This is a genomic window from Hymenobacter nivis, from assembly GCF_006439025.1.
GTDB lineage: Bacteria > Bacteroidota > Bacteroidia > Cytophagales > Hymenobacteraceae > Hymenobacter > Hymenobacter nivis_A.
In genome coordinates this window covers 455,875-503,865 of record NZ_RCYZ01000004.1, presented here as the reverse complement: position 1 = coordinate 503,865, position 47,991 = coordinate 455,875, and the positions used below count along the sequence as shown (strand labels likewise).

The following is a 47,991-nucleotide window of genomic DNA, read 5'->3' as shown; positions in this document are numbered from 1 at the left end:
CGTGGACGGCTTCATCAACGGCAACGGGCGGACCACGATTTTGCTCACGCGCACGGCCAGCCTGGCCGCGGCGGGGGCCCCGGCGGTGGAGCGGGGGGCCAAGCTGTTCATCGCCGACGAGGCGGGCACCCGCTACGCGCTGGTGGAGCGGGCGGCGGGCAGGTACGTGTCCGACAGCCTGGTGCTGCCCGCCGCGCGCCAGTACCAGCTGCGCATTGCCCCGGCCACGGGGGGCGCCACCTACGAGTCGGCCCTGGTGCCGCTGAAAGCAACGCCCCCCATCGACCAGCTGGGCTGGTTGTTCGACGGCACCCAGGTGCAGGCAACCGTGAGCACCCACGACCCGGCCCAAGCGTCGCGCTACTACCGCTGGGGCCTGGTGGAAACCTGGGAGTTTCACTCCGCCTTCAACTCAACCCTGGAATACGACCCGGCCCAGAATAAGGTGGTTTTTCGCACGGTGCCGATTTACACGTGCTGGCGCACGGAGCGGTCCTCCGCCATCCGCCAAGGCAGCACGGCCCAGCTCAGCCAGGACGCGCTCACCAATTTCCCGCTGCTGGCCGTTGCGGGCCAGGCCGAGCGGCTGGCGATTCGCTACAGCTTGCTGGTGAGCCAGGTGGCGGAAACGGCCGAGGAATTTGCCTACTATGAGCTGCTGCGCAAAAACACGGAAGCCGTGGGCACGGTCAACGACCCGCTGCCTACCCAGCTCACGGGCAACGTGCACCGGGTGGGCAACGCCCAGGAGCCCGTGCTGGGCTACGTGGGGGCCCACANCGCACGGAGCGGTCCTCCGCCATCCGCCAAGGCAGCACGGCCCAGCTCAGCCAGGACGCGCTCACCAATTTCCCGCTGCTGGCCGTTGCGGGCCAGGCCGAGCGGCTGGCGATTCGCTACAGCTTGCTGGTGAGCCAGGTGGCGGAAACGGCCGAGGAATTTGCCTACTATGAGCTGCTGCGCAAAAACACGGAAGCCGTGGGCACGGTCAACGACCCGCTGCCTACCCAGCTCACGGGCAACGTGCACCGGGTGGGCAACGCCCAGGAGCCCGTGCTGGGCTACGTGGGGGCCCACACCGTGCAAGCCAAGCGCATTTTCATTGCCCGCGCCGAGCTGCCGCTGCCCGCCAACTGGGCTTTCGACAACCCGTACCAAAGCTGCACGATTGGCGATTCGTTGGCCCTGAGCTCCTTTGTGGGAATGGGCTCGGTGCCCATTGCCTACGTGCCCATGTCGCCGCTCTTCACCGGGGCCACGCGCGAGTGCGTGGACTGCCGCCTGCGGGGCTCCAACGTGAAACCCAGCTTCTGGTAGCGCCGCCGCCGTGCGCTTCTGCTCTCATTGCCCATCCCTTTGCTACTGCCCGTGTCTGTGCGTCCTTCCTTCCTTTCCCTCGTGGGCCTGGCCGCTGGCCTGGGGCTGCTGCCCGGCGGCCCGGCCCGCGCCCAGGGCCCCCAGGGCCCCGATTCGCTGGCCCAGCAGCTGCGGCGCTACGGCCGCCAGGCCCTGGCCGAAGAGCTTTTTGTGCACACCGATCGGCCGGCCTACGCCGCCGGCGAAACCGCGTGGCTGAAGGTATATGCCGTGGACGGCACCTTCCACCGCCCGCTGGCCCTGAGCACCGTGGCCTACGTGGAGCTGCTGGGCCCCGACCGCCGCCCCGTGCTGCAAGCCAAGCTGGCCCTGCGCGAGGCCCAGGCCCAGGGCCAGGGCGCGCTGGCCCTGCCCGCCGGGCTGCCCACCGGCCGCTACGTGCTGCGCGCCTACACCAACTGGATGAAAAATGCCGGCCCGGACTTCTACTTCCAGGCCCCCATTTCGGTGGTGAACACCTGGCAGCCGCTGGCCGCCGGGGCCCCCACCGCCGCGCCCGCGCCCGCGCCCGCCGGAGCCTCCACCGCCGACGTGCAGTTTTTTGCCGAAGGCGGGCAGCTGGTGCAGGGGCTGCCGGGCGGCGTCGGCTTCAAGGCCACCGATGGGCAGGGGCGGGGCGTGGCCGTGGCCGGCACCGTGGCCGACGGCCGCGGGGCCCCCGTGGCCACCTTCCAGAGCCTGCGGGCCGGCATGGGCAGCTTCCGCTTCACGCCCGCCCCGGGGGCCACCTACACGGCCACCGTGCGCCTGCCCGGTGGCCAAACCATCACCCGGGCCTTGCCCGCGGCCGCTCCCGCCGGCTACGCTCTGCTGCTGAATGACGACGCCGCCGACGCCGGCTTCCTGCGCCTGGCCGTGCGCGCCCGCCCCGCCCCCGGGGCCCCCGCCGACGCTGGGGCCCTGCACCTGGTGGCGCACACCGGCCAGCAGGTCACGGCCGTGGCCACGGCGGCGCTGGCGGGCGGCGAGGCCGTGTTCCGGGTCGAGAAGCGGCAGCTGCGCGAGGGCATCACCCACTTCACCGTGTTCAGCGGGCGGCGGCCGGTGGCCGAGCGGCTGTACTTCCGGCGGCCGGCGCACCCGTTGGCGGTGCAAGGGCGCACCGCGGCGGCCAGCTACGGGCCCCGGGCCGCGGCGGCGGTGCAGCTGCAAGCCGGGCGCGCCGCCGCCGCCTCGGTGGCCGTGTACCGGCTCGATTCGCTGGCCGCCGCCGCCCCGGCCCAGGACATTACCGCCTACCTGCTGCTGGCCGCCGACCTGCCCGGCTACGTGGAGGACGCCGGCTACTACTGCCGCGACTCCAGCGCCACCGCCCAGCAGGCCGCCGACAACCTGATGCTGACCCAGGGCTGGCGCCGCTTCCGCTGGGACGACGTGCTGGCCGGCGCCGGCCCGCCGCCCGCCGCCTTCCCGCCCGAGGCCACCGGCTACCTGCTGCAAGGGCGCATCAGCCGGCCCGATGGGGGCCCCGCGCCCGGCGTGGCCGCCTACTTGTCGCTGCCCGGCCGGCCGTTTTGGTTCGATAACGCCCTGAGCCAGGCCGGGGGCCGGATTCAGTTTGAGGTGCCGAACTTTTATGGCGTGCGCAAGCTGGTGCTCCAAACCAACCCGCTGCGCGACAGCCTCTACCGCGTCGAGCTGCTGAGCCCGTTCACGGCCGGCGGCGGGGCCCCCGTGCCGGGGCTGCCGCCGCTGCCCGCCCGCTGGGCCCCGGGCCTGGCCGAGCGCCACCTGCAAGGCCAGGTGCAGCAGGCGTTTGCCGCCGCCGCGCCGCGCTTCCGGCCCGTGCCGGGCGATACGGTGGCCTTTTACGGCCGGCCCAACGAGCACTACCGGCTCGACGACTACACCCGCTTCCCCACGGTGGAGGAGGTGATGCGCGAGTACGTGCCCGGCGTGCTGGTGCGCAAGCGCAAGGACGGCTTTCACTTTTTGGTGGTGGACCGGCCCAACCACGCGGTGCTGCGCGAAAATCCCCTCACGCTCCTCGACGGCCTGCCCGTCTTCGACATCAATCAAATCATGGCCTTCGACCCCCTGAAAATCAAGGGCCTCGACGTGATGGCCAGCCGCTATTTCCTGGGGCCCGCCGTTTACGACGGGGTGGTGAGCTACACCACCTACCAGGGCGATTTGGGCGGCTTCCCGCTCAACCCGCGCGCCCTCATCGAAGAATACGAGGGCCTGCAAGTGCCCCGCGAGTTCTACGCCCCGCGCTACGACACCGAGGCCCAGCAGCGCAGCCGCTTGCCCGACCTGCGCAACCTGCTCTACTGGAACCCCGACGTGCGCCTGGCCGCCCAGCAGCCGCAGGAGCTGGCGTTTTTCACCTCCGACCAGGCCGGCCGCTACCTGGTGGTGGTGCAGGCCCTGGCCCCCGGCGGCCAGTCTGGCAGCACCAGCTTCACCTTCGAGGTGAAGCCCGCCCTGTAGCCCGGGGCCCCGGGCGTTGGCTGTACGGAAACGTCCCCTGTACTTTCACAAACGACTGTTTTTAAGACATATATGGATAACCCGTCGGCGGTGGAAGCATTGCCTATGGCCGTGTAAAAGCCCCCGCGGGGCGACCCCAACGGGCGGTAGGCCAGGGGGGCGTCCCGTGGGGGCTTTGGAGTTGGTTAAAAGTCTGGTCCAAAAGTTAATTGGTGGACTTGTCAACCTCCACTTTTACATGGCCATAGGCATTAATAACACATTCCCGCCGCGAAAAACTTGCTTCTAGCGCATTTAAGTGGGCATTTGCGACGTTGGGGTACGGTTTTCTTATCGCGTAGGTAGGATGAATTATACTTTGACTATTGAACAAGTTATCTGTACTGAATCGACCCTTTTTTCGCCCGATCTGCTAGGTGCTGATTAGCTAGCCGGATGTTCATTTAAACGGTCGTGGCTGTTGCAGACCGCGTGGCTGGACAGGCTGCTGATTTCGTAGCATAGGGATGCAAGGCAAAAAGCAATAACTCGACAATGAGTTGGCCCGCTTTCGGCTCTCCGAGCGGGTTCCGCCTCACAATCTCTACCGGCGACTGGCCAAGCTGGTCGACTGGTCCTTTTCCTACAACGAGACCCGGGCCTAGTGCACGCCGCGCTCAAAACCAGCAACGCGCGGGTGGCCTTTACAAGCGCCCCGGTGCAGCTGGCCACCACTTACATCCACGCCGCCCTGCATCACAACTGCCTGGAGCCCAGCGCCACCACCGCCCATTGGGAAGCGCCCAACCGCCTGACCGTCTACGAATTGACGCAGGGCGGCCCTGGTGGAGCAAACCGTACGCGACCCGAACCTGGCCCGCTACACCAACGCCTCGCTGACCAACTACCACGTGCCCGTCAACGCCGAAATCCCGGATATGACGGTGGAATTTATTGACGAGCACGACCCTTGTATTAACGCGGTGAGCGTGAAAGGCATCGGCGAAATCTCCATTGTGGGCGTGACGGCGGCCGTGAGCAATGCCATTTTTCACGTAACTGGCCGCCGCCTGCGCGACTTGCCCATGACGCCTAACTAAGGTACTGACCCTCCTGCGGCAGCCGGCCTAGCTGGGGCCCTAAACAGCAGCTTTTTTTCAATTTAAACACTTTGTAAAGACGAGTCGTGTTCATCTGACGTTCATGCAGTGAAATACGACTCGCCTTTACGTTTTCTCAACTCACCACCCTTATGCACTACCGCCTGCTTTGCCTTCTCGCTGGTTCGTTGTCCATGCTGTCGTGCTCGCGCAAGGACGACCCGGCGACGCCTGATACGCCACTGGTCACTGGGTCGCCGGTGGAGACCAACGCGCCGAATGCCACTTATAAGCCCGCCTTTACCGGCCAGACCCGGATAGGGAGCGTGGCCACGGCGGCCAGCAGCTACCGGGCCACCGTGCTCACGTCCTCGCTGGCCAGTCCGTGGGGCGTCACCAGCCTGCCCGACGGCCGTTTGCTCGTCACCGAGAAAGCGGGCCAGCTGCGTCTGGTCACGGCGGCCGGGGTGGTCAGTGCCCCCATTACGGGCCTGCCGGCGGTCAATTCGGCCGGGCAGGGCGGGCTGTTGGGCGTGTGCCTCGACCCCGATTTTGCCACCAACCGGATGGTGTACTGGTCGTTTTCGGAAGCCCGCCCAGGGGGCAACCTGACGGCCATTGGCCGGGGCCGCCTGGCCACCGATGAACGCACGGTAGAAGCGGCCACCGTCATCTACCGGGCCGAGCCCGCCTACGCCGGTACGCTCCACTACGGCGGCCGCGTGGTGTTTGACCGCACGGGTAACCTCGTAGTGAGCACCGGCGAGCGGTCGGACCTGGCCACCCGGCCCCAGGCGCAAGTGGCCACGTCGGCCCTGGGCAAGGTCATCCGCATCACCAAAAACGGGCAGCCCGCCCCCGGCAACCCGACGTTTGCGCAAGCGGGCGCCCGCCCCGAGCTGTACTCCATCGGCCACCGCAACCCGCAGGGCCTGGCCATTCACCCCACCACCGGGGAGGTGTGGCAAAGCGAGCACGGCCCCCGCGGCGGCGACGAGCTCAACCGCCTCCAGGCGGGCGCCAACTACGGCTGGCCCACCATCGGCTACGGCCTGGAATACAGCGGCCAGCCCGTCGGGAGCGGTAGCACGCAAAGCCAGGGCTTGGAGCAGCCGGTGTACTACTGGGACCCGGTGGTGTCGCCCAGCGGCATGGCCTTCTACACCGGCAACCGCATCGCCGAGTGGCAAAACAACCTGTTCATCGGCGCGCTCAGCGGCCAGCACTTGCTGCGCCTGGTCATTGACAACAACCGGGTAGTGGGCGAAGAACGGCTGCTGGCCAGCGAAGGGCAGCGCTTCCGCGACGTGACCCAGGGCACGGATGGGGCCCTGTACACCGTCACGGACCAAGGCCGCTTGTACCGGATAGACCGGCCGTAGGGCCCCTTGTACACGTTGTCCGGAAGTCGGGTAAATGATTAGTAGCGCTGCGCCAACCAACCTAGCGCAGCCGCTACCAGCCAACTTAAACACCCGCTTATCGCCGGCAATAATTTTGCTTTTTTCTCGCTCACCATCCCCGGCGAAGCGCCGCTGCGCGCCCCCGGCGGCTTTTCGTCGGGGATGGCCTTGGCTAGGAAGCCCGTTGGCTGAGCAGGGGGTAGCCACGGTGGTTCCTGCCGCTGTTTACGCCTAAGCGGGTGCAGCTACCGCGGCCAGCCAGCGCAATACCAGGGCCGTGTCCTCCGGCCAAGTGGGCTGGCCGAGCAGGGCGTGGTTGCGGCCCGGCAACTCGCAGTAGCTACGCACCGAACCGGAATGGCGGTAGCGCCAAGAGTTGGCGCGGTTGAAGGCGGCGGGCATCAGCCGCTATACGAGGCCGATGGGCACATTTCGGGCGTGGTGGTGGCAACTGCTACGACAACGCCCACGCCGAAACGTGTTGAAGCCGATTCAAGGCCGAACTGCTCGCGGCGGCAGTTTTCCCAGACTAGACGAAGCCAAGCTCGAAATCAGCCACCGCATCGCCTGCTGTAACGCCGAGCGACGGCATTGCACCCTCTGCTACCAAGCCCCCAATCACTTCGAAATCCAACTTTGAACAACGCCCGACTCTATCCGGCTTATTTATACCACTTCACCATCAGCTAAATAGCTGGCAAGTTGACCTCCTGAACGAGTCGGCTGGCACCAGGCTACCAATGAATAGGCTCGGGTATGAACCGGAACCCTGCTCCTTGTTTTGCGATGTGACCCAACCCCGGCCAGGGAAAATGATACCCCAGCACGCGTGTTTGCTCGGCGGCCAGTGTTGAAAGAACCCGGGTTCGCGTTTTGGCGGCCGTGGCCGGCTCCAAGTCGGCCGCAAAAGTCAGGAGCGGGTTTTCCAGCGACAGCACGGCATGATGGGCTAAATCTCCCAGCAAGAACAAAGCGTCCGTGCCCGCGCGAAGCTCGAAGCAGATGTGCTCGGCCGTGTGCCCCGGCGTGAAGTGCGCCATTACGCCAGGCAGAAATTCCTCCCCATCCCGAATGAAAATCAGGCGTTCCCGCAGGGGCAAGAGATTGGCGCGCGCGACGCGAATAGCGGCAGCGGCCCAGCTGTCGAGCAGTGCCTCGTCGGTCCAATAGTGAAAGTCGTGTTCCGCGAGGTAGATAGAAGCATTGGGGAAGGTAGGTCGGCCGTCTGCCTGACAGAGGCCGCCCACGTGGTCGGGATGCGGGTGCGAGCAGAGAATGGCATTAATCTGCGCGGGCTCAATGCCGGCGGCGATTAGGTTTTGTACCAGCTTGCCGGCGCCTTGGCCAAAGCCTGTGAAGGAACCCACCCCCGTTTCCACCAACACGTTCGTGTTGCCAAGCGAAAAGAACAGAATATTTTGGTCCACCACGATTTGCTCTGTTGGCAAAAAGTTGCTGGCTAGGACCTGCTCTACGGACTGCTTGGTTTCGCCCAGGAAGACCTTCTCGGGAGTGCCTAGGTCCAGCTGGCCGTCCGAGATGATGCAGCCTTGGATAGCTCCTACGGCAAAGGGATAGGCTGGCGCCGTTCCGGATTTGCTTGACTCAAGCATACTTCAGTTGTAAAGGGGTAGTATGTTCACCGGTCCAACGCACCTCACGCAGCGTAGGGCCCCTGGAGCCACTGCTCGCAGGCAGCAGCAAAGACCGCCAGTTGCCCAATCCAGGGCACGGGCAGCTTTTCTGGATGCGTGTTAGGCACCCGGGAAATATGTCGCTTTCAGGTATTCTCGCAGCGACATGGGCTGGCGACCTAGCAGCCGCTCGACGGTGTCGTTCGTGCCAGCCAGCATGCCGTGCTGGGCTGCGGCGGCCCACTGGGCGAAGAAGGTGGCAACGAAGTCGGGGAATCCGGCGGCTATTTTCTGCGCGATGTAGGGCGCGGGCTCGCTGCTATGGTAGGTGATGGGCCGGCCCGCCAGCGCGGATAATTCCCGGGCAACGTCGTGAAACGAATAGGCCTCGCTGCCGGTCAAGGTATATTCTTGGTTGTCATGGCCTTCGCTGGTGAGCAGGGCGGCTGTGGCGGCGGCCAGCTCAGTGCGCTTGATGAATGCTATTTTACCTTCGCCTGCCGGCACCCGTAGCTCCGATTCCGGTACTTCGGTCCCAATCAGGTAGCCCAGGCCTTCGAAGTAGTAGCCGTTTTTGAGGATGGTGTACACCAGCCCCGACGCTTTGAGGTAAGCCTCGGTGGCCAGGTCGCTTTCCGTGACCTCGGGCATCACAAAATCGGAGTCGCGCTGGATGCTGGTGTAAAACAGGTGCTTGACCCCGGCTTCCTTAGCGGCATCGATTACGTTGCGGTGCTGGCTCAGCCGGTCGGTAAACGCCACGGCGGAAACTAGCAGCACCTTCTCGATGCCCCGGAAGGCTTGCACCAGCGCGGGGTAATCGAGGTAGTCGGCCTGGCGCACGTCGACGCCCCGCTGCGCGAGGTCGGTGGCTTTGTTGGCGTCGCGCACCAGGGCGGCGATGTCCGTGGCCGGGGTGGTTGTGAGCAGGCAGTCGATGGTTTCGTGGCCTAGGCCGCCAGTGGCTCCAGTTACTAAAATCATGGTACTAAAGAAAGTAAGACCACTACTGCGTGGTCGGCAAATGGTTGACGGTGTTGGCGTTGATCGAATTCTGAAAGGCCTTCGCAAGCAGTTCGGCTCCTGATGCTAGCAGCAGCAAAACCTCACGTATATTTGCTTGCGATTTGCAAGTGCAAAGATGGATTATAATACTTGCGAAAAGCAAGTAAAATTTAAATCTTTTTATGAAAGTGCTCAAACAGCGTTCTACCTGCCCCGTGAGCACGTCGCTTGACGTGCTGGGGGACAAGTGGACCCTGCTCATTCTTCGGGATATGGTCTTTGCGGGCAAGTCCACCTATGGGCAATTCCTGCAATCGGCAGAAAAAATGGCGACCAACATCTTGGCCGACCGCTTGGCAGTCCTGGAGGCGCAGGGCCTCTTAACCAAGGCCGTGGCCGCCGATAAGAAATCGAAGTTCACCTACCGGCTGACGGAAAAAGGCGTGGATGTCGTACCCATCATTGTCGAACTTATTCTATGGGGTGCTAAGCATTGCCCTACCATCGTGGCCCCTGGCTTACTGGCCGAACTCAAGACTGGGAAAGACGCGGCTGTGGTGAAATACCAGCTGCTAGCGCGCGAGCAGGCCCTGGCGTAAACAGGCGCCGTTTGCAGTATTAGCGCTGATCTAAGCTATTACTCGGTAGTATCTTAGGTATGAGGAATTAAGGTGCCAACTGCGTGCGGGTACTAGTTGCCGAGCAACTGCGCGAGGCGCTGCTCCAGGGCCGCCCCGCGTAGGTTTTGACCCACTACGTGGCCGGCTGGGTCGAGCAGGTAGTTTTGGGGTAGAGCTTCGATATGATAGCGCGCGGCGGCGGCATTGTCCCAGCCTTTCAGGTCCGATACCTGAGGCCACGTCAGGCCATCGGCTTGCACGGCCTTCAGCCAGGCGGCGCGGTTGTGGTCAAGCGACACGCTTAGGATGGTGAACTTCTTGCCCTGGTAGCGGTGGTATGCTTGGACGAGAATGGGGTTTTCGGCCCGGCAGGGCGGGCACCAGGAAGCCCAGAAATCCAGCAGCACGTACTGCCCCCGCAAGGCCGAAAGCTGCACTAGCTTGCCCTGCGGGTCGGCTTGGTGGAAGTCGGGCGCGAGGGGTTGCCCGGCCCGGCTAGGTGCCGGCGCGCCGGGCGAGCTGCCAGGGCTGGAGGCTGGATAGATAGACGTACCCGCGACCAGCAACAGAGCAGTAACGTGGGCAAAGAAAGAAGTCATCATACGTTGTTGTGATAAGTTAAATTTGCTAATCAGGTACTTATCTACTTATCAAAATATTATCAGGTTGGAAATTGGCGGCAGCCTGTAGGCCCCTCACAGCATCAGCTTGTAGCCGAGGCCGCGGATGTTCACGATTTGCACCTCGGTATCGGCGCGCAGGTAGCGGCGCAGGCGCGTGATGTATACGTCGAGGCTACGGCCGTTGAAGAAGGTATCGTCGCCCCACAAAGCCTGGAGCACCTCAACGCGCCCCAGCACCTGGTTGCGCTGCCGGTAGAGTTGCTGGAGCACCTCGGCCTCGCGGTTGGTGAGGGCCTGCGTATGGCCCTGGCGGTGCAGGCGCTGGTGGGGGTAGTCGAACTCGTACTGGCCGATGGCCACCACGGCGGGTGGGGTAGGGGCGCCGGCCAGCGGCAAAAGCCGGGCGTTGATGCGCGCCACCAGCTCCTCGATGCTGAAGGGCTTTTTCACGTAGTCGCTGCCACCCAGCTCGAAGCCGTGCACCACGTCGGCGGGCTGGCTGCGGGCCGTGAGGAAGATAATGGGCACCGTGGCGTCCTGGCTGCGCACCTGCCGGGCCAGCGAAAAGCCGTCGAGCACAGGCATCATCACGTCTACCACCAGCAGGTCGGGGTGGTGCTGCCGGAACAGGTCCAGGCCAGCCTGCCCGTCGGCCGCGTGCAGCACGGTGAACCCGCGCGAGGCGAGGTTGTCTTGCACAATGAGGGCGAGCGAAAGCTCATCTTCCACTAACAGAATGGTTGGCATAAGTAATTCGGTATTTGGCTAGGGTATGCGCCTGGCCAGCTTGGGGTTAATAGCCGCGCTACCCCCTAGGGCAGCGGCAGCCACACTGTGAAGGCGCTGCCCCGGCCCAACTCGCTGCGCACCGCAATGCGCCCGCCGTGGCGCTCCACCACCTGGCGCACGTAGTACAGCCCCAGCCCGAACCCCTTGACGGGGTGCAAGTTGCCGGTTGGCACCCGGAAAAATCGGTCGAACACCGCCGCCTGGTAGCCGCTGGCAATGCCCACGCCGTCGTCTTGCACCGTGAGCTGCCAGCCGCCCGCCGTGCGGCGGCTGCGCACGGTAATCGTAACGCGCTCCTTGGAGTACTTGATAGCGTTGTCAATCAAATTGTTGATAACGCCAGCCAAGTGCAGGCGGTCGGCCTGCACCACGTCGGTCGGGGCCAGGTCGAGCTCGAAGTGCACGGGCTTGCCGGCGTGCAGTTGGTGGCGGCGCACGGCCGCCTGCACCAACTCAGCGGGGTGCACGGGCTCGGGGTGCAGCACCAGGGCCTGCTGCTCTTTGGTGGCGATGGTCAGCACTTTATCCACAAGGTCGGAGAGGCGGCGCAGCTCGGTGCGCGCAATGTGGAAGTAGGTCTGCACCTTCGCGGGGTCGGCCTGTAAGCCGAAGCGCTCCAGCGTCTCCACGGCCGCCGACACCGTGGTGAGGGGCGTTTTCAGCTCGTGCGTCATGTTGTTGATGAAGTCGTTTTTGGCCTCGGCCAGCTTGCGTTGGGCCCCCATCGTGTGCCACACCAGCCCAAAACAGCCGCTCGTGAGCACCAGCAGCAGCACCGAGCCGCCCAGCAGCCCACCCAGGCGCTGCCACAGATACCACGTGGGCGCCGGCAGGTGGGCCCGCACGTACAGCGCGTGCTTGGGGTTGAGCAGCACGGGCGGCGTGGGCCGCGGGAAGCGGGCCAGGGGCCCCGCGGACGACGCCGATTGCCCGGGGGGAGGGCCCGCTGGGCGGATGGAGAAGGTATCGAGCACGGCCACGGAGTCGAGGCCGCGCTGGCCGAGTTGGCGGCGGTAAACGTGGGTGAGCGTGGGCAGGCTCAGGTGCGTGCCGCTGCGCCAGTCATCGATGGTGATGCGCGCCAGGTGGCGGCCGATTGACACGGCCTCCTGGTGGGATACGTCCTTCGGAATGACCGTGACACTGGAAGCGTATACCAAGCGCCGGGGCCCCACTCGCGGGCCGTTGGTGCCCGACACAATCAAGTCGAAACCTTGCGTTTTCAGGTCCTCTACGCCGGCAATGAGCTGCTGCTGCACCGTGGCGACCAGCGCATCGTGGGCGGCGCGGTCGAACTGCGCCGTCGTCAGCCGGTAGGTGCTGCAGAGCCAGTAGGCTTGAAAGCCGTTGATGCCGAGCACGCAGGCGGCCAGCAGCCAGGTAATGATGCGGATACGGTGTTGCATGCGGAGTAACCCAAAGCCAGGACGAAAGTACAACTCAAGTGGGTCGCTCCAGGGCGTTTAACACTATTTAACGTTCGTTAACAGGGGTTTACAAAGCGCGTCCGTTGCTTTGTGCTTCGTAATTACTACCCCCGCTACCCCTCCTATGGTAAAGCTTCTGAGCGCCTATGCAGCGCTGCTGCCCCTGCCTGCCGCCATGCTGCCCGCGCCGGCCCCCAGCCCCTTCGTCGTGCGGGGTTACCTGCCGGCTACCAAGGCCCAAAAAGCCTACCTGATGTACCGCCGCGGCGCGGCCGCCGTGGTCGATTCGGCCGTCATTACCAAGGGGCATTTCCAACTGAAAGGGCTGGTTGACAACCCGCAACAGGCCAGCCTGAGGCTTCCCCCGCCCGGTACATCCTACACCCACATGCTGGGCGAAGATGTGGCCATTATCTACCTCGAAAAGGGTGCTATCACCCTCACGGGCAGCGGCCAGCCCATGCAGGCCGTGGCCACTGGCACGCCCCTCAACCACGAAAACGCCGCCCTGGCCGCCCAAACTGCGCCCATTCAGGCGCAACTGACTGCACTGGCCGGGGTGCGGCGGCAAGCCGCTGCTGCCGCCGACACTGCCCGCGCGCACCAGGCCGACGCCCGGGCCGCCCTACTCACTAGGCAGCTAGGGGCGGTGTACGAGGCCTACCTGCGGACGCATCCCGCCAATCCCTTCAGCCTCTACGCGCTAGCTGATTACGAAGCCTATCAGCCCGATGCCACCGCCTGCCTTACGGTCTTCCAGGCGCTGGCCCCCAGCGTGCGCACCTCGCCCCACGGGCAAGCGGTGCAGCAGCAGCTTGCGCGCTTGCAGCGCACTGCCATTGGGGCCCTGGCGCCCGATTTTAGTTTGCCCGACCCGAGCGGCCAGTTGGTGAAGCTCGCCGACCTGCGCGGCCGGTACGTGCTGGTCGATTTCTGGGCTTCGTGGTGCCGGCCGTGCCGGGCCGAAAACCCCAACGTAGCCAACGCTTACGCCGCGTACCGCAACCAGAACTTCACGGTCGTCAGCATCTCGCTCGACAGCCAATCGGCGCGGGCGGCGTGGCTGAAAGCCATCCAGGACGACCACCTCACCTGGCCCCAGGTATCGGACCTGCGCGGCTTCAACACGGCCGTGGCGCAGCGGTACGCCATCAGCGCTATCCCCCAGAATTTCCTGCTCGACCCCCAGGGCCGCATCGTGGCCAAAAACCTGCGCGGCGACGCCTTGCAGCAAAAGCTAGCGCAGGTGCTTGCAGCCGAGTAAGATAGTACGAATCGCTCCCCCTTTTTTCATTTTCCATCATCCCCTTTATGCATCCTCTTACCTTGCAAATTCCGCCAACTGAAGGCGTTCGTAAAGTAGGCCCCGGCGAAGGCGAACACTTCGACATCGCCGATTCGCGCTTCACCTGGAAAGCCAAGGCCGCCGACACTGGCTACGCCTTCGCCATTTACGAGCTGCCGCTCGACCCCGGCAAGGGCGTGCCCCTGCACGCCCATCCCTACGCCGAAGTCTTTTACATCCTTGAGGGCCGCGTCGATTTTATGCGCCTCACCGAGGGCCAGCAGGAGTGGGTGAGCTGCGGGCGCGGCGACACGCTCCTCGTGCCGCCCAACGCCTTCCACGGCTTTGCCAACCGCAGCGACCAGCCCGCCCGGCTGCTCAGTACCGCTAACCTGCTGCACCAGGCCTTTTTCGACGAAGCCGCTCGCCCAGCCGTGGCCACCGACCCGTTGCCCGCCAGCCCGCCCGACATGGCCGAGCTGCAGCGCGCCCTGGGCCTGGCGCCCAAGTACAACATGTTTTTTGCCCCGCCGCCCACGAGCGGGGGCCCCACTGAGTAGGCGTTGGTAAATAAAGTCTCCCTTTCCTACTTGAACAGAAAGCGCTCCTATTCACTGAATAGGAGCGCTTTCTGTTCAATAAATTTGGTCGCAGAACGCATTATAGCGCTGCTTTCGCAAGAGCCTAGCAGTAGGGCCCATGGCTCACGGCAACACCGCTGGCTTTTGCGCCAGTAGGTAGGCAATTCGCGCCTGCTGGTGCAGCGTGTCGGCCTTGAGCACCAGGTCTTTGCCCACAAAGCACTGGTAGCGCACGGCGGGGCGGGCCGCGCTCGCGGGCCCGGTGCGCAGCAGTTCCAGTGACTGCAAGGCGCCCGGAATACGGGCCCCGAACCAGTTGGGGTCGGGCTGCTGCCGCCAGGTAATCAGGGCCAGCACTTCGCCCGGCTGGGTGGCGCCGGGGGCCCCTAGGGCCGCCTGGCGGGCGAGGTCGTTGCCGTACAAGGTGGCGGTGGTGGCCTGCCGGCGATTCACGAACGTGGACAGAACACGCAGTCCTAACTTATTGAAATTGAACGCGGCAGGTAATGAAGCATCGGCGTTGCGCTGGCCCGTAGGCACCTTATGCTGGGAGCAGGCGCTTAGGGCCAGCAGGGCCCCTAGGGCAATGGGTGTGGCTTTCATCGGGCTAGTGGCTCAGGGGCTGAGTGAAGACGAAATCGTTGTTTTTCATCGGCTGGTGGCAGTTGATGCACTCGGTGGTGAAGAGAGCGTCTTTGCCGTAGGGCACCATTTTTGGGGTTTTGAAACGGGCCCAGCCCCAGCCTTTGGTAGCCGCGTATTTCTGGTCGTCCTTAAGCATGTATTCGACCTGCTTGAAGGCGCCGGGGCGCACGTTGCCCTCGGTATCGGCCAGCTGGTCCCAAGCCACTTTGGCGAACGCCGTGCCGTTGGGCCAGGGGTTAATGTGCTTCTCCCGAATAGCTTTCACAGCCACCGCGTTACCGAATACTACGCGTATCGTGCCGTTGTCGAAGCGCTCGGTGGTGCTGATGGCCTGCCAGTTTTTGTAGTCGGGCAGGTAGGCGATGCCGTTGGGCGCGACGGGCACAGCGGTGGGCTTAACTGCCCCCGGCTGCCAGTGCTGGTACTGCTGTTCGGCGGCGTTGAGCTTGGCCGTGTCGGCGGGCGGGTTCTTGGCCAGGCTCGCCACGTACTGCTTGAGCACGGCCACGTCCTGGGCCGATACCTTGGCTTCGGGGTGCGCCAGGGTGTACTCGCTGAGGGGCATGGCGCCCGCCAGGATTTGGTTGACCGACTCCCACAGCTTCGCCTTTTGGGCGTCGGAGGGCATGCTCTGCCAGGTGGAGAAATTCAGCCCCGCGCGGCCCTCCTTCACGTGGTCAGATACTTGCCAGTACACGGGCGCGACTTTGTCGAACCAGCGCAGGTTGGTTTGGTTGGAGTGGCAGTCGTAGCAGGCGCGCTGCACAATATTTTTCACAGCTACCGGCGCCTGAAAATCACCCGTTACGGGCGGGTTTTCCAGCGGCGGATGAATGAACTGGATACCCACAAACGCGGCCCCCAGCAGGGCCCCGGCGGGCAGCAGTAGGCGGCGAAAGGGGCTGGCGGCTACGCTCATAACAAGTGGTAGATAAGGGGTTGACGGTCAGTAGCCCTCGGGCTGATTGACACTCAAACTTACGGGCGGCCCTACGCGGTACCTAGGGCCCTGCGGCCAGGTGGCCTTATCCGGCCCTGAGTTGGCTTTTTTCGCCGCCGATAGCTAGGCGAAGCGTTTCAGAAACTGCTGAATGGCCGCGTTATAGCTGCGCGACGACGTAACGTGCTGTCCATTGGCCATCCGAAATAGGTACTCGCCGTGGGCCCACGACTTAAATTCCACAATATGGTCGGTGTTAATAACGTACGAGCGGTGGATGCGCAGGAAATAAGCCGGGTCGAGCCGCTCGGCCAGCTGCCCCAGCGAGGCCCGCACCGGGTGCGCCGCGCGGGCCGTGTGCAGCAGCACGCCGCTGCCCGTGGCTTCGAGGTAAAACACGTCGTCTGCGGGCACGAAAAACTGCCGCTCGGGCTGCTTCACCACAAACCGGTCTTGGTATTCGATAGGGGAGGTAGGGGCCTGGCCCGCGGGCGTGGGCCAAGCCCGGAGCAGGGCGGCTAGGTCGGCGCCCACGGCCTGGGTGTGGCGCTGCGCCGATTGCTGCTGCACCCGGCCCACGCACTCCGCAAACCGGTCGGGGTCGAGCGGCTTCAACAGATAATCCACCGCGTGCAGCGCGAAGGCGGCCACGGCGTACTGGTCATATGCCGTCACGAATACCACCAGCGGCAGCGGTTGGCCCGTGGCGCGTAGGCGTTGAAGCACCTGCACGCCGTCGAGGTCGGGCATTTGCACGTCCAGAAAAACCACGTCGTAGGCGTTGGTTTGCAGGGCGGCGAGGGCTTCTGTGCCATTCTGGCACTCGCCCGCGACGGTCATTTCCGGGAAGTCGGCGAGCAGTTCGCGCACTAGGCTGCGGGCCAGCGGCTCGTCGTCTACCAGCAGGGTGCGCAGGCTCGTGCTCATGCGGCTAGAGGGGCCTGGCTGGCGGTGTGGAAGGGCAGCGACAGGTGCAGGCAGTAGCCCTGGCCGGGCGCGGTTTCGACGTGCGCGGCGTAGTCGGTGCCATAGCGGGTGGCGAGGCGGCTTTCGAGGTTGCGCAGCCCAATGCCTCGCACGGCGGTGTCGGTGGTGCCGCGGCCATTGTCCTGCACCTGCACAATGAGGCGGTCGGCCTGCTGCCGGGCGCTGATGGCCAACTCGCCTACCCCCGCCTGCGGGGCCAGGCCGTGGCGCACGGCATTTTCTACCACCGGCTGCAAGAGTAAGGCCGGCAAGATGGCCGCCTCCGTGCCGGGGGCAATGTGGTAGGCCACCGCCAGGCGGTCGGGGAAGCGGGTTTGCTCGATTTCTAGGTAAAGGCGGGTCAGGTGCAGCTCCTGGGCGAGAGTTACTTCCTGTGTATCGCTACCGTCGAGCACCAAGCGCAAAAATTGGCTGAGCTGGGCCAGCATGCGCCGGGCGGCCTTCACGTCCGTGCCCATCAGGGCCGAAACGGCATTCAGCGAATTAAATAGAAAATGTGGCTGAAGCTGCATTTTCAGGGCTTGTAGCTGCGCCTGCACGAGCTGCGTTTCCAGCTGAGCAGCCTGCACTTGGCCCTGGCGAAATCGCTCGCGGTACTGCACCGCGTAGGCCATGCACAGCAGCATCCAATAAATTGGCACCCAGGTATTGGCATTTGCCAGGGCCTTAGCCAGCGAAAAGCCACCCGGCAGGGCCCCAAATAGAGTCATCAGCCCGGCGTAAGCCAAGCGGTAAACCAGCGTGAGGCCATAGCTAGCGGCCGCGTGCACCAGCAGGTTGGCTAGCCGGCGGCGGGGCTCCATAAGGTCGAAACGCGTGGCTAGGCCAAACACCACCGGCGTGAGCAGCCCCCAGAGCAGCCCGTGCAGCAGCCGACCGCCCAGGGTTTCGCCCCAGTGCGTGGGTGTGCCCGCCGAGAGGTTTTGAGCGAATACCAACAGCACCATAAACCCGCTGAACAGCAGCCAGGCCAGCGCAATAATTGGTCCCGGCACCAGTGGCCGCCGGGGCATCGAAGTTGCGCTGGATGGCTCGTCGTGCATAGTGCCAAAGGTAGTGAATGCGCCTAAGCTGCTAACCAACTAGGCCAGTGGTTGGCCTTCTAGGGCGCATCGGGCTTTTTCCGAAGCTCGTTTTGGCTAAGTCAATAAAATGATTACCCTTGGGTAAGTGTTAAAAAGCGTAGTCGAGCAGGAAAGTATTGTCGGCGCAGATGCTCATCACGCCCGCTTTTTGATGGTCGCCCACGCGCATCTCAAGAAGTTGGCCTTACCCTGCACCGAAACCCATTTCCCCTAAGTCGAAGGGGGTGGACCAGTTGCCAAATCTTGCTGTAACCCAGCGATACCGGTAGGCGACCGGGTAAAAACTTGACGTACTGGCTCATGGTGAGCGAGTGAATCCCGATGAGGCTTGTGCCGGTAGTTAAGTGGTCTAGCTGTACCAGAGAGAAGCAGAATGTGTACTGCTGCTATTTATGACGAAGAAAGAGTGAGGTACTGCTCAACAAACGACGTGAGGGCGATTGGCATTGAAAAGGAAGTTTCTATGTCGGGCCGGCCAAAGCTGTGGCACAAAGCCGCGGCGCGGCATTAAGACAGTTCACAGACAGGGTGGGCCGCGTGAAAGTGGTCTAAAAACCGGAAGCGTGCGACCAACTTAAATGGGCTGAGCGGGCGTTTGACGCATTAAAAAGCTCGGACTGTCTTCGGCCAGCCAACCCGGTGAGCGCCCACTGAAAGATTGCTCAACGCTGGGCTCACGTGCGTATGCGGCCGTTCTGCCACGTATCGCAGGCGGCGCAAATCCCACACTATGGTTGGCCCCGCCATTACGTAGGGTCTGCCCCAAGAGCCTCGTATTATTTACATGTAGATCAAGATTTTATATAATATGGGTGGCGTTATAACACGCGTTATCATCCATTATCTTAAGGACGGTATAAACCGATGAATTAGCGGTAAAAACCCACGGTATTATTGGCGCCATGCATAGGGCTGCCGTACTTGCGCTAGTCTTATTTTCACCCGTTTAATTAACCTTGCCATGGACTCGCTGTGCCAGCACTTAGCTGCCCTCGACACGCACCACCTGCGCCACGATACCCAGCACATTTGCCCCGAGTGCGTGGCAATGGGCAGCACCTGGGTCCATTTGCGCATCTGCCAGGCCTGCGGACACGTAGGCTGCTGCGACGACTCGCCCAACCGCCACGCTACCAAGCATTTTCATGCCACTCAGCACCCCGTTATGACTTCTGCCCAGCCCGGCGAGCGCTGGGCCTGGTGCTACGTAGACGAGGACCTGCGCGAGTACTAAGCCCCGCGCCAACCCACTCGGCACGCAGCTCAGCTGCCAAATAAAACAGCGGCCGCCCTGCTTGGCAGGGCGGCCGCTGTCAGGAAAGGTCCGGCCTCAGCGCCGCTCATCAAACACCTGAAACTCGGCAATCGATGGCTGGTGGTCGTAGGCTTTGATGCGCACGCGCACCTTGCTGCCCCACACCCGGCCGAAGCGGTGCAGCTTGATGCGGCTGCCATTGTTGCCGTCGAAGAGCGGCTGCCAGGCCACGCCGTCCCAGTAGTCCAGCGCGTAGCCCGTGATGTTGGCTTTCTGCTCAGCTACCACGACGGTGTTGAAGCTCCGCTCGTTCTTAAAGTCGATTTCGTACCACGGCTGCGGCACCGTTTTGTTGGCCTGCCAGCTGGTGTGGTAGTCATCGTCGGTGGCAAAGTCCATGATGTTCATGTCGTCGCTCCAACTCGAGTTAGCCGCTTGGTTCTTGGCTAGGTTGCTGGCAATGATGGGCGGCTCGAGCAGCGTGAGCAGCGTGGTAGGCCCTGGGTTTTTCCAAAGCTTGCCGATTTCCCGCAGCCCGGCCAGCGCATTATCGTCAAGCAAGCCATCGCGGTTGGGGGCCACGTTCAGGATAAAATTGCAACTGTTCTCATTGAGTGGAACGAGGGTTTCGCTCACCAGCTTGGCCGGGTCGCGCACCGGCACGGTGGGGAAGTCAGTCTTCCAAAACCAGGCGCTGTTGAGGGGCAGGCAGGCCAGCGAGGGCATGCGCTTGCTACCGGGGGCCAGGCGCTGACCGGCCCCCATTTCGTAGGTTTTGATGTCGGTGTAGTACAGCCCCTCGGCCGGGTATTTGGCGCCGTTGAGGTCCATCACCAGGCAGTCGGGCTGCAACGATTTTACGAGGGCATAGATATCGGCGAAGGGCACGTCGTCGTAGGAAATGCGCGACCAGGGCGCGTCCCAGCCATCAATAATCAGCGCCTCAATCTTACCGTAGTTTGTCAGCAGCTCCGTTAGCTGCTGCTTTACCATCGCAATGTGCGCGGGGGTAATCTGATTGGGCCGCAGCTTGTGGTGCGTGTCCAAAATGGAGTAGTAGAGCATGACCTTCAGTCCCTTAGCCCGAAATGCATCGGTAAACTGGCGCACCACATCCTGCTTGTACGGGCTGTGCATCACGCTGTAATCCGTGCTTTTGGTATCCCAGATGCAGAAGCCGCTGTGGTGCTTGGTGGTGAGGCAGCCGTAGGTCATGTTGGCCGACTTGGCGGCCTTTGCCCACTGGTTGGCATCAAGCTTTTTGGGGTTGAACAAGGCTGGCGAAGCTTCCGGGTCGGGCCAGTCCTGGTTCAGGTACGTCGGGATGTTGAAGTGAATGAACATCCCGAAGCGCAAGTCCACGAACTGCTGCTGCAACTGTCCTAGGGGCCGCGGGCCGCTAGCGGCCGTGGCGGCGGGCTGCGCGGCGGCGACGGTGGGCCCCGCCAGGCGTAGCAGCAGCCAAGCAAGGGAAAAAGCACGCAGAAAACTCGTTAAACGCATAAAAGAGGGAGGGCTAGAATCCGCGCGGGTAGCCGTAGCGGCAAGTGTTGAGAAAGCAGTTGAAACTATAATGCGAACCCCACTAGCCCGCCCTGTGAACCGTCGCTATTATATTAATTACCAGTAATTTATATACGATTCACGAGACTTCGCACGACGGGCTGGGGATATGCTGGGCTACCCAATCTTAGGCAGGCGCTGCTCCAGCTGCGGGCGCAGGTGCTCGTGCTGCGTGGGCAGCATGAGGTGGGTGCCCAGCTCGGCCAACGGCTCATCCACGGCGAAGCCGGGGTTATCGGTGGCAATTTCGAAGAGCACCCCGCCGGGCTCGCGGAAGTACACGGAGTGGAAGTAGTCGCGGTCAATCTGCGGGGTAGGTTGCAAGCCCCGCGCCACGAGCTTTTGGCGGAAATAAAGCTCGGCCTCGTCATCCTTCACCCGAAAAGCGATGTGGTGCACCGAGCCGCCAGCCGTGATGGCGCGGGCCTCGCCGGGCGCCTCCACCAGGTCGATGTACTGCGCGCCGCCCGGCACGGTATCAGTCACGTAGCGACTGCGGTTGACGTGCTTTTCGAGCAGCGTATAGCCAAATACGTCGGTCAGGATTTCGGCCGTGGCCTGGGTGCTGGCCAGCGTGAGCGTGACGGTGTGAAAGCCCTTGGTGGCCACCCCGGCGCTGACCTCGGCGGTGGTCCAGGGGGTGCGGGTGTCGGGCGTTTTCGACTCAATCAATTCAAATTTCAGCCCGTCGGGGTCGAGGAAAGTGAGATAGCGCTCGCCAAATTTCTCGCTCGGCTTGTTGTAGGTAATGCCATTAGCCTCAAAGCGCTGCATCCAGAAATCGAAGCTGCCGGCCGGCACCGAGTAGCCGATTTCGGTGGCCTGGCCGGTGCCACGCCGCCCGGCCGTAATGTGCTCCCAGGGGAAGAACGTGAGGATGGTACCGGCCGAGCCGGTTTCGTCGCCGAAGTAAAAGTGGTAGGTGCCGGGGTCGTCGAAGTTGACGGTTTTCTTCACCAGGCGCAGGCCCAGCACGCGGGTGTAGAAGTCGTAGTTGCGCGGCGCGTGGCCGGCAATGGCCGTGACGTGGTGCAGGCCCAGAATGCGAGGTTCCATAGTGCTTAAACAGCGAAAAAGAGTGGTTTGAAAATGAGGGTTAAGAAGCCGGCGGATTGAAAATCAACCAGCTGGCCAGGGCCAGTTCTTGCAAGGTGCCGGGGGACCCCATTCCGGGCATAATCTGCTCCGGGAAGGCCACTACTGCGCCGTATCGGGTGCGTACTGCAGCGCACGAACATTAGGCATAACTCAGGGAGCCAAGGCGGCCGCGCTGCCGCCGGTACTCGGTGGGCGTGAGGTGGTAGCGCTTCTTAAACTGCTTGTTGAGGTGGCACACGTCCACAAAGCCCAGCTCGTCGGCGATTTGCGACACGGTGAGCACGCTGGCTTGCAGCTGATTCTCGACTAGTTGCAAGCGGTGGCGCACGATGTACTGGTGCAGGGGCTCGCGCATGTGCTGCCGAAACAACGCGCTCAGGTGCGAGGGCGAATACGCAAACTCCTGGGCCAGGTGCCCCAGGTGCAGCCGCCCCGGCACCGCCGCGTGCCGCCGAATGTAGGCCAGTACCTGCCGCACCACCCCCGCCGCGTGGGTAGCGGCCGGGCCGGGCTGGCCCGAGGCCAACAGTGGCCCCACGGCCCGCAGCACGGTGCTCGCCAGGGGCCCGGCCAGCGAATCGTTGGCCACGCCGGGGCACCCGGCGTAGCAATCAACCAGCAGGGCGAGCAGAGCCCGCAATGCGGGCGGCACCTTGGTAGCCGCCAAGTGGCCGGCGGCCCCTAGGGCGGTACCGCGCGCGCGCAGCAGCTGCCAGTCGGCGGCCTGGGGGTGGCCGGTGGTCTGGCTAGCCAGGTAGTCTAGTGAGAAGCACAGCCACGCCAGGCGGGCGGGGTGCGGGGTAGCGAACTGCCAGCAATCGGTGGGACCAAGCAGCAGCAAAGTGCCGGCCGGGCACATGAGGGGGAGGGCCTGAGCATCGCGGCAGATGCCGACGTCTTCGCGCACTAGCAGCAGGGCCAGGCAGCCGCTGGGCGGGGCCGGCAGCCTGCCCGCAGTGGCTACCCACTCCGCAATGCGCAGCGGCTCGGTAGGTAAAATGGCTGAGACAGACACGGAGCGAAGGAGAAGGTGAGGTTTTAACCTTTTGCCAGGACGGTGCCAGCTTACCTATTACCAGCCTATTTTGTAGATAAATTATTAACTTACAAGTTGTTACAGATATTTTTTGTATAAATCAATTGGTAACATAACCTCCAGCATGTTGGAGGGCCCATTATATTGGAGGCGTATTTTGGAGTTGGCCAGTGATAGACCGGCGACCAGCAAGTGCTGACTAGTGATTTTACACCATCGGTAAGCGCACTGCGGCGCTGGCTTTTAACCCGCCACTTCCAAGGCCTGCCGACCTCTCGCACTGCAAATGCACGCTGCTGCGCATTGCCCCACGCCCTACCTCATTTGCCCCATGTCGCTTCCTTCCTCCCCGGCCGAGCCACTAGCCACCGTGCTGATTGTCGAAGACGAGTTCATTGTGGCCGATGACCTGCGCCGCCGGCTCACCAGGGCGGGCTACGCCGTGCTGGGGCTGGCGGCCACGGCCGCCGAAGCCCGGCAGCTACTGGCCGGTGCCCCGCCGTCCGTGGTGCTGCTCGACATCTTCCTGAAAGGGCCGGAGAGTGGCCTGGACCTGGCCGGCTGGCTGCACGAACGCCAGATTCCGTTCGTATACCTCTCCGCCAACCTCAACAACGAGGTGCTGGCGGCCGCGCATGTCACGCAGCCGCTGGGCTTTCTCAACAAGCCCTTTCGGGAGAAAGACGTGCTCGCCGCCCTCGAGCTGGCCCGCTACCGCCACGCCCACGGCGAAGAGGCCCGCCTGCGCCGGCAGCGCGAACTGCAAGTGGCTGTTAACAACGATATTGCGCGCCTGTACGACCGTGATGAGCTGTGCCAGGCCATTGCCACGCAGCTCGACCGGCTGGTGCCCTTCACCTTGTTGAGCCTGCGCATTGGGCTACCCGAGGAGCAGGCGTTTTACTGGGTAGTGCTGCACAAGAATGCGGCCGGTGTTTTCGAGAAAGTGCCCCCGCTGCGGCTCCTGGGCCCCGATGCTCCCGACGCGCTTTTGCAGCGCCTCACCGAGCGGCCGCCCGATGAGGTGGGCGAGCAAACGGGCACCTTCACCGGGGCAGCGTTTGAGGAGCTGTGCCGCACGCAGCGCACAGCCCGCGCCGCCCGCGAGGCGTTTGGGGCGCGGGCGCTGGCCGCGTTTCCGGTGCTGCTCAAGCGCCACTCGTTCACGAGCTTGCAGCTGGCCAGCCCCGACCCCGCTGCCTTTGCGCCCGAGCAGTACGCCACCGTGGCGCTGCTGCTGCCCCAGCTGGCCCTAGCCCTCGACAACCTGCTGGTCTGTGAGGAAATCGACGCCCGTCGCCGCCAGAAAGTGGCCGAGCTGGCCCTGGTCAGCGCCTTCCGCAACGGCCGCGAGCTGGAAGCCATTGCCCCGGCCGTGGCCCAGGCCTTGCAGCCGGTGTTGCCCCTCGATTTGCTCACGCTCCACGGCGTCGACCGCGTGCTGGGCATTGTGCAGGACGGCATTCACGCCAGCCGCCAGCCCGATGGCAGCTTTCGGCTGCTGCCCGCTGCCGAGTTTGTGCACCTGCCCGATGCCGCCGCCCGGCTGGCCTGGCAGCAGGCTACGCTAGAGCTGGAAGCCCTGATGCAGCAGCCCACCCTGAACGTGGGTGAGGCCGGCGAAACCCGCCGCGCCCGCAACCTGGTGGCCCGGCGCTACGGCGAGCACCTGGGCTTGCGCTCCTCCATGTACGTGCCGCTGGCCGTGCAGGGGCGGCCCGTGGCGGCCGTGGTGGTGGCCAGCCGCGCCCCCTACGCCTACACTGCCCGCGACCTGCGCCTGCTGCAAGAGCTGAGCCGTCCGCTGGCCCTGGCCCTCGAAAACCTGCTGGCCTTCGAGCGCATCAAGACCCTGGGGCAGCAGTTGGCGCTGGAAAATACCTACCTGGCCGAGGAAATCCGCACGACCTACAACATCGGCGAAATCATCGGTACCGGCCCGGCCATGCAGGCACTTTTCAGCAGCCTGGGCCTGGTGGCGGGCACCGACGCCACCGTGCTAATAACCGGCGAAACCGGCACCGGCAAGGAGCTAGTGGCGCGGGCCGTGCACGAGCTCTCGGCCTGCGCCGCCCGCACCATGATTAAGGTGAACTGCGCGGCTTTACCCCCGCACCTTATTGAGAGCGAGTTGTTTGGCCACGAAAAAGGGAGTTTCACCGGGGCGACCGACAAGCGCCTGGGTAAGTTTGAGCTGGCCGACGGCAGTACCATTTTCCTGGACGAAATCGGCGAGCTGCCCCTGGAGCTGCAAGCCAAGCTGCTGCGCGCCTTGCAAGAGCGCGAGATTGAGCGCGTGGGCGGCCGCCACCCCATCGCGGTGGATGTGCGCATTGTGGCCGCCACCAACCGCGACCTCAAGCAGGAGGTGGCCGCGGGCCGCTTCCGCTCCGACCTTTACTACCGCCTCAACGTGTTTCCGCTGGCCGTGCCGCCCCTGCGCGCCCGCCCCGAAGACATCCTGCCCCTGGCCACGCATTTCCTGCACCGCTTCGCTAAAAAGCTGGGCAAGCCCCTCACCGGCCTGGCCGCCGACACCGCCCAGCAACTGCTGGCCTACCCCTGGCCCGGCAACGTGCGCGAGCTGGAGCACGTGCTGGAGCGAGCCGCCATCATGGCCCGTTCGCCCACCCTGTCGCTGGCCGAGGCCCTGGCCCCCGCCGCCGCCCCTGCCCCCACCGCCGCGCCCCCGGTACGCCCCTTTGCCGACGCTGCCCGCGAGGTTATCGTGGCCGCCCTGGCCCAGGCTGCCGGCCGCGTGCGCGGTGCCGGCGGCGCCGCCGAGTTGCTGGGCATCAAGCCCACCACCCTCGAGGCCCGCATGAAGAAGCTAGGCGTGCGGTGAGAAGTAGCTTGGACTTTGTAGTCCGAGCGCGAGCGTAGCTCGCAGCTACGTTTGCAGACATTTACTTGCCTTGGATGTTCGCTACGCTCGCGCTCGGACTACAAAGTCCAAGCTACACTCAAGTGCCTCACCTACAGCATGCAAAAGCGCTGCCCCGGCTAAGAGACAGCGCTTTTGTACTACCTGGAAATTGAATTTCTATTCCTCAATAAATTTCAGCAAATCAGCGTTGATGGTTGCGGCTTCCGTGGCGGGCATACCGTGGGGGAAGCCGGGGTAGGAGATAAGCTTGCCGTGCTTAAGCAGCTTGATGGACTTAGCGCCGGACACGTGGAACGGCACGATTTGGTCGTCCTCGCCGTGCAGTACCAGCACGGGCAGGTCCACGCTTTGCAGGTTGTCGGTAAAGTCCGTTTCGGCAAAGGCGGCAATGCCGTAGTAGTGGGCGTTGGCCCCGCCGTTCATGCCCTGCCGCCACCAGTTGTCGCGGATGCCCTGCTTGATAGCGGCGCCCTCGCGGTTGTAGCCGTAAAAGGGGAGGGTGAAATCCTGAAAATACTGCGCCCGGTTGGTGGCCGTGCCCTCGCGGATTTCGTCGAATACCGACATGGGCACCCCGTCCGGGTTAGTCGGGCCTTGCAGCATCAAGGGCGTTACGGCGCTGATGAGCACCACCTTGGCCACGCGGCCCGGCTCGGCGCGGGCGGCGTAGCGGATGGCCTCGCCGCCGCCTGTGGAGTGGCCGATGTGCACGGCCCCCTGCAGGTTGAGGTGGGCGGTCAGCTCGGCTACGTCGGCCACGTAGGTGTCCATGTCGTGGCCGGTCGGGGCCTGCGACGAGCGGCCGTGCCCGCGGCGGTCGTGGGCGACAACGCGGTAGCCTTTGGTGAGGAAAAACATCAGCTGGGCATCCCAGTCGTCGCTCGACAGCGGCCAGCCGTGGTGGAAGAATAGCGGCTGGCCCGTACCCCAGTCCTTGTAGTAGATTTCGGTGCCGTCTTTTACCGTGATTTTAGGCATAGCGCTGCGTAGTAAGTGAGAATGAATACTGGCCAGGCCACCCGCCGCAGGGTGCCGCGCAGTGACGCTGGCACTGCAAAACTACCCGGCTACCCAGGGCCCCAAACGGTAAAAAAACCGGCTTTACCGGTACTATCAGCGGATTATCCTAACCCCTTGCCTACGCTCACCTAAGCTGCCGTTGGGCTAGCTACCAGGAAGCGCAGGTGGGCCACCGTGCCCCGGCCGGCGGGGTTGGGCAGCAACGCAAACTCGCCGTCGAGCTGGCGGCTGAGGCCCGTTACCAGCGTGAGGCCCAGCGTGTGGGTGTGGCTAGGGTCGAAGTCGGGCGGCAGGCCCTGGCCATCGTCGGCCACGCTGAGCAGGTAGGTGCTGGGGGCGAGCAGCCGGCCGGTGAGCGTGAGCGTGCCGGGCTGGCCGGGGCCGAAGGCGTGCTTCATGCTGTTGATAAGCAGCTCGTTGAGGGCCAGGCCCAGCGGGGTAGCCACGGCCACGGGCAGGGCCAGCGGTGCCAGGTCGAGGTGCAGGCGCACGCGGGCCGCGGCATCGAAGGCGTCGAGCAGGTGTACGGCCAGCTCCTGCACGTAGGTGGGCAGCGGCACCCGGCCCACGCGGTCGGCCTGGTAGAGGTGCTGGTGCAGCAGGGCCATGGCCTGCACCCGGTACTGGCTTTGCTCGAGGGCGGCCTGGATGGCGGGGTCGGCCGAGTAATCGGCCTGGGTATGCAGCAGGCTGCCAATCACTTGCAGGTTATTCTTGACGCGGTGGTGGATTTCGCGCAGCATCCATTCCTTTTCACTTAGCAGTTCACGCTGCTCGGCCAGCAGGCGCGCCAGCTCCTGGCTGCGCTGCGCTATCTCGGCTTGCTGGGCACGCAGCAGGCGGTTGCTGCGCTGCTTGAGGCGGTAGCGGTTGTAGCCCAGGCCCAGCAGCAGCAGCAGCAGCCCGGCCCCCACCAGCAAGGCGTTGCGCTGCTGCTCACGCTGGCGCAGGCGGGTTTGTTGCAGCAGGCTTTGCTTGGTGAGCAGGGCAATATTCTGCTCTTTCTGGCGGGTGCCGTACTGGATTTCGAGGCTGGCCAGCTGCTGATTGCGGGCGGCATTGAAGACCGAGTCGTTCAGGCGCTTGTACTGCTGAAAGTGGGCGATGGCCGCCGGAAACCGCCCCTGCGCCGAATCAGCCCGAAATAGCAGTTGGTGCAGGCTGGCCGCTTGCAGCAAGTAGCCCGCCGACTGGCACAGCTCCAGCGCTTGCTGTAACTGTGGCCGGGCCTCGGCGTAGCGCACGGTGGCCAGGTAAAATTTCCCCGCCGCGAGGTGGGCGTTGAGCCGGGCCATGTCGTCGGTAGCCGGCTGCTTGGCTAAGGTTAGCAATTGGCTCACTGTGCGCTCGGCAGCCGCATATCGCCCTAGGGCCACGTAGCAATCGACGAGGCAGCTGAGGTACACCGCCGAGTTGGTGGCATGAGGGTTGCCGGCCAGGGTTTGCAAAAACCGCAGAGCTTGCCCGGGCTGGTGCTGGCTGAGCAGCAAGCGGCTGATGGCCACGCTCGTAATGGCTATACCCGCCGCCGACTGCCCTAGCTGGGCGTGGCGTAGCGCGCGCTGGTAGTAGGCCAGGGCTTGGGCAGGCTGGTTCAGCTCCTTGTAAATACCCGCTAAGCTGGCGTATAAATAAGCTATCGAGGTGGTGTCGTGGGTGGCCTGGGCGCTTTCCACGGCGGCTAGGCCATAGCGCAGGGCCGCCTGGTAGTTGCCCACCTGCCGGGTAGCGCCCCGCAGCAGGTCGTAGGTGTAGTGCAGCTCGCGGTGGCCAGCAGCGCGGTACAGGGCCAGCACCCGCAGCAACTCCTGCTCGGCTTGTCCCGAATGGCCCTGCAGCAGGTGCATATCAGCCATGGTTTTCAGCACGTAGGCGTGCTCCAGCGGCCGGCCGGCTTGCGCAAATAATGCGGCGGCGCGGGCGTAGGTGGCCAGCTTGCGCGGCAGTCCGGCCGTGGTGCGCGGGTAGCTGCTGGCCAGGTAGAACCAGCCGGCTGCTTCAAGCGCCGGGCTGGGTAGCTGCTGGCTCAGCCGCAGGCCATGGCGCAGCGCGGCCCGGCCGGTGGTATCGGCAGCGCTGCTCGCCTCCGGCAACTGGCCCAGCACATACCAGCTGCGGATGCGGCCGGCCGGGTCGGCGAGCCGGGTACTCAGCGCCAGGGCCTGCCGGCCGTAGCTGGCGGCGCTGTCAAGGGGCGTGGCCAGCTCTTCGTGCCGGGCCACCAGGTCGTCGGCCAGTTGCAGCAGCAGGCGCAGGCGGGTGGGGCCGGTGGGGGTATGCCACAGTTGGGCACGCAGCCGGGCCGCCTCCAGCGGGGCCAGCAACGGGGTCATAGGCTCGGCCTCGGCGGCCCCTAGGGCCCCGAGCAAGGCTAGGACAAGTATGTAAGCACGCAGGCGCATAAGAAGTAAGGGCCGCGAAGTACGCTCCTGCGCCCGTTGAGGCGGCCAACGACCAGCGCTTTCGCCTTAAAAGTACCGGTAATTCCAGCTTTTTTACCGCTGGGGTAATCCCAGGGGCCCATAGGTTTGCAAGAGTAAGGACACCTGCGGCTGGTCGTTACATAAGACCAAGATAATCAGGTGCTTTTTCTTCGTGCGTCTGCGCTGCGCTGCGGCCTACTACCTCTAAATAGGTGCTCAGTCGCACTTGCTACTGCTGCGAAGCGAAAGCGGCATCCTGGCTAGCCAACTGGCCTTCGGCATTCCGCTGCCTACTACTTAGCAATGCAGAGTTAATTCTTATAATCAACTGCTTATCTTCTTGATATGGCCTCCGCTTCGCTACAATTTCGCTATCCGCTAGAACAACAGGAGCCCAAGCTTGGTCCCGGAGGGAGCACGCGGGGCGCTTCGGTGCGGGAGTTTCCGGCCTCGGTGGGCCTGGCGGGGGTGTCGATGCGCCTGGCCCCTGGCGGCATGCGCGAGCTGCACTGGCACGCCAACGCCGCCGAGTGGGCCTACGTACTGACCGGGTACTGCCGCACGACCATCCTCCACCCCGATGGTACAACGTACCTCGACGACTTTGGGCCCGGCGACAGTTGGTACTTTCCTAAGGGCTACGGGCATTCCATTCAGGGGGTAGGGCCGGGTGAGTGCCACTTCATCCTCATTTTTGATAACGGCGATTTCTCGGAAGACCACACCTTCAGCATCACCGACTTTATTGCCCACGTGCCCCCCGCCGTCGCGGCGCAGAGTTTGGGGCTGTCGCTGGCCGAAGTAGCCCGGCTGCCCAAGCAAGAAGTATACTTTGCCCAGGGACAAGTGCCCAACGACCAGTCGCTGATTGGGGCAACCCGGCCGATAGCTGAATTAACCTCCCGGCACCGCTACCCGTTGGCTGCGCAGCAGCCCCGGCGGGCCCCCGGCGGTGGCACGCAGCGGGTGGTCACGGCGGCCGAGTTTCCAATCAGCACTACCATAACGGGTTCACTACTGGAAATTGAGCCGGGCGCCCTGCGCGAGCTGCACTGGCACCCAAATGCCGACGAGTGGCAATACTACATCAGCGGCACAGCGGAAATGACCGTTTTTCTGGCCCAGGGGCAGGCCGTAACCGAGCAGTTTGCGGCCGGCGATGTGGGGTACGTGCCCATGGGGGCCGGCCACTACATCAAGAACACCGGCTCGGAGGTCTGCCGCCTGTTGCTGGGCTTCAACAGCGGGCATTACGAAGCCATTGATTTGAGCCGCTGGCTGGCCAGCAACCCGCCGGCGCTGCTGATGGGAAATTTCGGAATTGACGCCGAGCTAGCGGCTAAGCTCCCAGCCACCGAGCGCTTTATAGTGCCGCCGGCTACCCAGCTGGTACCCTAGCCCGCTTACCCTATGTCGGGTTATTACTTACTTAACAAGCTGAGCTAATTGATGAACGTTCCGTTGTTTTCGCCGCTGCAAATTCGCAGCTTGCTGCTGAAAAACCGGCTGGTTATGTCGCCCATGCAGCAGTACCTCAGTCCTGAGGGCCTGGTTGGTGCCTGGCACCTGGTGCACCTGGGTAGCCGAGCGGTAGGCGGGGTAGGGCTGGTGATTACCGAGGCCACGGCCGTATCGCCAGAGGGCCGCAATACGTTGTTTGACACCGGCTTGTGGAACGAGGCGCAGGTGGCGGCCTGGCGGCCGGTGGTGCAGTTTGTGCAGGCGCAGGGCGCCAAAATAGCCGTGCAGCTGTGGCACGCGGGCGGCAAGGGCAGCCACGCGCACCCCGCGGCGGGCTTTCACTACCTGCCGCCCGCCGAAGGCGGCTGGGTCACCAAGAGCGCTTCGGCCGTGGCGCTCGACAAGCAGCACACTTCCGAGGCACTGACCCTGACCGAAATTGCCGACTTGGTAGCCGACTTTGCCCAGGCTGCCAAGCGGGCGGTGCAGACGGGCTTCGATGCCATCGAGCTGCACGCGGGGCACGGCTACCTGTTTCACCAGTTTTATTCGGCGCTGGCCAACCACCGCACCGACGCGTACGGGGGCAGCTTTGAAAACCGCATCCGGCTGCTGGTTGAAGCGGTGGATGCGATTCGGGCCGTCATCCCCGACGCTATGCCGCTGCTGGTGCGCCTCTCGGCTGTCGATTTTTCGGACGAAGAGCACGCCTGGCACCTAGCCGATTCGGTGCGGCTGGTGGCCGTATTGCAGCAGCACGGGGTAGACGTGGTGACGGCCTCGGCCGGTGGGTTTGGAATGCCCGACCGGGCCAAGGTAGTGCCCCTGTACCAGGTGCCTTACGCCGAAAAAATCAAAGCGGATACCGGGATTTTTACCGGCGCCGTGGGTCTTATTACCACCTCCGAGCAAGCCAACGCGCTCATTGCCAGCGGCCAGGCCGACCTGGTGCTGCTGGCGCGGGAGCTGCTGCGCGACCCGTACTTCGCGCTGCGGGCGGCCACCGAGCTGCACGCCGACCCGCCGGTGCCCGTGCCCTACGTGCGGGCTTTCCCGCCCCTCACCAAGGGGTAGGATGTCGCTTTTTCCCAGCCCGCCGTTTATGACTAAACTCACTCTTTTTGGTTCGCCCGATGCGCCGGAGCTGTACCCGCTGCGCGATTTTTTGCAGCGTAGCGTGGTCCAGTACGATTGGGTAGACGCGACGGCCGACCCCACGGCGCTGCCCGCGGGCCTGCGCCAGGCGTACGCGGCCGGGCAGCGGGTGCCGGCCATCGCCTTTCCCGACGGGCAACTACTGCTGAACCCCACGGTGCAGGAAGTGGCGCAGCACCTGGGTTGGATAAACAAGCCCAGCCGCCAGGAATACGACTTGTCCATCTACGGTGCGGGGCCGGCGGGCCTCAGCGCGGCCGTGTACGCCGCGTCCGAGGGCCTGCATACCGTGCTGATTGAGCGCGAGGCCATCGGGGGCCAGGCGGGCACTAGCTCCTTGATTGAGAACTACATGGGTTTTCCCGAAGGTATTGCCGGGGCCGAGCTGGCCGAGCGTGCCCGCCAGCAGGCTCGGCGGTTTGGGGTCGATATTCTGCTGCTGCGCGAAGGCGTCAAGGCAACGTTTTACAACCACCGCATTCACGTAGACCTGGCCAGCGGCGACCAGCTGGTGGCCCGCGCCAACATTTGCGCCACCGGCGTGGAGTATGCGAAGCTCAGCCTGCCCAACGAAACGCAGTTTTTCAATAAGGGCCTGTACTATGGTGCGGGGGCCAGCGAGGCAATGTTTTGCCGGGGCAAGGACGTGTTTGTGGTGGGCGGCGGCAATTCGGCGGGGCAGGCGGCCAGCTATTTCGCGGGCTTCGCGCGGAAAGTGTACATGGTGATTCGCAAGGGCAACCTGGCCGCCACGCTTTCCGATTACCTCGTCAAGCGCGTCACCACCACTCCCAACGTCGAAATCCTGTACCACGCCACGGTGCAGGAACTGGCCGGGCACCAGGTGCTCGAAGGCATCAAGCTGGCAAACTCGCAGGACGGCACCACCACCTGGCACGAGGCCGGCAAGCTTTTTATTTGTATCGGCGGTCAGCCCAACACCGACTGGGCCCGCGAAACGGCCATCATCCGCGACCCTAAAGGCTACCTCATCACCGGCCCCGACCTAGTGGGTCGCCCCAGCTTCCCCGCGTGCTGGCCCCTGGTGCGCCCACCCTACCACCTCGAAACCAGCGTGCCCGGTTCGTTTGCAGCCGGCGATGTGCGCCTCAACTCTGTGAAGCGCGTGGCTTCGGCCGTGGGCGAAGGCGCTATGGCGGTGACGCTTGTACACAAATATTTAGCTGAGCAGGATAAAATGGCTGGCTAGCACAAGTACGGGGACATTTGTTGGATGCTTTTCGAGAGGACGTTTCTAGTGCGTGGAGATGGTTTTTTCAGGCGTTTCTGCTTGACTATTATTGGACTACCTGTCAGCGAAGATTGCGCCACCTAACATATTTAGAATTTCTGCGGAAGATTGATGCCACCTGGGCCAATGAGAATATCGATTTTTACTACATTAGCCAAGTCCTGGCCGCGCCGGGCCGGGGTGGGGCCGATTTAAGCCCGGCCGCCGCCCGTAATCACCCCTTCCTTTAGCCCGACTTTGGCTACCTGACGACTCCTGCGCTGGTCGTGGTGGGGGACCATGACGTGTCGGCCATGAGCCCGTGCGGGGCCGACTGGCGGGCCGATGCCTGTCGGCTAAGTCCGCCCGGTGGCAAGTGCTTGCTCACGTTGTTCGGGGCTGAACACTCACTGGGCGGCATTGCCGGGTACGAGTCGCGGGAAACCACGGACGAAAGCCCGGCGCGCGTCGCTGCCCTCCAGCAGTTGGCCTGGGCCTACCTGCGCAGTACCCTCTACCCCGCCGACCCGGCCTGGCCGGCTGCCTGCGCGGCCCTGCGGGCGCAGCCGCTCGGTCAGGTCGAATGCCGCTAGGGCAGGGCCGCCGCCGTATCGCCTGGCCGGCGTAGTAGGTTAGGCCGGCACCGGAATGGCCGCCTCAGTTGCCAGCTGCTTAAACTCGGTGGGCGTGAGGCCGGTCTTTTGCTTGAAGAGGCGGCCGAGGTAGGAGGGGCTTTCGAAGCCGAGGCGAAAGGCCACCTCGCGCACACTTAAGGGCGTGCTCAGCAGCAGCTGCCGGGCTTTTTCGAGCAGCGCGGCGTGCAGGTGCTGCTGGGCGTTGTGGCCCGTGTGCCGGCGCAGGACCTCGCCCAGGTAGGCCGGCGCCACGTGTAGCGTTTCCGCTAGGTGCTGCACGGTGGGCAGGGGCTGGTCGGCGGCGTGGTCTAGGTACGTAGCCATTAGGGCCTCGAAGCGACTGAGCAGATCGGGACTGCCTGCCGGCTCGGTGGGAAACTGCCGGTGGTAAGCCCGGTTGGCCACTTGCAGCAGCACATCAAGCTGCGTGCTGAGCAGCTGCTGGCTAAAGGCATCGGCGGGCAGTGCGCTTTCCTGCCGCAGCCCCTGCACGGCGTGGCGGAACCGTTGCTCATCGGCGGCCGAGAGCGCCAAGGCCTGCCGCACGCGGTAGCTAAAGAAGGGATACCGCCCCAGCGGCGCGGCGGCCGGCGTGCGCCCCAGTAAATCGGGGTGAAAGACGACCAGCCAGCCGGCGCCGGCTTGGTCGGCGGCGGGGCAAAACGTTACGGGCTGGCCGGGCGCGTAGAAGCCCAGCTCGCCCGGCTGATAGTCGTACACCTGCTGCCCGTAGGGGAGTTGCCCGTTGAAGTGCCGCTTGAGCAGGATAGCGTAGAGCGCGCGCCAGGCGGGGGCGGCCGCCGCCCCGGCGGGCGGGTACTGAGCTAGGTCCACGACCGTAATCAACGGGTGGTCCGGCGCAGGAAAGCCGTAGTGCCGCGTGAAGTCAGCCACGGTGGACAGGGTAGCGAAGGGCGGAGTATTCATAAGGGCTAATAACACTTAAGCTACGAAGAAACCCGTTTTACCCGCCTGCTACCAAGTGGTAGCAGGCGGGTAAAACGGGTGAACGGGCACCTGTCCAAGTACACGGGCAGTGCGGCTACCAATTAGGCAGGGGAAGCCTGAACGCGAAGCTGCTTACTGGCTTAGCGCATCCAGGACCCGCATATCCTCCGCCGTAAGTGCCAGGTTTGCTGCTTGCATATTTTCGGCCAGGTGGGCCAGGCTGGTCGTGCCAGGAATCGGTAATACGTTGGGGGCGTGGTGCAGCAGCCAACTAAGGGCGACTTGCCGGACCGAAACCTGGTGCCGGGCGGCGACTTGCCGGAGCGCGTCCGTTTCCTGCACCTGCCCCCCGCCGATGGGGAACCATGGAATAAAAGCAATTCCCTGCGCCCGGCAGTAGGCCAGCACGGGCTCGGCGGCCCGGTCAAAGAGGCTGTAGCGGTTTTGGACAGAAGCCACCGGAAAATGCTGCTGGGCGAGTTGAATGTCCTCGACCGACACTTCCGACAAGCCCAGGTGCCGCACCAAGCCCTGCTGCTGGGCCTGCGCCAAGGCGGCAAACGTGCGTTCGGCCGGCACCCGCGGGTCGAGGCGGTGCAACTGGTAAAGGTCGAGGCGCTCCAGCTTCAGACGGCGCAGGCTGCCGGCCAGGGCTTCGTGCAGGTGCTGGGGGGTGCCATCGAGCAGCACTTCCTGGTTGGGGCCGTAGCGCACCACGCCGCCTTTGGTGCCCACTACCAGCCCGGCAGGGTAGGGATGCAGCGCCTCGGCAATCAACTCTTCCGAGACGAAAGGACCGTACATGTCGGCCGTATCAATAAACGTCACGCCGAGTTCGACGGCTCGTCTTAGTAGCGCGAGCATCGCCGGCTGTTCCGTGGGGGGGCCATAAAGGCCAGGCCCGGTAATGCGCATCGCCCCGAAGCCGAGCCGGCTAATTGGTAAGTCGCCCCCAAGGGCAAAAGTGGTTTCTAGCGGCAAAGAAGTGGTCATGACGGGGGATAATAGGGGGTTGTAGACTCCTGCGGCTGCGGGACCGAAGAGTACTACAAAGTTCAGCGGCGGCTCCAGGCAGCGAACCATTCAAATGCGCGTTTGACTAGCACAAATTGCGGAACAGCGTGCCCCGTTGCCCGGCCATCATTGCCCGTACGCCCTATTGGGAGCCGCCACCAAGGCAAGGCGGCCCAGTTGCTCCCAGCTGCCAAAATGATCATCCAATTATCTGCTTGAAAAGCAAAGAATTAGCAAGAAGCTAGCAGTTGCCAACGAACACCCAAAATCCTCAGTTTCCCAGCGCTTCCCAGCGGCCCTGGGGCCCCGTGGAACGGCGGAAGAGCACGGCCGCCCCCCAGCCCAGGCCGGCTCCGATGAGGGCCCCGCCCAGCACGTCGGTGGGAAAGTGGGCCCCCAGGTAGATGCGGCTGTAGGAGAGGAGGCTGGCCCACAGAAACACCCCGATTTTCAGGGCCCGGTAGCGGCCGGCGGGCAGCGTGAGGAGCAGGAACACGGCCAGCGCAAAGCCGTTGGCGGCGTGCGACGACATGAAGCCGTACTGCCCGCCGCAGCCGTCGGGCAGGTACAGCTGGGCCTCCAGGGCGGGGTTGTGGCAGGGCCGGAGGCGGGCAAAAAACGGCTTGAACAAGCGGCTCGTGATGCTGTCGGCCAAGGCCACGGCCGTCACCACCAGCGGCAGCAGCAGCAGGGCCCGCCGCCGGAAGTGCCAGACCAGCCAGCCGATGAGCAGGGCATAAAACGGAAACCACACCAGGCGGTTCGAGGCGAAGGTCATCACCGCGTCGAGGGCGGGGCCCCGGGCGTGGTTCACGGCCAGCAGCAGCCGATCATCGAGCGCGTGCAGGGCCCTAAACATGGCCAATCCAATCGACGCCCTTGCGCAGCCAGGCCTGGGTGGTGGCCTCGGGGGTGCCGGGGGCGGGCGGGTTGGGCTGGTAGCTCCAGCCGGTGCGCGGCGGCAGGCTCATGAGGATGGACTCGGTGCGGCCCCCGGTTTCGAGGCCGAAGCGGGTGCCGCGGTCGAAGGCCAGGTTGAACTCGGCGTAGCGGGCGCGGCGGATGGTTTGCCAGGCCTCTTCGGCGGGGCCAAAGGGCCGGGCCTGGCTTTCGGCCATGACTTCGGTGTAGAAGGGCGCGAACATTTCGGCCACGTCCTGGATGAGCTGGAACAGCTCCTCGACGGTGCCGTCGGGGCCCACGGTGAGGCGGTCGAAGAAGATGCCGCCCACGCCGCGGGTTTCCTGGCGGTGGGGCAGGTAGAAGTAGTCGTCGGCCCAGCGCGTGAAGCGCGGGTAGTAGGCCGGGTTGTGGGCGTCGCACACGGCCTTAAGGCGCGCGTGGAAGCGCCGGGCCTGGGCCTCGTCCACGTAAATGGGCGTCAAATCGATGCCGCCGCCGAACCAGGCTTCGCCGTTGCCGGCCTCGAAGTAGCGCACGTTCATGTGGATGATGGGCACGCGCGGGCTGCGCGGGTGCAGCACCAGGCTCACGCCGGTGGCGTAGAAGCGCGGATCGGGCATGTGCAGCTGGCGGGCAGCGGCCTCGCTCATGGCGCCCCACACGGCCGAGAAGCCCACGCCGCCTTTTTCGAGGATGGCCCCATTTTCCAGCACTTTGCTGCGGCCGCCGCCGCCGCCGGGGCGCTCCCAGGCATCGGTGCCGAAGCGGGCGGGGCCCCCATCGGCGGCTTCGAGGTGGGCGCAGAGGCGGAGCTGGAAATCGGCCAGCCAGGCTTCGATTTCGGGGCGAACGGTGGGGGAGGTGGGCACGGGCGGGGCCGGCGCGGGGCCGGGCGGATAAGGCGTGAGCAGGGGCCCCAAAAGTACGGCCTGCGCCGCCCCGGGCCCGCCGCCCGTACCTTTGGGGCCCCACCCGCCCGCCCCCTATGCCGTCCCACCCCGCCTCGCCGGCCGTTGCCGCCGAGGACCTCACCCCCGCGATGCTGCGCCGCGCCTACGCCCTGATGCACACCGCTGCCGCCATGGCGGCGCTCTACGAAGACCAGAAAACCGTGGCCGCCCGCTACGTGCACGCCACCGCCCGCGGCCACGAGGCCGTGCAGCTCGCCGCCGCTTTCCTGCTCGCCGAAACCGACTACGCCGCCCCCTACTACCGCGACGACGCCCTGCTGCTGGGCCTGGGCCTGCGGCCCTACGAGCTGATGCTCCAGCTGTTGGCCAAGGGCGACGACCCCTTCAGCGGCGGGCGCACCTACTACGCGCACCCCTCGCTGCGGCGGCCGGGCGTGCCGGTCATGCCGCACCAAAGCTCGGCCACCGGCATGCAGGCTATTCCGGCCACCGGCATGGCCCACGCCCTGGCCTACCTCGAAGGGCAGGGCCTGCGCCCGGCCCCCGCCTCGGCCGACGCCGGGGCCCCCCACGGCGCCTGGCTGCAAGAGGCCCTGCGCCCGCTGCTGGGCCCCAGCGCTGAACCGGATGAGGCCTCCGCGCCGCTGCCGCCGCTGGTGCTCTGCTCCATTGGCGACGGGGCCATGACCGAAGGGGAGGTAAGCGAGGCCCTGCAAATGGCCGTGCTCCACCAGCTGCCCATCGTGTACCTGGTGCAGGACAACGACTGGGGCATTTCGGCCACCGGGCGCGAAATGCGGGCCATGGACGCCTACGAATTCGCCGCCGGCTTCCCCGGCCTGCACCGCGTGCGCGTGGACGGGGCCGATTTAATTTCCTCGTATAAAGGCCTGGCCGAGGCCTACGCCCACGTGCGCCAGCGCCGGGGCCCCGCCCTGGTGCACGCCAAGTGCCCGCTGCTGGGCCACCACACCAGCGGCGTGCGCCGCGAATGGTACCGCGGCGACGACCTGGCCCAGCACCAAACCAACGACCCGCTGCCCCGCCTGCACCGCCGCCTGCTGGCCGCCGGCGCCACCGAAGCCGAGCTAGTTGCCCTCGCCGCGCAGGCCCGCGCCACCGTGGCCGCCGATTGGGCCCTGGCCCTGGCCGCCCCCAACCCCGACCCGGCCACCTTCGCCGACCACGAGTTTGCCCCGCCCGCCACCACCGCCGAGGCCGGCGAGCGGGCCCCCGCCGGGGCCCCCAAGGTGCTGATGGTGGACGCCGCCCTGCACGCCGTGGACGACATCCTGGCCGAGTTCCCCGAGGCCCTGTTCTACGGGCAGGACGTGGGCGGCGAGCTGGGCGGCGTGTTCCGCGAGGCGGCGCTGCTGGCCAAAAAGTACGGCGACAAGCGCGTGTTCAACACGCCCATCCAGGAGGCCTACATTGTGGGCAGCACGGCCGGCATGGCCGCCGTGGGGGCCCGGCCCATCGTCGAAATCCAGTTTGCCGACTACATCTGGCCCGCCCTGAACCAGCTCGTGGAGGAGCTCAGCAAGAGCTGCTACCTGAGCATGGGCAAGTTTCCGGTGCCGGCGCTCATCCGGGTGCCCATCGGGGCCTACGGCGGCGGGGGGCCCTACCACTCGGGCTCCATCGAGAGCACGCTGCTCACCATCCGCGGCATCAAGGTGGTGTACCCCAGCAACGCGGCCGACATGAAGGGGCTGATGCGGGCGGCGTTTCTCGACCCCAACCCGGTGATCATGCTCGAGCACAAGGGCCTGTACTGGAGCAAGGTGGCCGGCACCGAGGAGGCTAAAACCGTGGAGCCCGCCGCCGGCTACGTCATCCCCCTTGGGAAGGCCGCCGTGGCCCAGGCCGCCGACCCGGCCCAGCAGCGCGGCGGCGGCACGGCCGTGGTGGTGGCCTACGGCATGGGCGTGCACTGGGCCCGCACGGCCAGCCGCGCGTTCCCCGGCCAAATCGAAATCCTCGACCTGCGCACCCTCAACCCGCTCGACTTTGCCGAGGTGCAGGCCGCCGCGGCCCGCCACGGCAAAGTGCTGGTCCTCACCGAAGAACCCCTGCTGAACTCCTTCGCCGAGAGCCTGGCCGGCCGCATCCAGCGCCACTGCTTCCTGGCCCTCGACGCGCCCGTGTTCACCCTCGGGGCCGCCAACCTGCCCGCCATCCCCCTCAACGCCGAGCTGGAAAAGATGATGCTGCCCAGTGCCGAAAAAGTGGCCGCCGCCCTGGCCGAGCTGCTGGCGTTCTAATCAGTGAACAGTTAGCAGTTTGTTAATCAGCTTCCATTGCCTTAACTGGCAAACTGCCAACTGACCTAAAACGGGTAGCCGATGCCCAGGTTGAAGGCCGGCTCGTGCTCGCTGTCTTTGTAGAAGCGCTTGATGGCCCAGCGCTCGGTGGCCGGGGCGCTGGGGTCGTACACTTTGGCGGCCACGTCGAGGCGCAGGATGAGGAAGGTGAAATCGAGGCGTACGCCCACGCCCGAGCCCACGGCAAACTGCTTGAGGAACGTGCCCGGCCGGAACTGGGCCCCCGGCCGCTGCGGGTCAGCCGTCACGGTCCAGGTGTTGCCGTAGTCTGTAAACAGGGCCCCCTTCACAAACGAGTACACCGGGAAGCGGTACTCGATGCTGCCTTCGAGCAGCAGCTCGCCGGGCTGCTCCGAGTTGTAGTCGCGCACCACGGTGCCGTCGGCGTTGGTGGTGGTGGGCGAAAAGCCGCCGATGCCCAGGCGGCGCGGCTTCCAGGCGCGCACGCTGTTGCTGCCCCCGGCAAACACGTACTTGTCGTAGGCCACGGTGTAGCGCCCGTTGGTGGGGGTGATGGCGTGCACCAGGCCCGCGTTGAAGCGGTACACGAAAAACGTGTTGGGCGAGAGCTTGTGGTAGCGGCGGTAATCGGCCGTGATCTTGGCAAAGTTGTACACCGCCACCGCCGTGTCGTACCAGGCCGCGTGGCGGTAGAGGTTGCGGGTGAGGCCGCCCACTTCCACAAACAGGCGGAAGTAGCGCGCGTCGCGGGTTTCGTTGAAGTCGTTGGAGTTGAAGAGCGACGAGGCGGCCATGCTCGGCTCGTAGATGCGCCGGAACGACTGGTAGAGCGGCGAGCCGTCGCGGATGCGCAGCGTATCGAGCCGCTGCTGAAAAGCGTCGCTGATGGAAGTGGTGTTCACCACGTTCTGCACCACCGGCGACACCACGAACTGGTGAAACGCCGAGCGCTGCCAGATGTAGTCGTAGGTGAGCTCCACGTTGGTGCGCGTGTACTCGGGCCGGCTCACGTAGGTGTCGGAGAGCGAGAAGCGCGTGCGCGGGCTGTAGCGCGAGAAGTCGCGCCCGATGCGGAACGGCACCAGAAACTGGGGCAGCACCAGCGCCGCCGTGGCCCCAAACAGCGTGGTGTACTCGGGGCTGGCCGTGGCCCGGTTGTACTGGCCCTCGAAGCCCACGCGGGTGCTCAGCTCCAGCACCTCGGCCCCGCCGAAGGGGTTGCGGGTTTTGAAGCGCACGTTCACGAAGGGCCCCACGAGGTTGGCCACGTAGGTGCCCCCAAACTCGGTGCTTTCCTGAAATTTGGGGGCCGGCGTGGCCGTCACCACCGCGTCGAGCAGGCCGGTGGCCGTGCTGTCGGGCTTCCCGTCGGCGTCCACCGTGCGGTAGGTCACGGGGTTGAAGCGGAACATGTCGAGGTTGGCAAACTGGCGCTGCGTGAGCTGGGTGCGCGGCAGGCTGTAGAGCTGGCCCGGGCGAACGGCTACCTTGCCCGCTAGCAGCCGCGGGCTGTAGCGCTGCCGAAACGCGGCAAAGTGCACCGAGTCCACCACCACCGTATCGGGCCGGGGCCCCCGGCGGGGGAAGCCCTGGCCCGGCCCCCGCCGGCCGGGGCCCCGGCGCAGGGTGTCGGCCACGGCCACGCGCAGCGCCCGGCCCGCCCCGGCGTCGGTGATGACCGTGACCTGGCGCAGCGTGTACACGCGGTGGCCCAGGCCGGGGCCCGGGTTGGCAATCTGGGTGCGCAGGCGCACGGTGAAGGCCTGGTAGCTGGTGTCGGCTTCCAGGGTGATGTAGGCCTGGCGGAAATCGTAGTAGCCGTTGCTCTTGAGCAGGGTTTCGAGGCGGGTGCGCTCCTGGCCGATGGCGTCCTCGTTGTAGCGGTCGCCCACGTGCAGCAGGCTCGCGCCCTGGCCGCGCGCTACCACCGCCGCCACCCCCGAGTCGGGAATGGCGGTGGTGAGCTGGCTGAGCACAAACGGGGCCCCCTGGCGCACGCGGTAGCGCACCGTCACGCGGCGGTAGAGCTTGGCGCGGTCGGCCGAGTCTTTGGCGGCGCGGCCGCCGGCAATTAGCCGCAGCAGCGGGTTGTGGCGGTAGCGCGACGTGTCGGTGGCCACCACCCGGGCCCGGAAGTAGCCCTGGCTGCGCAGGTAAGTGGTCATCTGCTCCACCGAGCGGCGGGTGCTGGCCGTGTCGTAAATCACCGGGGCCTCGCCCAGGCGCATGATGGCGTTGCCCTTGTCGAGCACCAGCTGTTTGCGGTTGAGCTTGCGCTCGCGCCGGTTGAGCAGCTGGCCCAGCTTGGCCGAGTCGTCGCCGGCGGCCAGGCGGCGCTTTTCAAAATCCTGGCGGATGGCTGCCAGCTGCTTGCGGGTGCGCACCGAGTCGTAAAAGCGGTTTCCTAGCAAGTAGATGGCTAACTTGGGCAGCGGAAAGCGGGTGTTGGGCTTTTGCTGGGCCAGGGCCACGAGGCGTTCCTGGTCGGCGCGGTCGGCGCCCACCACCTCCATTTTGCTGAGCAGGCGCTGGCCGGGGCGCAGCAGCTTCAGCGGCGAGCACGCCGCCAGGGCGGCCGCGGCCACCAGCAGCGCCGCCGCCGCGGCCCGCCAGGGCCCCCGGCCGCCAAGTTTCGTTACGAAGAACAATGATTTCAAAAGCCCAAGCCAAATACGTGCAGTCGCTGCACCAAAAAAAGTACCGCCAGCGCCACAATGCTTTCCTCGTCGAGGGCGGCAAGAGCGTAATCGAGCTGCTAAGTTCCGCGGTAGAAACCGAATCGGTGTGGTGCACCCCCGAATTTGCTGACCAAAACCGGGCCAAATTGGCCGCTGGCCCGGCCCCCGGGCTGCTCTCCACGGCCGAGCTGGCCCAGGTGAGCACCCTGGCCACCAACACCACCGCCCTGGCCGTGGCCCGCCGCCCGCCCGAGGCCCCGCTGCCGGCCGCCCTGCCGCTGGGGGCCCTGGTGCTGGCCCTGGATGAAGTGCGCGACCCCGGCAACCTGGGCACCCTCCTCCGGCTGGCCGACTGGTACGGCCTGCCCGGCGTGGTGCTCAGCGACACCTGCGCCGACCCTTGGGCCCCCAAAACCGTAGCCGCCACCATGGGGAGCTTCGCCCGCGTCCGCATTTGGCCGCGCCCGCTGGCCGAGTGGCTGGGGGCCCTGCCCGCCGGCACCGCCATCTACGGGGCCGACCTGCGCGGCGACAACGTGCACCGCGCCGCCCTGGCCCCGGCCGGCGTGCTCGTCATGGGCTCCGAGTCGCACGGCCTCACGCCAGCCGTGGCCGCCTGCCTCACCCAGCGCCTGCACATTCCGCGGGGACCCGGCGGCGGCGCCGAAAGCCTGAACGTGGCCATCTCCGCCGCCATTTTGCTCGATAATTTTTTCCGCGGGCAGTAAGCAAAGCGGGCCGAGAAATAATAAAAAACAGGGCCCCCGGGCCGTCATGCTGCATGACGGCCCGGGGGCCCTGTTTTTTACAGCGCCTCTCCCTTAATTGCCGAACAGGCGCAGGCCGAAGCTGACGACTTGCGTATCGGGGCCCTGGCCGGCTTTGAAGAGCGGGTTCAGGTTGTATTTGGCGAAGAGGTGGAGCTGGCCGTAGCCGACGACGGCTTGCAGGCCGTACTGGAAGTCTTCGAGGTTGTAGCTGCCGTGGTCTTTGTCCTTATAGGTCGTGCCGTCGGTGGTGTACTTGAGCTTGGTCCAGGAGGCAAGGCGGTAGCCCACGAAGCCGCCGGCGGCGATGGAAAACGTGGACCGGTAGTGGGCGTCGTGCAGCTTGAGGCGGAGCATGAGCGGCAGATTCACGCTGGCGGTGGCCAGCTTGGTTTTGTCGTACTGGCGGGCGGGGTTGGTTTCGGCCACCACGCTGGTCACGTTGTTCTGGTTCACCCACTTGTTGTTGCCGTTCAGCATGTAGTTGTTGAAGGCAAATTCGGGCCCCAGTACCAGGTACAGCGGGCTGCGCTTGCCGCCCAGGCGCTGCATGTAATCAAGGCCTATATTGACGTAGCGCGAGCCGCCGGGGCGCAAATCCACGGCCGACTGGCCGGCGCCGGGCTGCTGGTTGGCCAGCGCGTTCAGGCCCAAGTCAAACACGACCGTGGCGGCGTGGCTGTTGCCGCGCTCGTAGCTCTTGGCCCGCAACGAGTCGCGGTGGGCCTCGCGCTCGGCGCGGTCGCGGCCCGGCGTGGGGTTGATTTTTACGCTCCGGTTGCCTTCGTCGTCGGTGTTCACCTGAATTTTGAAGGCCTTGTTCAGGGCCACGTCCACGCGCTTAGCGTTGGGGTTTTGCTTGTGGGTGGTGATGCGGATGTGCTCGGGCAGGCGCTGGCCGGGGGTGTCGCGGTCGGGGTAAAACTCCATGGTTACCTGCTCGGTCTTGGCCGTCTTGGCCGCTGCCTCGGCCTGGTTGATGTAGCCGGCCAGGCGCGTGGTGAGCGAGTCGAGGTGGTACTTGGGCAGCTCGCGCAGCTGGGCGGCGTCGCGCACCAGCAGCGTGAGGGTGGCCTGGTTGGGCAGCCGCACCACAATGGTGTCGGCGGGGGCCCCGGGCGGCCGGGCGGCGCGGGCAGTGGCAGGGGCGGCGGCGTAGGCAGCGGCGAGGAGGAGCAGGGTGAAGAAGGGGCGTTTCATGGCGTAGGGGAAGGCAAAGGCGGGGTTAGAATCGAATGGTGTGGGTGAGCGTGCGGCTCCCCAGGTTGGCTTGGAGGGTAAGGTTTTCGGGCAGGCCGGTGGCTTCGGCCAGGCTCACCCGCTCGCCCCGCACTACGTGGCGGGCCTGGCGCAGCAGGCCCCCCAGCACGCGGCGGCCAACGGGCCGGTCGTCGTCGTCGGAGAAGGCATCGGCCGCGGCTACCGCGGCCACGGGGGCCGGGGCGGCGCTGCCGCGGCGCACTTCCACTTCAATCACCGCCACTGCGCTGGCCGGCGCGGCTACGGGGGCAGGGGCCACGGCCAGGGCCCCCGCGTCCGGGAGCTTCGCGCCGCGCGGCGCCGGGGCCAGCGGGTCCGGGGCCCCGGACCGCGCCGGCCCCGGTTGGGCCGCTACTGAAGTGGAAACCGCCGCCCGTTTGGTGGCCGATGAACCGCTAGATGCCGGCACCACGGACCGGGTTGCCCGGCGCGAAAAAATATTTTCAGCAGCGGCCAACGACGCCGTTTTCGCGGCCCGTGCTGTGCGGGGGGGCGCTTGGCTGGTAGCGGCCTGCGCAACCTGCGGCGCGGCGGTAGCCGGTGCGGCCGCGGTAGCCAGGGCATCTTTGGGGCCCCCAGCAGCGGCGGGGGCTACGGCGTTCTGCCGGGTGGTTTCGCCAGTTTTATTGGGGCGCAGGGGCCCGGCTGCGGATTGGGCAGTGGCCGCGCTGCGCAGGCCGGGGGCCCCGGCGCGGGCCGCCACTTCGGGGCCGGGGCGCGAGCCGGCGGCGTAGCGCCACAGCAGCCCGGCGCCGCCGGCCACCAGCAGCAGCGCCAACGCTGCGGCCAGGGCCTGGGGCCACCAGGCGGCCGCGCGCCGCCGGCGCGGCGGGCGCAGGTGCTCGTCCTCCAGCCGCTCCCAGAGGTGGCGGCCGGGCGGGGTGGCGTGGGCGGCCAGCCCGGCGCGGAACAGCTCGTCGAGGCGGGCGTCCTCGGCGGCGGGCGGGGCCCCGGCGGCATCGGTGGCCTCGGCCAGGCGGGCCCACAGCGCCGGGTCGGGCGGGGTGGCGTGCCCGTCAAGGCCGTCGCGGAATAAATCGTCGATATTTTCGGGAAGCATATAGCGGAGCGTTAAAAAGCGGAATTAGTAGGCCACGGCGGCGGCTTGGCCCACGCGCCGCTGCAGCAGGGCCCGGGCCTTGCTGAGCTGCGACTTGCTGGTGCCCTCGCTAATGCCCAGGAGTTCGGCAATTTCCTGGTGGCCGTAGCCCTCCAGGGCGTAGAGGTTGAACACGGTGCGGTAGCCGGGGGGCAGCTCGGCCAGCAGGGCCAGCAGGTCGTCGGCCTGCAGCTGGGTATCGGCGGTGGCGGGGGCCGTGGCCAGGTTTTCGGGCTGCGCGAAGTCGTCGAACGAGAGCGTGAGCGGCTCTTTGCGGCGCAGCTCCATCAGGGCCCGGTTCACCATGATGCGGCGCACCCAGCCCTCGAAGCTGCCCTCGCCGCGGTAGGTGGGCAGGGCCCGGAACATCTGGGCAAAACCCAGCAGCAGGGCTTCTTCGGCGTCTTCGCGGCGCTTGAGGTAGCGGCGGCACACCGTCAGCATAAGGCCCGCCAGGCGCTCGTAGAGCAGGCGCTGGGCGCGGGGCTCGCCCCGCTGGCAGGCGGCAATCAGGTCGGCTTCGGTCACGGCAGAAAGGGTAGAGAAGGGCAGTGGCAAAGGGGTTTGGGCGCGGTAGATGCGGAAAAGCCGCCCGGGGTTGCCCGGGCCGGAAAATTATTTTGGGCCCGCACCCGGCGCCTTGGCGGGCCAAGTAGGCACAAAAAAACAGCCCCGGCAAAATTGCCGGGGCTGCGGAACAAACGGGTGCGGGGCCCCGGGGCGGGCTAGCGCGGGATGCCGCCCGGCGTGGTGGCCGTGCCCGGCGCGGTCGTCGTAGCCGGCGTAGCGGTCGTCGTAGAGCCGCCCGGGAGGGTGGCACCCCTGGAGGTGGGGCTGCCCACCTGGGTGGTGCCGCGGCGCGTGCCGCTGCGGGCGCCCTGGCTGCCCACGGTGGTGCCGCCCGTGGGCATGCCCGTGGCGCCGCCGTTGGTCGACAAGCCCGTGGTGGAGGTGCCCGCCGTGCCAAGGCCCGTGGTGGGCGTGCTGCCGAGCACGGCGCCGGGCGTAGCGGGGGCGTTGGGGACGGTGCCCACCACGGGGGCTGTGGTGGTGCCCGACGTGGGGGCCCCCGTGGCGCCCGGGGTCAGGGCGCCCGGCGTGGTTTGGGCCTGGGCGGTGGCGGCGGCAAAGAATAAGGCGGCGAAAGCGAGGGACTTTTTCATGATAATAGATAATATGGGATGAAGTGGTGCGGGCAAGGCCCGGTAGCCGCGGGCCGCGGCCGGTAGTCATACGGCCGGTGGGGGGGCTTTTGTTATGGTCGGGGTTGCGGCGGCCCGCTGGGGGGGCGGGGGCAGCGGTAAAAAGCCCATGGCAGGCACCGGGGGCCCTATGCGGCCCACCCAGTGGAAAACGCCTTCCGCCCGGTGGCCAGTTTCGCTAGGCACATGGCCCTCGCAAAACATGAAAAGCCTTGCTGCCCAGGTCGGTTGGCAGGGCTTTTTGCTTAACCCGTATAATTTGAGTATTACTATTTATACTTGTGTGAGCAAACTCACTCATTACCTGTTCGTCCCGTGCTGAAAACTCTCGCCTATCCGCTCCTGCTGCTGGCACTCTTCACGTCCTGCCGCCGGGAGGCCGACGAGGTGCAGCCCGTGCCGCCCGCGCCGGCCTTTCGGCCCGCCGAAGACCCCTCCACCGGCTTCCTGATCACGGTGCAATCAAGCCCGCCCGCCGAGGAATACATCTCCGGCGATTTTGACGGCTACCCACTCTATTGCGCTGCCGATGGAAATACCGGCCAGTCAAGCCTGTTTCATTTCAACGAAGCCAACAAAATGGACTACGGCTTCCTGAGTCGGCAAAATCCGAAAGGAGATATTCAGCTCAGCATCACCTTTGTTAACACAAATGTTTTCCAGCGCGCCATGCCCGCCGTGTGGCCGCATCCGAACCCTGTGCTCTGTGAACAGATTGAGGTTGAGGTGAGACAATTGGGGGACATGGCCCATCTGACGACCTTCAATGGGGGGACGAGTTACGGCTTTCCCCTCAAGGTGAAAATCCTGAGCGTCGCAAATGGGGTAGTGGAAGGTACTTTTAATGGGGCCCTGTGGCGGCGTGTAGATGGTCAGTTCATGGGGAACCACATGGTGGTCACGAATGGCCACTTCAAGATTAAAACGCACACTTTGCCTGAGTAAACGGGCTTGAGGGCGGACTTTCCCCGCTGCGCCCCGCAGCAACCGGCCCCGCAGGCACCCGCGTAGCGTGGGGCGCCCGCGCATAAAAATGCCCCGGCGGGATGGCCGGGGCATTTTTATGCGGTGCAGTTTTTAACGCGCCCCGCCCCTAGTACTGCCCAATGGAGAGCAGCACCAGCGTGCAGGCTTCTTCGGTTTGAATGCCTTGCTTTTGGGCCAACTCTTCCAGCTCGGGGTTTTCGGTGCCGGGGTTGAAGAGGATGCGGCGGGGCTTGAGGCCCAGAATGTAATCGTACCAGCCG

The 47,991-nt window shown here is 65.2% G+C and carries 42 protein-coding genes (1 of these 42 only partly in view); 17 read left to right on the top strand and 25 right to left on the bottom strand.

The annotated features are described in order from the left end of the window. The 5 genes from EAH73_RS12510 to EAH73_RS12490 all read left to right on the top strand — a co-directional run. The coding region (locus EAH73_RS12510) for a DUF4249 domain-containing protein (RefSeq protein WP_140466993.1) at positions 1 to 913 on the top strand (913 nt) is incomplete at its 5' end. Further along, positions 802 to 1,317: a DUF4249 family protein gene (locus tag EAH73_RS12505; protein WP_140466992.1), complete on the top strand. Its 516-nt coding sequence runs from the start codon at positions 802 to 804 to the stop codon at positions 1,315 to 1,317. The genes EAH73_RS12510 and EAH73_RS12505, both read left to right, overlap by 112 nt. A 57-nt stretch (positions 1,318 to 1,374) precedes the next feature. Then, positions 1,375 to 3,810 (top strand): MG2 domain-containing protein, encoded by a 2,436-nt coding sequence (locus EAH73_RS12500; protein ID WP_140466991.1) that lies wholly within the window; start codon positions 1,375 to 1,377, stop codon positions 3,808 to 3,810. Positions 3,811 to 4,634: 824 nt separating this feature from the next. Then, complete coding sequence (locus tag EAH73_RS12495; protein WP_140466990.1) at positions 4,635 to 4,889, top strand: xanthine dehydrogenase family protein molybdopterin-binding subunit; 255 nt, start codon at positions 4,635 to 4,637, stop codon at positions 4,887 to 4,889. A 152-nt stretch (positions 4,890 to 5,041) separates the two neighbouring features. Continuing rightward, on the top strand, positions 5,042 to 6,271 hold the full coding sequence (locus EAH73_RS12490; protein ID WP_140466989.1) for a PQQ-dependent sugar dehydrogenase: 1,230 nt from the start codon (positions 5,042 to 5,044) through the stop codon (positions 6,269 to 6,271). 252 nt (positions 6,272 to 6,523) lie between these two features. On the opposite strand, the gene EAH73_RS23085 is transcribed toward EAH73_RS12490, so the two are convergent. The 3 genes from EAH73_RS23085 to EAH73_RS12480 form a co-directional block, all read right to left on the bottom strand. Next, positions 6,524 to 6,694, bottom strand: coding sequence for a hypothetical protein (locus tag EAH73_RS23085; RefSeq protein ID WP_161599527.1), 171 nt, complete (start codon positions 6,692 to 6,694; stop codon positions 6,524 to 6,526). A 332-nt stretch (positions 6,695 to 7,026) separates the two neighbouring features. After that, positions 7,027 to 7,905: an MBL fold metallo-hydrolase gene (locus EAH73_RS12485; RefSeq protein ID WP_140466988.1), complete on the bottom strand. Its 879-nt coding sequence runs from the start codon at positions 7,903 to 7,905 to the stop codon at positions 7,027 to 7,029. Positions 7,906 to 8,046: 141 nt separating this feature from the next. Beyond that, positions 8,047 to 8,910 (bottom strand): SDR family oxidoreductase, encoded by an 864-nt coding sequence (locus EAH73_RS12480; RefSeq protein ID WP_140466987.1) that lies wholly within the window; start codon positions 8,908 to 8,910, stop codon positions 8,047 to 8,049. 203 nt (positions 8,911 to 9,113) lie between these two features. On the opposite strand from EAH73_RS12480, the gene EAH73_RS12475 reads away from it, so the two are divergent. Then, the gene (locus tag EAH73_RS12475) at positions 9,114 to 9,530 is read left to right on the top strand and encodes a winged helix-turn-helix transcriptional regulator (RefSeq protein ID WP_140466986.1); all 417 of its coding nucleotides are present in this window, start codon (positions 9,114 to 9,116) and stop codon (positions 9,528 to 9,530) included. A gap of 92 nt (positions 9,531 to 9,622) precedes the next feature. Here the strand turns inward: EAH73_RS12475 and EAH73_RS12470 are convergent, their stop codons facing one another. The 3 genes from EAH73_RS12470 to EAH73_RS12460 form a co-directional block, all read right to left on the bottom strand. Then, positions 9,623 to 10,153 carry a TlpA family protein disulfide reductase gene (locus tag EAH73_RS12470; protein WP_140466985.1) on the bottom strand — a complete coding sequence of 177 codons (531 nt, stop codon included), beginning with the start codon at positions 10,151 to 10,153 and terminating at the stop codon, positions 9,623 to 9,625. A gap of 93 nt (positions 10,154 to 10,246) precedes the next feature. Next, on the bottom strand, positions 10,247 to 10,921 hold the full coding sequence (locus tag EAH73_RS12465) for a response regulator transcription factor (RefSeq protein ID WP_140466983.1): 675 nt from the start codon (positions 10,919 to 10,921) through the stop codon (positions 10,247 to 10,249). A gap of 65 nt (positions 10,922 to 10,986) precedes the next feature. After that, complete coding sequence (locus tag EAH73_RS12460) at positions 10,987 to 12,369, bottom strand: sensor histidine kinase (protein ID WP_140466981.1); 1,383 nt, start codon at positions 12,367 to 12,369, stop codon at positions 10,987 to 10,989. Positions 12,370 to 12,514: 145 nt separating this feature from the next. Between EAH73_RS12460 and EAH73_RS12455 the strand changes: the two genes are divergently transcribed. Together EAH73_RS12455 and EAH73_RS12450 are read left to right on the top strand one after the other, a co-directional pair. Next, entirely contained in the window at positions 12,515 to 13,654 is a 1,140-nt protein-coding gene (locus EAH73_RS12455) for a TlpA disulfide reductase family protein (protein ID WP_140466979.1), read from the top strand. A 47-nt stretch (positions 13,655 to 13,701) separates the two neighbouring features. Continuing rightward, positions 13,702 to 14,235 (top strand): cupin domain-containing protein, encoded by a 534-nt coding sequence (locus EAH73_RS12450; RefSeq protein WP_140466977.1) that lies wholly within the window; start codon positions 13,702 to 13,704, stop codon positions 14,233 to 14,235. Positions 14,236 to 14,379: 144 nt separating this feature from the next. Here the strand turns inward: EAH73_RS12450 and EAH73_RS12445 are convergent, their stop codons facing one another. From EAH73_RS12445 to EAH73_RS12430, 4 genes are all read right to left on the bottom strand, one after another. After that, the gene (locus EAH73_RS12445) at positions 14,380 to 14,859 is read right to left on the bottom strand and encodes a hypothetical protein (RefSeq protein WP_140466975.1); all 480 of its coding nucleotides are present in this window, start codon (positions 14,857 to 14,859) and stop codon (positions 14,380 to 14,382) included. Between the two features lie 4 nt (positions 14,860 to 14,863). After that, positions 14,864 to 15,820, bottom strand: a complete 957-nt coding sequence (locus EAH73_RS12440; RefSeq protein WP_140466973.1) for a heme-binding domain-containing protein — start codon at positions 15,818 to 15,820, stop codon at positions 14,864 to 14,866. A 144-nt stretch (positions 15,821 to 15,964) separates the two neighbouring features. Next, positions 15,965 to 16,768, bottom strand: a complete 804-nt coding sequence (locus EAH73_RS12435; RefSeq protein WP_140466971.1) for a LytR/AlgR family response regulator transcription factor — start codon at positions 16,766 to 16,768, stop codon at positions 15,965 to 15,967. Further along, entirely contained in the window at positions 16,765 to 17,871 is a 1,107-nt protein-coding gene (locus tag EAH73_RS12430; RefSeq protein WP_140466969.1) for a sensor histidine kinase, read from the bottom strand. The genes EAH73_RS12435 and EAH73_RS12430 overlap by 4 nt, the downstream gene beginning before the upstream one ends. 1,003 nt (positions 17,872 to 18,874) lie before the next feature. On the opposite strand from EAH73_RS12430, the gene EAH73_RS12425 reads away from it, so the two are divergent. Further along, complete coding sequence (locus EAH73_RS12425) at positions 18,875 to 19,147, top strand: UBP-type zinc finger domain-containing protein (protein WP_140466967.1); 273 nt, start codon at positions 18,875 to 18,877, stop codon at positions 19,145 to 19,147. A gap of 96 nt (positions 19,148 to 19,243) precedes the next feature. On the opposite strand, the gene EAH73_RS12420 is transcribed toward EAH73_RS12425, so the two are convergent. The 3 genes from EAH73_RS12420 to EAH73_RS12410 form a co-directional block, all read right to left on the bottom strand. After that, positions 19,244 to 20,671: an alpha-L-fucosidase gene (locus EAH73_RS12420; RefSeq protein WP_140466965.1), complete on the bottom strand. Its 1,428-nt coding sequence runs from the start codon at positions 20,669 to 20,671 to the stop codon at positions 19,244 to 19,246. 177 nt (positions 20,672 to 20,848) lie between these two features. Then, the gene (locus EAH73_RS12415; protein WP_140466963.1) at positions 20,849 to 21,787 is read right to left on the bottom strand and encodes a ring-cleaving dioxygenase; all 939 of its coding nucleotides are present in this window, start codon (positions 21,785 to 21,787) and stop codon (positions 20,849 to 20,851) included. A 181-nt stretch (positions 21,788 to 21,968) separates the two neighbouring features. After that, entirely contained in the window at positions 21,969 to 22,844 is an 876-nt protein-coding gene (locus EAH73_RS12410) for a helix-turn-helix domain-containing protein (protein WP_140466961.1), read from the bottom strand. A 352-nt stretch (positions 22,845 to 23,196) separates the two neighbouring features. Between EAH73_RS12410 and EAH73_RS12405 the strand changes: the two genes are divergently transcribed. Then, the gene (locus tag EAH73_RS12405; protein WP_140466959.1) at positions 23,197 to 25,710 is read left to right on the top strand and encodes a sigma-54 dependent transcriptional regulator; all 2,514 of its coding nucleotides are present in this window, start codon (positions 23,197 to 23,199) and stop codon (positions 25,708 to 25,710) included. Positions 25,711 to 25,908: 198 nt separating this feature from the next. Here the strand turns inward: EAH73_RS12405 and EAH73_RS12400 are convergent, their stop codons facing one another. Further along, positions 25,909 to 26,730 carry an alpha/beta fold hydrolase gene (locus tag EAH73_RS12400; RefSeq protein WP_140466957.1) on the bottom strand — a complete coding sequence of 274 codons (822 nt, stop codon included), beginning with the start codon at positions 26,728 to 26,730 and terminating at the stop codon, positions 25,909 to 25,911. 170 nt (positions 26,731 to 26,900) lie between these two features. Further along, positions 26,901 to 29,174, bottom strand: coding sequence for a sensor histidine kinase (locus EAH73_RS12395; protein WP_140466955.1), 2,274 nt, complete (start codon positions 29,172 to 29,174; stop codon positions 26,901 to 26,903). Positions 29,175 to 29,540: 366 nt separating this feature from the next. On the opposite strand from EAH73_RS12395, the gene EAH73_RS12390 reads away from it, so the two are divergent. The 4 genes from EAH73_RS12390 (at position 29,541) to EAH73_RS12375 (ending at position 33,635) form a co-directional block, all read left to right on the top strand. Continuing rightward, a complete protein-coding gene (locus EAH73_RS12390; protein ID WP_140466953.1) occupies positions 29,541 to 30,593 on the top strand; it encodes a cupin domain-containing protein in 1,053 nt (350 codons plus the stop codon). A 51-nt stretch (positions 30,594 to 30,644) separates the two neighbouring features. Continuing rightward, positions 30,645 to 31,730 (top strand): NADH:flavin oxidoreductase/NADH oxidase, encoded by a 1,086-nt coding sequence (locus tag EAH73_RS12385; RefSeq protein ID WP_140466951.1) that lies wholly within the window; start codon positions 30,645 to 30,647, stop codon positions 31,728 to 31,730. Between the two features lie 28 nt (positions 31,731 to 31,758). After that, on the top strand, positions 31,759 to 33,021 hold the full coding sequence (locus tag EAH73_RS12380) for an NAD(P)/FAD-dependent oxidoreductase (protein WP_140466949.1): 1,263 nt from the start codon (positions 31,759 to 31,761) through the stop codon (positions 33,019 to 33,021). Between the two features lie 401 nt (positions 33,022 to 33,422). Continuing rightward, complete coding sequence (locus tag EAH73_RS12375) at positions 33,423 to 33,635, top strand: hypothetical protein (protein ID WP_140466947.1); 213 nt, start codon at positions 33,423 to 33,425, stop codon at positions 33,633 to 33,635. Between the two features lie 39 nt (positions 33,636 to 33,674). On the opposite strand, the gene EAH73_RS12370 is transcribed toward EAH73_RS12375, so the two are convergent. The 4 genes from EAH73_RS12370 to hemF form a co-directional block, all read right to left on the bottom strand. Beyond that, positions 33,675 to 34,604, bottom strand: coding sequence for a helix-turn-helix transcriptional regulator (locus EAH73_RS12370; RefSeq protein ID WP_140466945.1), 930 nt, complete (start codon positions 34,602 to 34,604; stop codon positions 33,675 to 33,677). A 153-nt stretch (positions 34,605 to 34,757) separates the two neighbouring features. Beyond that, positions 34,758 to 35,618: an aldo/keto reductase gene (locus tag EAH73_RS12365; protein WP_140466943.1), complete on the bottom strand. Its 861-nt coding sequence runs from the start codon at positions 35,616 to 35,618 to the stop codon at positions 34,758 to 34,760. A 292-nt stretch (positions 35,619 to 35,910) separates the two neighbouring features. Next, on the bottom strand, positions 35,911 to 36,498 hold the full coding sequence (locus EAH73_RS12360) for a phosphatase PAP2 family protein (RefSeq protein ID WP_140466941.1): 588 nt from the start codon (positions 36,496 to 36,498) through the stop codon (positions 35,911 to 35,913). Beyond that, a complete protein-coding gene (gene hemF, locus EAH73_RS12355; protein WP_140466939.1) occupies positions 36,491 to 37,411 on the bottom strand; it encodes an oxygen-dependent coproporphyrinogen oxidase in 921 nt (306 codons plus the stop codon). Before hemF ends, EAH73_RS12360 begins: the two co-directional genes overlap by 8 nt. A 116-nt stretch (positions 37,412 to 37,527) precedes the next feature. Between hemF and EAH73_RS12350 the strand changes: the two genes are divergently transcribed. Continuing rightward, entirely contained in the window at positions 37,528 to 39,717 is a 2,190-nt protein-coding gene (locus EAH73_RS12350; protein ID WP_140466937.1) for a thiamine pyrophosphate-dependent enzyme, read from the top strand. A gap of 65 nt (positions 39,718 to 39,782) precedes the next feature. Here the strand turns inward: EAH73_RS12350 and EAH73_RS12345 are convergent, their stop codons facing one another. Then, positions 39,783 to 42,395 (bottom strand): BamA/TamA family outer membrane protein, encoded by a 2,613-nt coding sequence (locus EAH73_RS12345; RefSeq protein ID WP_140466935.1) that lies wholly within the window; start codon positions 42,393 to 42,395, stop codon positions 39,783 to 39,785. Here EAH73_RS12345 and EAH73_RS12340 point away from each other — a divergent pair. Further along, positions 42,386 to 43,144 (top strand): RNA methyltransferase, encoded by a 759-nt coding sequence (locus tag EAH73_RS12340; protein WP_140466933.1) that lies wholly within the window; start codon positions 42,386 to 42,388, stop codon positions 43,142 to 43,144. The genes EAH73_RS12345 and EAH73_RS12340 overlap by 10 nt on opposite strands. Positions 43,145 to 43,237: 93 nt before the next feature. Here EAH73_RS12340 and EAH73_RS12335 read toward each other — a convergent pair whose 3' ends face one another. The 4 genes from EAH73_RS12335 to EAH73_RS12320 all read right to left on the bottom strand — a co-directional run bounded on the left by EAH73_RS12335 (position 43,238) and on the right by EAH73_RS12320 (position 46,705). Then, entirely contained in the window at positions 43,238 to 44,383 is a 1,146-nt protein-coding gene (locus EAH73_RS12335; RefSeq protein ID WP_140466932.1) for a porin family protein, read from the bottom strand. 25 nt (positions 44,384 to 44,408) lie between these two features. After that, a complete protein-coding gene (locus EAH73_RS12330; RefSeq protein WP_140466930.1) occupies positions 44,409 to 45,503 on the bottom strand; it encodes a hypothetical protein in 1,095 nt (364 codons plus the stop codon). A 24-nt stretch (positions 45,504 to 45,527) separates the two neighbouring features. Further along, the gene (locus EAH73_RS12325) at positions 45,528 to 46,070 is read right to left on the bottom strand and encodes an RNA polymerase sigma factor (RefSeq protein ID WP_140466928.1); all 543 of its coding nucleotides are present in this window, start codon (positions 46,068 to 46,070) and stop codon (positions 45,528 to 45,530) included. Between the two features lie 197 nt (positions 46,071 to 46,267). Further along, complete coding sequence (locus tag EAH73_RS12320) at positions 46,268 to 46,705, bottom strand: hypothetical protein (RefSeq protein WP_140466926.1); 438 nt, start codon at positions 46,703 to 46,705, stop codon at positions 46,268 to 46,270. A gap of 354 nt (positions 46,706 to 47,059) precedes the next feature. Here EAH73_RS12320 and EAH73_RS12315 point away from each other — a divergent pair, with 354 nt between their 5' ends. Further along, a complete protein-coding gene (locus EAH73_RS12315; protein ID WP_140466924.1) occupies positions 47,060 to 47,689 on the top strand; it encodes a hypothetical protein in 630 nt (209 codons plus the stop codon). A 148-nt stretch (positions 47,690 to 47,837) separates the two neighbouring features. Here the strand turns inward: EAH73_RS12315 and EAH73_RS12310 are convergent, their stop codons facing one another. Next, positions 47,838 to 47,991: the final stretch of a CoA-binding protein gene (locus EAH73_RS12310; RefSeq protein ID WP_140466922.1), read on the bottom strand. 203 nt of this gene lie beyond the right edge of the window; the window shows 154 of its 357 coding nt (coding positions 204–357); its start codon lies off the right edge, out of view; the stop codon is at positions 47,838 to 47,840.

Coding starts and splice junctions, on each gene's coding strand:
- EAH73_RS12490 (WP_140466989.1), top strand. CDS start 5,042: ATGCACTACCGCCTGCTTTGCCTTCTCGCTGGTTCGTTGTCCATGCTG.
- EAH73_RS23085 (WP_161599527.1), bottom strand. CDS start 6,694: ATGCCCGCCGCCTTCAACCGCGCCAACTCTTGGCGCTACCGCCATTCC.
- EAH73_RS12485 (WP_140466988.1), bottom strand. CDS start 7,905: ATGCTTGAGTCAAGCAAATCCGGAACGGCGCCAGCCTATCCCTTTGCC.
- EAH73_RS12480 (WP_140466987.1), bottom strand. CDS start 8,910: ATGATTTTAGTAACTGGAGCCACTGGCGGCCTAGGCCACGAAACCATC.
- EAH73_RS12475 (WP_140466986.1), top strand. CDS start 9,114: ATGAAAGTGCTCAAACAGCGTTCTACCTGCCCCGTGAGCACGTCGCTT.
- EAH73_RS12470 (WP_140466985.1), bottom strand. CDS start 10,153: ATGATGACTTCTTTCTTTGCCCACGTTACTGCTCTGTTGCTGGTCGCG.
- EAH73_RS12465 (WP_140466983.1), bottom strand. CDS start 10,921: ATGCCAACCATTCTGTTAGTGGAAGATGAGCTTTCGCTCGCCCTCATT.
- EAH73_RS12460 (WP_140466981.1), bottom strand. CDS start 12,369: ATGCAACACCGTATCCGCATCATTACCTGGCTGCTGGCCGCCTGCGTG.
- EAH73_RS12455 (WP_140466979.1), top strand. CDS start 12,515: ATGGTAAAGCTTCTGAGCGCCTATGCAGCGCTGCTGCCCCTGCCTGCC.
- EAH73_RS12450 (WP_140466977.1), top strand. CDS start 13,702: ATGCATCCTCTTACCTTGCAAATTCCGCCAACTGAAGGCGTTCGTAAA.
- EAH73_RS12445 (WP_140466975.1), bottom strand. CDS start 14,859: ATGAAAGCCACACCCATTGCCCTAGGGGCCCTGCTGGCCCTAAGCGCC.
- EAH73_RS12440 (WP_140466973.1), bottom strand. CDS start 15,820: ATGAGCGTAGCCGCCAGCCCCTTTCGCCGCCTACTGCTGCCCGCCGGG.
- EAH73_RS12435 (WP_140466971.1), bottom strand. CDS start 16,768: ATGAGCACGAGCCTGCGCACCCTGCTGGTAGACGACGAGCCGCTGGCC.
- EAH73_RS12430 (WP_140466969.1), bottom strand. CDS start 17,871: ATGCACGACGAGCCATCCAGCGCAACTTCGATGCCCCGGCGGCCACTG.
- EAH73_RS12425 (WP_140466967.1), top strand. CDS start 18,875: ATGGACTCGCTGTGCCAGCACTTAGCTGCCCTCGACACGCACCACCTG.
- EAH73_RS12420 (WP_140466965.1), bottom strand. CDS start 20,671: ATGCGTTTAACGAGTTTTCTGCGTGCTTTTTCCCTTGCTTGGCTGCTG.
- EAH73_RS12415 (WP_140466963.1), bottom strand. CDS start 21,787: ATGGAACCTCGCATTCTGGGCCTGCACCACGTCACGGCCATTGCCGGC.
- EAH73_RS12405 (WP_140466959.1), top strand. CDS start 23,197: ATGTCGCTTCCTTCCTCCCCGGCCGAGCCACTAGCCACCGTGCTGATT.
- EAH73_RS12400 (WP_140466957.1), bottom strand. CDS start 26,730: ATGCCTAAAATCACGGTAAAAGACGGCACCGAAATCTACTACAAGGAC.
- EAH73_RS12395 (WP_140466955.1), bottom strand. CDS start 29,174: ATGCGCCTGCGTGCTTACATACTTGTCCTAGCCTTGCTCGGGGCCCTA.
- EAH73_RS12390 (WP_140466953.1), top strand. CDS start 29,541: ATGGCCTCCGCTTCGCTACAATTTCGCTATCCGCTAGAACAACAGGAG.
- EAH73_RS12385 (WP_140466951.1), top strand. CDS start 30,645: ATGAACGTTCCGTTGTTTTCGCCGCTGCAAATTCGCAGCTTGCTGCTG.
- EAH73_RS12380 (WP_140466949.1), top strand. CDS start 31,759: ATGACTAAACTCACTCTTTTTGGTTCGCCCGATGCGCCGGAGCTGTAC.
- EAH73_RS12370 (WP_140466945.1), bottom strand. CDS start 34,604: ATGAATACTCCGCCCTTCGCTACCCTGTCCACCGTGGCTGACTTCACG.
- EAH73_RS12365 (WP_140466943.1), bottom strand. CDS start 35,618: ATGACCACTTCTTTGCCGCTAGAAACCACTTTTGCCCTTGGGGGCGAC.
- EAH73_RS12360 (WP_140466941.1), bottom strand. CDS start 36,498: ATGTTTAGGGCCCTGCACGCGCTCGATGATCGGCTGCTGCTGGCCGTG.
- EAH73_RS12350 (WP_140466937.1), top strand. CDS start 37,528: ATGCCGTCCCACCCCGCCTCGCCGGCCGTTGCCGCCGAGGACCTCACC.
- EAH73_RS12340 (WP_140466933.1), top strand. CDS start 42,386: ATGATTTCAAAAGCCCAAGCCAAATACGTGCAGTCGCTGCACCAAAAA.
- EAH73_RS12335 (WP_140466932.1), bottom strand. CDS start 44,383: ATGAAACGCCCCTTCTTCACCCTGCTCCTCCTCGCCGCTGCCTACGCC.
- EAH73_RS12330 (WP_140466930.1), bottom strand. CDS start 45,503: ATGCTTCCCGAAAATATCGACGATTTATTCCGCGACGGCCTTGACGGG.
- EAH73_RS12320 (WP_140466926.1), bottom strand. CDS start 46,705: ATGAAAAAGTCCCTCGCTTTCGCCGCCTTATTCTTTGCCGCCGCCACC.